The following is a 57671-nucleotide window of genomic DNA, read 5'->3' on the forward strand; positions in this document are numbered from 1 at the left end:
CGCTCCACGGTGGGGATGGCCATGCCGTGGTAGCCACGGTGTGCCAGCCAGGCCAGCGGGCCCTTGAGGCCGATGCGGCCAACCAGGTTGATGTTGGCCACGCCCTTCCATTCGCCGAAGCCGGCGACGGCGCCGAGGTTCTTGTGCTTGTAGTCCTTGAGCGGCTTGTCCCAGCGGGAGGCCCACAGGTTCTTGGCCAGGCGCTTGGACTGGCGCAGGGCGTGCTGGGCGTTCGGCACGCAGGTGCCGTCCGGCAGGCCGCTGCCCGTGAGGTCGGGGACGGCAGCGACATCGCCGGCAGCCCAGGCGTTGTCGATGATGCCCTCGTCGCCTGCGATGCGCAGGTCGGCCAGGACGCGGACGCGGCCGCGCGGCTCGAGCGGGAAGTCGGTGGAGCGGACCATCGGGTTAGCCTGCACGCCGGCAGTCCAGACCAGGGTGTCAGTCTCGAATTCCTGGGCCGGGCTCTTGTCCGGGAGGTTGATGAGCTTCAGGGAACCCTCGGCGTTGTCGAGGGAGGTGTTCAGCAGGACCTCGATGCCGCGGCTGCGGAGGTGTTCGACCACCCATACGGCCTGCGGTGCCGTGACCTCGGGCATGATGCGGCCCATGGCCTCGACCAGGACGAAGCGGACTTCCTCCTGCTTGACGCGCGGGTTGTTCTTGACCGCGGCGCGGGCGAGGTCTTCCATTTCGGTGATGCACTCGATGCCGGCGAAGCCGCCGCCGACGACGACGAACGTCAGGGCGCGGGCGCGCTCAACGGGGTCCGTCATGAGGGAGCCGGTCTCGATGCGCTCGAGAACCTTGTTGCGCAGGGCGACAGCCTCTTCGATGGTCTTCAGGCCGATGCCCTTTTCCGCGAGGCCCTTGATGGGGAACGTGCGGGTGATGGCGCCGGCGGCCAGGACGACGTCGAAGTACGGCACCTCGAAGGTGTCGCCGCCGTCGGAGGGTGCGACCACTGCCGTGCGGTTGGCGTGGTCGATTGAGGTGACGCGGCCCTGGATGAGCTCCGTCTGCTTCAGGTGCTGGCGGTGCGAGACGACTGCGTGGCGCGCCTCGATGTTGCCGCCGGCAACTTCCGGCAGGAAGGGCTGGTAGGTCATGTAGGGCAGCGGATCCACGAGGGTGACAATGCCACCAGCATTCGCGATCTTTTTCTGAAGTTTAAGGGCTACATACAGGCCGACGTACCCGCCGCCGACGACGAGTACCCGGGGACGGTCCTGGAGCTGAAGGGAGGATGCCATGCGTCAAGAATACAGTAGTTTGTGAAAACCTTCACTAACTACGACGGGTTGCTGGAGTCCACCGGGTTGGCGGCCCCGGGTTCGGCCTTGGCCGGACCACCGGGCCCGCGCTTCGGCGGCGTTCGCATGGCGGCCCGCAACTGGACGGCAGCGGCCACTACGATTCCCACGAGCAGGCAGCCGAAGCCCAGGACGACGACGGCCGGCAGGGCGCTGTTCAGCTGGGACGGCTTCTCCGCGACCGGCACGGTCGCCTCGGGCAGGGTGGGGACAGCGCTGGAGGGCGCGGCCGCCGCCGCCGGTGCTGTCGTGGCGAGGTTTCCCCGCCGGTGGACGCGGATCCAGTCCGAAATCGACCCCAGCGGATTGACCTTGGTTTCCGGGACATCGGCCTTGAGGGCGGCCTCGGCGTTCAGCACCCCGAAGCCGTAAAGCGGATCCTTCCCGGGCGCCCCGGCGTCCTTGGCCGTGCTCACGATCCTGTTGATGACCTGGCTCGCGGACATTTCGGGCCATTTGGAGCGGATCAGGGCAGCGACGCCGGAAACGATGGGTGTGGCCCCGGAGGTGCCCGCCCACTCGGCATAGCCGCCGCCGGGCATGCCGCCGGCCAGGTCCTCGGCGGGAGCGGCGACGCCGATGCTGATGCCCTGGGAGGAGGAGTCGATACTGGCCGCGCCGGCGCGGTCCAGACCGGCGACCGTCAGGACGCCGGGAATCGTGGCCGGCGCGCCGACCTGGACGTTGCCGCCCACGCGGTTGCCCGCGGCGGCGACGATCACGACGTCCTTCTGTTCGGCGTAGAGGAAGGCCGCGTCCCAGCTCTGCGGCCATTCCGGTGACGTGCTGCCGAGGGAGATGTTGATGACGCGGGCGCCGTTGTCGACCGCCCAGCGCACTGCCTCCGGGATCTGGTCCTGGTCGCTCTTGCCGCCCGGGTTGGCGGAACCCAGCCAGGTGGAAACGGACAGCAGCTGGGCTTCCGGGGCGACGCCGACGATCCCGTCCGGGCCAACTACAGCCCCGGGTGCGGCGCTGGCAGTTGGTTTGGCGGTCGCGTCGGGCGCCTGATGCCCGCGCCCGGCGAGCATGGTGGCCACTAAGGTGCCGTGTTCGGGTTTGGCCCCGATGCTCGCCTGGCCGTTGGGATTGCCGGCGCCGGAGATGTCGGTGCCGCCGGCAAGCACGCCAGCGAGGTCCAGATGCTGGCCGTCGATGCCGCTGTCAATCACGGCGACTTTGACGCCGGCTCCCTTGGATACGTCCCAGGCTTTGGTGATGCCGGACTCGGCGAGCCAGTATTCCTTATCCCGCCAGGAGTCGGCGTAGGCGGGCGCGGCCAAGGTCAGCGCCGCCGTAGACGCTCCGCCGGCAAGGGCCAAGGCCATCAACGCGGAGGCGGTCCGGCGGCGCCGGGCTGTTGCTCTGGTCATTCAGGTCCTATCGGCGGATGCACCAGCGGCAAGGCGCGCGCGGAGGCACAACTGCTGGGGCGGGATCATCGGATGCTGAGGGCAATTCCGTCAAGAATATCGTGTTCACTGCTCACGGCCGTGGTGATGCGCCCGCCCGTGACATCGGCCAGGCGTTGCAGGATCCGCCGCCAAACGAGGCCGCCGGCGCCGATCACATCCACCCGCCCTGGGTGCATGTACGGCAGCGCGGCCCGCTCCTCCCGGGTCATTTCGAGCAGCTCGGTGCATGCCTTCCGGACCGCGTCCAGGTCCAGTTCGGTGCCGTGGATCGCGGCCGGCGAATACTCCGGCAGGCGCAGCGCGTGCGCCGTGATGGTGGTGACGGAACCGGCCACGCCGACGACGACGGTGGCGCGTTCCAGCGGAACGGTCCGTGCCGCCTCGCTGATGGCGGCGTCGACGTCGGCCTCGGCCGCTGCGATCTGCTCCGGCGTGGGCGGATCGCTGCGCAGGTGCCGTTCGGTCATCCGGACGCAGCCGACGTCGACCGAGCGGGCGGCGATGACGCCGCCGGCGTCGCCCAGCACAAACTCCGTGCTTCCGCCGCCGAGGTCGACCACCAGCACGGGGTCCTCCCCGCGGGAGGGCAGGACGCTGCTGGCGCCGGCGAAGGACAGCGCGGCTTCCTCGTCTCCGGTGATCACCTCGGGCTCGACGCCGAGGATGGCGCGGATGCCGTCGACGAAGACCTGCCGGTTGCTGGCATCGCGGGTGGCGGAGGTGGCCACGAAGCGCACTTTGGCTGCGCCGTGCTCGCGGATGAGGGCGGCGTAGTCCCGGGTCGCGGCGAAGGTGCGCTCAAGCGCTTCCTGGGCCAGTTCACCCGTAGAGTCCACGCCCTGGCCCAGCCGGACCACGCGCATTTCCCGCACGATGTCGGTCAGCCGCGGTGTGGGCTGCCCGGTTGCGCCGCCTGCGCCAGCATCTGGGTTCGCATCTGCGTTCGCATCTGCGATGAGTAGGCGGATCGAGTTGGTGCCGCAGTCGATGGCCGCGACCCGGGTCATCTGGACTCCCCCGTGCCGGCGGCGCCGGCATTCTCAGCAGCGCCGGCGTCGGCGGCGCCGCGGGACTTGCGGACCGGCGCGGGCCGGCCCACGATCTCCGGCAGGCCTTGCGGACCATGGCGGCTGAGGTCCCGGGACGGGGCCTCGCCGCCGGTGTCCCAGGCGCCGTCGCAGTAGCAGCGGTCCACGGTCCACCATTCGGCGATGGCGGCGATCGACTCGTCCCCGAGCGGGTTCACTCCCGGGCCCGCGGCCAGCGAGTGCCCCACGAGGACGTGAAGGCATTTGACGCGCGTCGGCATTCCGCCGGCCGAGACGCCGTCGATTTCCGGAACGGCACCGATGCCGGAGCGCGCGCCGATCTCGGCACGGGAGACCAGGTATGCCTCGTGGGCGGCACGGTACCGGTCCGCGAGCCCGGTGTCCGCGGCGAGCCGGTCGTTCATTTCGTTCATCAGCCCGGCGGCCTCCAGCCGCGATACCGCCGAGGTGATCACCGGGTGCGTGAGGTAGAACGTGGTGGGGAACGGCGTACCGTTGCTGAGCCGCGGCGAGGTGGCAGCCACGAGCGGGTTACCGCAGACGCAGCGGGCCGGGATTTCGACGACGTCGCGCACGGGCCGGCCCAGCTGGCGGCTCAGGACCTCGAGGTCGTGCGGCGACGGCACGCGGGAGGCCTCCGGGACGCTTGCCCTGTGCCGTGGCGCCGACGTCGGGGCGCCGTCGTTCTCGTCCGTTCGGTTCTGGTCCACTCGGTTCTCGTCCACGGGAGTGGCACCTTCCTGCCCTGTTCCGGATTGTCCGCGGGACAATCCCGGCGGCGGGCGCCGCTTCTAGTCTGTTGCCGATCGCCTGATGGACTCCCAGAGGGAGTCCACCCACGGCAGGTTGGCCGGGTCTTGTGCTGATGCTGCACCCGCCGTGCCACTGGACTGTGCGGCAGGAAGATCGCTGCCGAATACCCAGTAGCCCGTCTCTCCGGGCATAACCATGTTAATGCGGTCGCGGGCCTGCTGTTTCACGTAGTTGGGATCCTGCCACCGCGAAACCTGGCGTTTGAGGTCCTCCTGCTTGGTTTGCTTGGCCGCGATGTCGGCCTGCAGCGCCGCGATTTCGGCGCGTTTGTCGAGGAAGATCTTGACCGTGGGGGCCAGCAGGATGGTGATGGCAATCATCACGACGCCGAGCGCAAGCAGCCGGCCCGAGAACGCCTTGGCGGGCACCGGGTCGAGGGATTCGTCCGCACCCCCTGCGGCTGTCCGGCCCGTGGCCTTGCCGCCAGCCTTCCCGGGTGCCGGCCGGGTTGCCGGTTTCGCGGCGGATGCTGCTGGTGTTGTTCCAGGTGCTGCTGCAGGCCGGCGTTTGCCGGCGGCGGGAGCTGCGGCGCCGGAACCGTTGGCGGCTGCCTTGCCCGCTGCGGGGGCAGCCGCACGTGGAGAGGCAGGCGAAGCGCCGGAGGGCGCGGCCGGCGTCGGAGCGGCGCTGCGGGAGCCGCCAAAGTCCGCCTGGATGACTTCGCCGCCGTCGTCTGCCGCCCCCAAGCCTGTGCCCGCGGGTTTGGCGGCCGCAGGCGTAGCCCGGGGAACATTGGGGCGTCGGGTAGCCATGTCACTCCTTCAAAAGCGGACCAAAAACAGAACCGGTGGCCATGGTCTTTCAACCATAGCCACCGGTTACCGGTTTTCGCGGCTAACTAGCCCTTGAAACGCGGGAAGGCGCTGCGTCCGGCGTACCGTGCGGCGTCGTCGAGTTCCTCTTCGATGCGCAGCAGCTGGTTGTACTTGGCAACGCGCTCGGAGCGGGCCGGGGCACCGGTCTTGATCTGTCCCGCGTTGGTGGCAACGGAGATGTCAGCAATGGTGGTGTCCTCGGTTTCGCCGGAGCGGTGCGAGGTGATGGTGGTGTAACCGGCGCGCTGGGCCAGTGACACGGCGTCCAGCGTCTCGGTCAGGGAGCCGATCTGGTTGACCTTGACGAGCAGCGAGTTCGCGGTCTTGGTGTCGATGCCGCGCTGCAGGATCGCCGGGTTGGTGACGAAGAGGTCATCGCCCACGAGCTGGACCTTGTCGCCGATGGAGTCGGTGAGGGTCTTCCAGCCTTCCCAGTCGTTCTCGTCCAGCGGGTCCTCGATGGAAACCAGCGGGTAGTCGGCCACGAGCTCGGCGTAGTAGGCGCTCATCTCGGTGGCGGAAAGTGCCTTGCCTTCGAACTGGTAGGCGCCGTCCTTGAAGAACTCGGAGGAGGCGACGTCCAGGGCCAGGGCGATGTCCTTGCCCGGGGTGTAGCCGGCGTTCTTGATGGCTTCCTGGATCAGGTCCAGTGCGGCACGGTTGGACGGCAGGTTCGGCGCGAAGCCGCCCTCATCGCCCAGGCCGGTGGACAGGCCCTTGGCCTGCAGGACGGACTTGAGGTTGTGGTAGACCTCGACACCCCAGCGCAGGCCCTCGGAGAAGGTCTCGGCGCCGATCGGGACAATCATGAATTCCTGGATGTCCACGTCGGAGTCGGCGTGCGAGCCGCCGTTGAGGATATTCATCAGCGGCACGGGCAGGACGTGCGCGTTGGGGCCGCCGAGGTACTTGTACAGCGGCAGGTCTGCGGAGGCGGCCGCAGCGTTGGCCACGGCCAGGGAGACACCCAGGATGGCGTTGGCGCCGAGCTTGCCCTTGTTGGCGGTGCCATCGAGGTCGATCATGGCCTGGTCGATGCTGCGCTGGTCAGTCGCATCGAAACCGGTCAGGGCCGGGGCGATCTGGTCGATGACCGCGTCGACCGCCTTCTGGACGCCCTTGCCGAGGTAGCGGCCCTTGTCGCCGTCACGGAGTTCTACGGCCTCGTGCTCGCCGGTGGAAGCGCCGGAGGGAACTGCTGCGCGGCCGATCTGGCCGTCCGAGAGCAGTACTTCAACTTCTACGGTCGGGTTGCCACGGGAATCGAGGATCTCGCGGGCGTGGATGGCATCGATAAGCGCCATGGATATGCTCCTTTGGGTGAAGCGATCTGCAGGGAATCTGACTGCTTGGACTCTGGCTGTACACCAAGTATGAAAAGCCGACGTCGTCGTCGCTACTAGCGTAGTCGAGAGTGGCGGAGGTTACGGAAACCTATCCAAACCCCGGACGTCATGATGCCGGCGCTATGGTGCCGGCGCTGCTGTGCCTACGGCCTTGAGCCGTTGCTGTCCTGGAAACGGCGGAGGGCTCCGCGGAGGGCGCGCTCGGCGTCGAGCCCGCCGGCCCGGGCACCCGCCACGATCCCGAACAGCAGGTCGCCGAGTTCCGTCTCGGTGGCCGGGATCTCGACGGCGGCGCCGCCCGTGTCCGCCGCCAGGTTCGCGCGTTCGGCCCGGTCCAGGAGCTTTTGGGCCCGGGCAAGGGCCGGCAGCGCGGCGGGAACGCCGTCGAAGACGTGGCCGTGTTCGGGTTTCTCGGCCTTCTTGACGGCATCCCATTTCAGGACGATCTCCTCCACCGTTGCCGGGAAGGAATCCTGCAGCGAGCCGTCGGGCCTGAAGACGTGCGGGTTGCGCCGGATCATCTTGGCCATCAGTGCGCGGGCGACGTCGTCGAGGTCAAAGGCGCCGCGTTCCTCGGCGAGCCGGGCGTGCAGGACCACCTGAAGCAGCACATCGCCCAGCTCGGACTTCAGTTCGGCGTCGCCGCCGGCCGTCTCGATGGTCTCCGCGACCTCATAGGCCTCCTCCAGGAGGTACTCCACAAGGGATTCGTGGGTAAGGGCACCCATCCAGGGGCAGTGGGCGCGCAGCTCGCTAATGCAATCGACCAGCGCGCCCACGGCGTTGTCCTCGTTAGCCAAGGTCGGCGTAGGCCTCGTTGATGTATTCCACCAGTGCTTCCTTCTCCTCGAGCGGGAGGAAGGCGGCCTCGGCTGCGTTCAGCGTCAGTTCCAGCAGGTCGTCGAGGTCGTAATCGAACGTCTCCACGAGGAGCTCGAACTCGTCGGTCAGCGTGACGCCGCTCATGAGCCGGTTGTCGGTGTTGATGGTGACGTTGAAGCCCAGCTGGTAGAGCATGTCCAGCGGGTGGCTTTCGATGCCCTCGCCGAAGCCGGCGATGGCGCCGGTCTGCAGGTTCGAGGACGGGCAGATTTCCAGGGCGATGCCGCGGTCGCGGACCCAGCTGGCGAGCTCGCCCAGGGTCACCATGCCGATGGTGTCGTTGACTTCGTCGCCCCCGGCGTCTTCGTCCTCTTCGAATTCGATCGTGACGTCTTCAGCGATCCGCACGCCGTGGCCCAGGCGCAGGGCCCGGCCGTCGACAAGCGCCGACTGGATGCTTTCCAGGCCGGCTGCTTCGCCGGCGTGGACGGTGGCCGGGAAGTTGTGCTGGGCCAGGTAGGTGAAGGCGTCCTTGAAACGGGACGGCAGGAAGCCGTCCTCGGCACCGGCGATATCGAAGCCGACGGCGCCGTTGTTGCGGTGGCGGACAGCCAGTTCGGCGATCTCCTGGCCGCGGTCGGCGTGGCGCATGGCGGTGATGAGCTGGCCCACCTGGATGTCACGGCCGGTCTCGGCCACGGCGTCCACGCCGGCTTCGAGACCTGCCTGCACGGCTTCGACCACTTCGTCCAGGTTCAGGCCCTTCTGCAGGTGCTGTTCGGGGGCCCAGCGCACTTCGCCGTACACGACGCCGTCGTCGGCCAGGTCTTCGACGAATTCCTTCGCGACGCGGAACAGGCCTTCCTTGGTCTGCATCACGGCGATGGTGTGGTCGAAGGTCTCGAGGTAACGGACCAGGGAGCCGGAGTCGGCGGATTCGCGGAACCACTCCCCCAGGGCGACGGGGTCCGTGGAGGGCAGCGTGTGGCCGGCGGCCTCCGCGAGTTCAATGATGGTGGCCGGGCGGAGTCCGCCATCCAAGTGGTCGTGAAGGGAAACCTTGGGAAGGCCCTTCAGGTCGAATTCGAGGTCAGGGGCAGCGTCAGGAATAGTCTCAGTCACGTTCCAACCATAGGGTCGGAGCGCGCGGGACGCTACTTTCTGGTGGCCTCGGCATCCCCGGAGGCGGTCATCGGTGCAGGAACGGCGGAGGCGGGTTCGTGTGTGGGCCCGCCGTCGAGCCATTCGTCCACGACCTCGGCGTCGTGGCGGCCGAGGCGCTTGTGCCACCAGCGCAGGAGATGGTCAATGAGGACACCGAGGACGATCGCGAACACCACCGCGATCCCCGCGCTAAGCAGCGGGTTGTGATGCAGCCACGGGAAGGAACTGGCCAGGACGCCGATGCCGATCGAGTAGGCCACCCACGTCAAGCACGCGAAGGCGTCCAGGAGGAAGAATCTCCGGTGCGGGAACGCCGTCGTGCCCGCCACGTAGTTGACGGCGACACGGCCCCACGGGATGTACCGGGCCGTGAAAATCAGGACGGCGCCGCGCTTTTCGAGTTCGTAGTGTGCCCAGCCGAAGACCTTTTGGACCTTCGGTTTGCGCATCCAGCGGAACCGCTCGAGGCCAATTTTGCGGCCGAGCATGTATGCCATGTTGTCGCCGGCGATGGCCCCAACCAGCGCTGTGAGGCCGAGAATCCACAGATTGGGCTGGCCGCTGTGCACGGAATACGCCGCAAGGGCAACGATGAGGGTCTCGCTGGGGACCACCATCGCGAAGCCGTCCACGAAGAAGAAAACCAGCAGGAGGGGGTAGATCCACCACTGGCCAGCGGCATGGAGCACGGCCTCGTTAATGAACTCCATGCGGGCGGTGCTCCTTGATGACTGGGAACGGACAACTAAGCCGTACCGTACATGCGATGACAGTGGGTGGAACCTTGGACGGAACCTTGGACGAAGGGCGGCCAACAAACGTGACGCAAATCGCTCCTAAGTGTCCCATGGGCGGGGCCAATCCGCCTAGGACTCGGCGGGTGGAACGGAACGCGTCGATTGCTCCGGGGTACGGCCGCGCACCTTACTGATCACGCGGTCCAGGACGATGCCCAGAACGATGGCGCAGATGATCGCCATGGCCGCGCCCAGCACGTGGTTTTTCTCAAACCAGGGGCCAACAAACAGGCCGATCCCCACCGAATAGACGGCCCACAGCAGCGCCGAGAGGATCGTCAGGCTGACGAATCTGCTCCGCGGGTAGTGCGTGGCGCCGGCGGTCAGGTTGACGGCCACCCGTCCGATCGGGACGAAGCGCGCCACGAGGATCAGTGAGGCAGGCCGTTTCCGCAGTTCCCGTCCGGCCCAGCGGAAGGCCGCCTGCGTGCGGGGGCCGCGCATCCATGCCCAGCGCCGGGTTCCTACGCGGCGGCCGAGCACGTAAGCGATGTTGTCGCCCAGGAATGCACCGGCGGCGGCCGTGGCGATCAGGAGCGCCGGATTGGGAACATCGGCCGTGGCGGCAACTGCAGCCAGGCCCACCACCACCGACTCGCTCGGGATCGGCGGAAAGAAGCCGTCGATCACGCAGCAGGCGAAAACCAGGACGAGGACCCAGGGTTGCCCTGCAGCGGCGAGGATGAAGTCGTTGATTGCCTGCACAGCTTCCTAACGCGCGGCGGGGCCAGATAGATCCACAGTGTACCGGCCGGGTCAGCGGTTGCCCTATCACTTATGGCGGCTTTGCCGGGGGTTTGGGGACCATAAGTGATAGGGCAACGGGGTTAGGCGATGCGGTCGATGATGAGCTTCTGGGCCGGCCGGGAGCCCTCGGGTGCGATCACGGCGGCGTGTTCGAGCGCTTCCTTGGCGCGCTCGAACTTCTCCGGGGTGTCCGTCAGGAGGGTCATGAGCGGTTCGCCCGCCCTGACCGTGGCGCCGGGCTTGGCGTGCATCCGCACCCCGGCCCCGGCCTGGACCCGGTCCTCCTTGCGGGCGCGTCCGGCGCCGAGCCGCCAGGCCGCGACGCCGACGGCCATCGCGTCGAGCTCCACCAGGACGCCGTCGGCCGGAGCGTAGATGACCTCGGATTCCTTGGCGACCGGGAGCTTGGCGCGCGGGTCCCCGCCCTGCGCCTCGATCATCCGGTTCCAGACATCCATGGCCCGGCCGTCCCGGAGTGCGGCCCGGGGATCGGCGTCGCGGACGCCGGCGCACGCCAGCATTTCCTCCGCGAGCCGGACGGTGAGTTCGACGACGTCGTCCGGGCCTCCCCCGGCGAGGACCTCGACGGATTCCTGAACCTCGATCGCGTTGCCCGCGGTGAGGCCCAGGGGGGTGTTCATGTTGGTGAGCAGGGCCACCGTGTTGACGCCTGCGTCCTTGCCCAGGGCCACCATGGTCTCGGCCAGTTCGCGGGCGCGGGCCTCGTCCTTCATGAACGCGCCGCTGCCCACCTTGACGTCGAGCACCAGCGAGCCGGTGCCTTCGGCAATCTTCTTGCTCATGATCGAGGAGGCGATCAGCGGGATGGCCTCCACGGTCCCGGTGACGTCGCGGAGCGCGTAGAGCTTCTTGTCCGCCGGGGCCAGTCCCGCGCCGGCCGCGCAGATGACCGCGCCGACGTCCTGGAGCTGGGCCATCATTTCCTCATTGCTCAGGGCCGCCCGCCAGCCCGGGATGGCCTCGAGCTTGTCCAAAGTGCCGCCTGTGTGGCCGAGGCCGCGGCCCGAGAGCTGCGGCACTGCCACGCCGAAGACCGCTACCAGGGGCGCCAGCGGCAGGGTGATCTTGTCCCCGACGCCGCCCGTGGAGTGCTTGTCCGACGTCGCCTTTACGCCGCCGTCGGGCCTGCGCAGGCCGGAGAAGTCCATCCGCTCCCCGGAGGCGATCATGGCCGCCGTCCAGCGGGAGATCTCGGCCCGGTCCATGCCGTTGAGCAGGATGGCCATGTTCAGGGCGGCCATCTGTTCGTCGGCGATGGCGCCGCGGGTGTACGCGTCGATCGTCCAGTCGATCTGGGCCGGGCTGAGCACGCCCTTGTCCCGCTTGATGCGGATGATGTCGACGGCGTCGAACGCTTCGGTGTTGCTGGTGCTCTGAGTCGCTTGTGTCACCGGGGTTCCTCCAGGTGTTGGGGGCCAAAGGCATCGGGAAGGACCTGGTCCATGGTCTTGATTCCCTGCGTGGTCATGAGCTCCATATCCGGAGCCCGGAATTCGTAGAGCAGCTGGCGGCAGCGCCCGCACGGCATGAGGACGTTCCCGCCGGCGTCCACGCAGTAGAAGGCACGGAGCCGTCCCCCGCCGGTCATCTGCAGGTTGCCCACCAGGGCGCACTCGGCGCACAGGGTCAGCCCGTAGCTGGCGTTCTCGACGTTGCAGCCGCTGACGATCCGCCCGTCCCCGGTGAGGGCCGCGGCCCCCACCGGAAACTTCGAATACGGCGCGTAGGCGTTCTTCATGGCGGACACTGCCGCGGCTTCGAGCGCTGCCCAGTCGACGTCGGTGCTGTCCATTCTCAGCCCTTGACGTAAGGTATGCCGTCGGCGGCCGGCGGCCGGGAGCGGCCCACGAGCCCGGCCACGGCAAACACGGTCACGACGTACGGCAGCATGGCCATGAACTGGCTCGGCACGGGCGTGCCGATGATCGTCACGATGCTTTGCAGGTTGTCTGCGAAGCCGAACAACAGCGCGGCGAAGAAGGCCCCGATCGGGTTCCAGCGGCCCAGGATCATGGCGGCGAGGGCAATGAAGCCGCGGCCGCCGGAGATTTCCTTGGTGAAGCTGTCGATCGCCACGAGGGTGAAGAACGATCCGCCGATTCCGGCGACGGCGCCGCCGATCGTGACGTTCCAGAAGCGGGTCGCGTTGACCTTGATGCCCAGGGTGTCAGCGGCCTGAGGGTGCTCGCCCACGGCCCGGACGCGCAGGCCCCACTTCGTCTTGAACAGCCCGATCCAGATCACAATGACGGCTATGTACATCAGGTAGCCCACCACGGACTGCTTGAACAGGATGGGCCCGATCACCGGGATGCCGGACAGGACCGGGATATCGATGTTGGGCAGCTCGCCGGGCGAGTTGTATTTCTCCGGGTCGGACTGCATCACGGTGCTGAACAGGAAGCCGGTAAGCCCGGAGACCAGGACGTTGAGCACGACGCCGACGATGATCTGGTTGACCACGTACTTGATGCTGAACAGCGCCAGCACCATGGAGACCAGGGCGCCCGCCACGGCCGCCGCAAGCAGGCCCAGGTAGGGGTTGTGCGTCAGGCTGGCGACGAGCGCGGCCGTGAAGGCACCGCCCAGGAGCTGGCCTTCGATGGCGATGTTAACGACGCCGGCACGTTCGCACAGCACACCTGAGAGGGAGCCGAAGACGATCGGCACGGCGAGCGTCACGGACCCGGCGATGAGGCCGGCCAGCGAAATGCTGGGGGTCCGGGCGCCGCCCACCACCCAGATCAGGAAGGCGACGACGAACACCACGGTGAACACGGCCGGCACCCAGCGCGGGGGCCGCTGGTTATTTCTTGCCTTCAGGACCAAGGCGTAGCCCGCGAGGCCCAGCAGGATCATGGAGAGCACGATGCCGCTGAGGAATGCGGGCACTTCGATCGCCGGGAGCTGGAAGAAGTCTCCGCCGGAGGAAACGCCGAACTTGGCATTCCCCTGCGGACCCAGCAGCCCGAAGAAGATGAAGGCGAGGGTGGCCAGTACCGACAGCGTCACCGGCAACTTCCAGGTCACGGGCTTGGCGGACACCGCCGGCCCGCCGTTCTTCTCCGGCTGGGGCTTTCCTTGGACGGGCGAGGTTGCTGTTGTGCTCATGCGGCACCTCCGGTGGTTGCGGCCTGCTTGGTTTTGCCGGCGGTCGCGGCCTTCTTCTTGCGCGGGTTGAGTCCGAAGATCGCCCGGACCAGGGGCGGCGCCGCGATGAACAGCACAATGAGCGACTGGACCACGAGGACGATGTCGATCGGAGTTCCGGTCTGGATCTGCATCTGGACGGCGCCTGCTCGGAAGGCTCCGAACAGCAGGCCGGCGGCAAAGGTGCCCCACGGCGACGAACGTCCCAGCAGCGCCACAGTGATCGCGTCAAAGCCGTAGGTTGCCGCGACACCATCGGTCAGGACCTTTTCGGTGCCGGCCACCTGCGCCACGCCGGCCAGGCCGGCCAGGCCGCCGGCGATGGTCATCACCAGGATGGTGGCCCGGGAGACGTTGATGCCGGCGGTCAGGGCTGCCTTGGGGTTGGCTCCGACGGCCCGGAACTCGAAACCGATCGTGGACCGGTTCAGCAGCCATGAGACAAACACGGTGGCCGCGATGGCCAGCAGGAAGCCCAGGTGCAGCCGGTACTGGCTGCCGAAGATCAGCGGGTACGCGGCGCTGGGGTCCACGATCGGCGATATCGGTGTGTCCGCCCCCGGGCGCTGGAACAAGTCCGTGTCCAGCAGGTAGCGCAGGAAATAGAGGGCGATGTAGTTGAACATGATGGTCACGATGACCTCGTGTGCACCCGTCCTGGCTTTGAGCACACCGACGATGCCGCCCCAGACGGCGCCGCCGATGACGCCGGCCACGAGCACCAGCAGCAGGTGCAGCCCGGTCGGCAGGTGCAGCGCGAAGCCGACCCACGAGGCGAGGATGCCGGCCATGATGATCTGGCCCTGCGCACCGATGTTGAACAGGCCCGCGCGGAAGGCCAGGGCGACGCCGAGGCCCGCCGTGATCAGTGGGGTGGCGATGGTCAGCGTCTCCATGAGGGGGGCGAACTGTCCGGCCGCTCCGGTCCCGCGGGGGTTATAGACCGCGCCCTGGAAGAGGGCGACGTAGGACTCGGTGGCGGCGGACCAGACGGCGGCGAGGAAGTCGCTGGGCCGGGCAAAGAAATAGCCGGCCGTGGTGCCGACCACCTTGTCCGTCATGGCGATCAGCAGACCGCCCAGGATCAGTGCCAGCAGCACCGCCAGGATGGTCACGATGCCGTTGCCGGTGAAGATCTTGCGCAGCACCGATTCCTCTTCCGGGGCGCCGGGAAGGGTTCCGCTCTGGGCCGAGACCGGGACGGCCGATGGCTGGTGGGCGCCGCCCGCGGTGTCCAGCGAGGTGACGAAGTCTGCATCGTCCTCGAGCGGCTCAGGCTCCACGGCGGTGGTCTGGGCGGCCGGAAGCCGGTCGGGGTCCGGTGCGGCGGCGGGCCGAGGCTCGGTGTTCTCACTCATGGGGGTCTCCTACGGCGCCGGAGCGGGGCTCCTGCACGGACGGGGCGGCGGGCGCCGGGTTCGTTGCTGGGGTTTCGGCCGGGTTTTCTGCCGGGTTTTCTGCTGCGTTCCCGGCCGGGTTTTCAGAGAGGGATGGAGCCGCGTGCTTGCCTGCGGCGTCGGCCTGGGCTTCGTCCGGGGAAACCCCGGCCATCATCAGGCCCAGGACGTCGCGCCCGGTGCCGGCCGGGACGATCCCGACCAGCCTGCCCTTGTACAGCACGGCGATCCGGTCGGCGAGTTCAATCACCTCGTCCAGTTCGGTGGAGACGATCATGACAGGCGTGCCGTGGTCCCGCTCCGCGACGATCCGCTTGTGCAGGAACTCGATGGAGCCCACGTCCACGCCGCGGGTGGGCTGGGAGGCGATGAACAGCCGCAGCGGCCGGGAGAGCTCCCGGGCCATGACGACCTTCTGCTGGTTGCCGCCCGAGAGGGTGCCGGCCGCGAGCATGCCGGACGGCGTGCGGACGTCGAATTCTTCGATCCGGGTCTTGGCGTTCTCCAGGACCTTGGCCGGGCTCATGCTGATGCCCTTGGCGAACGGCGCGCGGTCGTACCGGTCCAGGATCAGGTTCTCAGCGATGGAGAACGTGCCAATCAGCCCGTCGAGTGAACGGTCTTCCGGCACGAATCCGACGCCGGCATTGAGGACGTCCTTGACGCTGCTGCCCAGGAGTTCTTCACCGTCGAGGGTGATCGAGCCGTGGACCCTCTCCTGCAGGCCGAGGATGGCCTCGGTCAATTCGGTCTGGCCGTTGCCTTGGACGCCGGCGACGGCGAGGATCTCGCCGCGGGCGATCCCGAAGCTGATGCCGTCCACAACATGCTGGCCGCTGGGTGCGATGACGGTGAGGTCCTTGACCTCGAACGTGGTCTCCTGCGGATTGGCAGGAGCCTTGTCCAGGGTCAGGCTCACGGCCCGGCCCACCATCATGGACGCCAACTCGGTGGTCGAGGCGCCGGGATCGGCCGTGCCCACCACCTTGCCGCGCCGGATGACGGTGATGGTGTCCGAAACGGCTTTCACCTCGCGCAGCTTGTGGGAAATGAAGACGATGGAGGTGCCGTGGCTCTTGAGCTGGCGCATGATGTCCAGCAGCTCATCGGTGTCCTGCGGGGTCAGCACGGCCGTCGGCTCATCGAGGATGAGCACCTTGGCGTCGCGGACCAGTGCCTTGATGATTTCGACGCGCTGCTGCACGCCCACGGGGAGGTCTTCGATCAGCGCGTCGGGGTCGACGTCGAAGCCGTACCGGTCCGAGATCTCCCGGATCTTCCGGCGTGTGTCCTCGAGGTCCAGGAATCCGCCGGTTTTGGTGGTCTCCGCTCCCAGCGCGACATTCTCAGCGACGGTAAAGACCGGGACCAGCATGAAGTGCTGGTGCACCATGCCGATCCCGGCCGCCATCGCGTCGCCGGGGCCGCGGAAGGTGACCGGTTTGTCGTCGATCAGGATTTCGCCCTCTGTGGGCTCGTACAGTCCGTACAGGACGTTCATCAGCGTGGACTTGCCAGCGCCGTTCTCGCCGAGCAGACAGTGAATCTGCCCGGGTTCAACAACCACATCGATGTGATCGTTGGCTACCAGGGAGCCGAAGCGTTTTGTAATGCCCTTGAGTTCAAGTTTCAAAACTCTGACCAATCTCGAGATGTCCGGAAGGCTTGATCCGGACGCGTAGTGGGGGCTGCAGCACCAGCTTAGTGCCTGCGGTGTGAGGCGAGCGGGCCGCAACGAAAAGCGCCACAGCCCGTGCGGTGGTGACCGGACGGGCCGTGGCGCTTAGCGGAGGAAGTTAGGCCTTGGGGCTGGCTGCAGATTCAACCTTCAGCTTGCCGTCGGCGATGTCCTTCTTGATCTGGTCCAGCTCGGACTTCAGTTCGGCCGGGACCTGGGCATCCATGTCGTGGAACGGAGCCAGCTGGACGCCGTCGTTCGCGAGGGTGCCAATGTACGGCTTGTTGGTGAACTGGCCGTCCTTGTCCTGCTTGACCACCGTCTCGACGGCCTCGCCCATCTGCTTCATGACGGAGGAGAGCATGATGTCCTTGTAATCCGGTGCCGTGAGGAAGCCGTCGGAGTCAACCCAGATGAGCTTGACGTCCTTGCCTGCTGCCTTGGCCTCCTGCAGGGCCGCGCCCGCACCCTTGCCGACCGGACCGGCGACGGGCATGACGATGTCGGCGCCCTGGTCCAGGAAGTTCTGGGTGAACTGCTTGCCCTTGTCCTGCTTTTCGAAGTCACCGGTGAAGGAGCCGTCCTGCTTGGCCTTGTCCCAGCCAAGGACCTTGACGTCCTTGCCCTTCTTCTCGTTGTAGTACTTCACGCCGTCGGCGTAGCCGTCCATGAAGATGGTGACCGTGGGGATCTTGATGCCGCCGAAGGTGGCTACCGTTCCGGTCTTCGTGGTGCCTGCCGCGAGGTAGCCGGCCAGGAACGCGGCCTGGGCCGTGTCGTAGATGATCGGCTTGACGTTGGCGACCGGGGTTTCGTAGCCGAAGTCGATGATGGCGAAGTGCTTGTCCGGGTTCGCGGTGGCCTGGGCCTTCGTGGCGTCGCCGAGCAGGAAGCCGACCGTGATGGTCAGGTTGCAGCCGGCGGAGACCATGGCGCGCAGGTTGGGCTCGAAGTCGTTGTTGGTCTTGGACTCGGCCTCGGCCGTCTGGATGCCAAGATCCTTCTCGGCCTTCTTCAGGCCCTCGTAGGAAGACTGGTTGAACGACTGGTCGTCGAATCCACCCGAGTCGGACACGATGCAGCCCTTGAAGTTGCTGGCCGTGTTGGTGGCGGTGCTGGCCTCCGGGGCGGCCCCGCAGCCGGTCAGCAGGAGTGCAGCCGCGCCGGCGGTGGCGACGCCGGCCATTGATCCGCGCTTGAAGGTGGCACGCAGAGAGTTCTTCAATTTTCCTCCAGGAAGAAAGAGTAGGCGCTACGACGGAAGTTCAATGAGTGTCTGTCTGCGGTGTTCCGCTGATCTCTGTTGTCACTGATGGATTCGCAGCACTGCGCCGAGGCGCACTGCTGGAAGCTACTTTAGTGGCCTGCGCCACGTGCACGTAGCAGACTTCACGGCAATTACCCAGATTGTTGAGAACTTGTTACCTAGGGGTAGCCGGGGTCCGTAGCCGGCCCTCCTGCCAGCGAGGGCGCGCAAACGCCTCCGGCGCCGGTCCCCGCAGGAACTGGCGCCGGAGGCGTCGAAGCGGAAACTGGCGCCGGAGGCGTCCACGTGTCCGGCAGGCGGTTTCTGGTGATGCGCCGGCGCCGTGTTAGAGCCGCACCAGCATCTTGCCAGTGTTGGCGCCGTCGAGCAGGTCCATAAAGGCCTGCGGGGCGTTGTCCAGGCCGTCCACCACGGTCTCGTCGTAGCGGACCGTTCCATCGGCGAGCCAGGCGGACATGATCTCGACGAACTCGGCCATGTGCTGCCAGTAGCCGCCCACCAGGAAGCCCTTGAGTGTCAGCTGTTTGCCGATCGCCTGCATGAGGTTCCGCGGCGCGGGCGTGGGTTCGGTCGCGTTGTACTGGGCAATCGCCCCGCACATGGCCACCCGGCCGCCGACGGTGAGCGTGGACAAGGCTGCTTCCAGGTGCTCGCCGCCGACGTTGTCGAAGTAGACGTCGATCCCGCGCTCACCCGCGGCCGCGGCGAGCTGTTCCGCAACCGGGCCATCGTGATAGTTGAACGCAGCATCGAAGCCGAGTTCGAGCAGCCGTGCCACCTTTTCCGGCGAGCCGGCGCTGCCGATGACCCGGGACGCTCCCATGGCCCTGGCGATCTGCCCCACGAGCGAGCCGACCGCGCCGGCGGCGCCCGAGACGAAGACGGCGTCGCCGGGCTTGAATTCTGCGACCTTCAGCAGTCCCGCGTAGGCGGTCAGGCCGGTCATGCCGAGGGCTCCGAGGAACGCGGATGCCGGGGCCAGATCGGTGCGCGCCAGGGTGGTGGCCGCGGCATCGACGACGGCGTATTCACGCCAGCCGAGGCTGTGCACGACAGTATCGCCGACAGCGCGCCCGTCGGCGCGGGATGCGATGACTTCGCCGACGGCGCCGCCGTCGAGCGCCTTGTCCAGCGCGAACGGCGCGGAGTAGGACTTGACGTCGTTCATGCGGCCGCGCATGTACGGGTCGACCGAGATGTAGAGGTTGCGGACCAGAACCTGGCCGTCCTGCAGCTCGGGCAGCGGAGACTGGGCGAGGCGGAAGTTCTCCGGCACGGGGCGGCCGTGCGGACGGGACGCCAGCTGGATCTCGCGGGTGGTGGCGGGAAGGGTGAGAGTTTCGGTTTTGGCGCTCATGCGGCTACCTCCAGGATGGTGATGTCGACAGTGATGTTGCCGCGGGTGGCGTTGGAGTAGGGGCAGATCTGGTGGGCTTTGGCCACCAGGGCCTCGGCGGTCTGCCGGTCCACGGCGGGCAGGGCGATCTCGAGCTCTGCGGCCAGGCCGTATCCGGCACCGTCTGCGAGGGCGCCGAAGTGGATTTTGGCGGCGACGGCGGAGTCCGTCAGGTCGGCGCGTTCCTTGCGTCCCACGAGGCGCAGGGCGGAGTGGAAGCACGCGGCATAGCCGGCGGCAAAGAGCTGTTCGGGATTGGTTCCGGCGCCGTCGCCACCGAGTTCCACCGGGCTGGCGAGGGTGACGCTGAGCTTACCGTCCTTGCTGACGGCGGTGCCGTCGCGGCCTTCGCCTGAGGCCAGTGCCTCGGCTGTGTAAAGGGTCTTCATGGGGTTTCCGTTCTGTGGGCGGTAAGTCGTGGTGGGCAATGGCCCGGGGGAAGGCTTCAGGGAAAGGGTTTAGGGGAAGGGGCTTAGCGGGAGGCGTGGAGTGCGCTGGCCAGCCGGCCCAGCGTTTCGCGGAGCTGGTCCAGTTCCGCGGCGGTGAGCCCGGCGGCGTCCGCCAGGCGCTGCGGGATGCCGCTGGCCCTGGCGCTCAGGGCGGCGCCGGTTTCGGTGAGGAAGATCTCCACGCGGCGCTCGTCCTCGGCGGACCGGCGGCGCTGGACGAGGCCGAGCGCTTCGAGCCGCTTGAGCAGCGGCGACAGCGTGCCGGAGTCGAGTCCGAGCTCCTCCCCCAGCTCGCGGACGCTGCGCGGCTCCGCCTCCCAGAGCACCAGCATGGCGAGGTACTGCGGGTAGGTCAGGCCGAGTTCCTCCAGCATGGGCCGGTAGGCGGCCGTGGCGGCGCGCGAGGCCGAGTACATCGCGAAGCACACCTGCCGGTTCAGGCGGAGCGCTTCCGGGCTGGCAGGGCGGGCCTCTTCTGGCGTGGTCATAGATTCACCATATCGCACAATTGAGTTGTACACAATTTAGTTGTGCACAACCGAACATGGCCGGCTGACCCCAGAAGCTGCCGCGGCCGCTGAATCTCCCCATCTTCGCCGGGCTCCGACGGCGCGTCGGCCCGCAACGCCGGCGCGTCCCGGCGTCGTGCTGGCAAAGGTGGGGAAACTCAGCGCGGCAGGTGCGGTGCCGGTGCAGGGAGAGTCGGGGCCAGGTGCCGGGACTGTAGTTAGAGGTCGCGGATGGTGCGCAAGGCCGCCGCGGTGAGCACCTGGATGCCGAGGCCGAGCGCCCGCTCGTCGACGATGTAGTCGCCGCGGTGGAGGTCATACTCTTCCCCGCCCGGAGTCTTGGTGCCCAGGCGCATCATGGCACCGGGGGTGTCGGCCAGGAACCAGGCGAAGTCTTCCCCGCCCATGGACTGCGGTGTCAGGACCACGGCGCCCTCGCCGATTTCGGCGCGGGCCGCCGCCTCGATCAGCGCCGTCTCGTGCTCGGAGTTGACCACCGGCGGCACACCGCGGGTATGTTCCAGGTGGACGTCGACGCCGTAGGGCTCGGCGACTTGCCGGATGATGTCATCGAGCAGCTCGCCGGCGTCATGCCAGGCCTCGCGGTCCAGGCACCGCATGGTGCCGGCCATGTAGCCGCTGCCGGGGATGGCGTTCGGGGCCGAGCCGGCGGAGATCTGGCCCCAGACCACGGACACGCCGCTGCGGACATCGACACGGCGCGAGAGCACGGCGGGAACATTGACCGCGATCTGTGCCAGGGCGAAGACCAGTTCCTCGGTCAGGTGGGGGCGGGAGGTGTGGCCGCCGCGGCCGGAGAGTTCAATCTTGATGGTGTCCGAGGCGGAGGTGATGGCCCCGATCCGGGTGCCGATCTTGCCGATCTCGATCCGGGGATCGCAGTGCAGTGCCAGGATCCGCGGCACGCCTTCCAGGACGCCCTGCTCGATGCAGGAGGTGGCGCCGCCGGGCATGGTTTCCTCGGCCGGCTGGAAGATGATCCGGACCGTTCCCCGCAGCGGGGACTGCTCATGCATGCGCTGCAGGACCAGCGCGATGCCGAGCATGGTGGTGGTGTGGACGTCGTGGCCGCAGGCGTGGGTCACGCCGTGGTTCTTCGAGGCGAACTCGAGGCCCGTTTCCTCGATGATCGGCAGGGCGTCGATGTCCCCGCGCAGGGCGGTGGCGATGGGACCCTGTCCGACGTCGACCGTCAGGCCCGTGCCCTCGAGGCGGCGGGGTTTGAGCCCGGCTTCCTCAAGCCGTTTCGCCAGCTTGTCGGTGGTGCGGAACTCCTTGAACGAAAGTTCCGGGTGCGCATGGAGGTCGCGGCGGAAAGCGATCAGCTCCGGCAGGAGGGGCTCCAGCCACGGCCCCACGAGAGTCGTGGGCTCAGCTTCAGTCGAGTAGTTGCGCACGGAATAACTCTAGCGAGCGGACAATGAATAGCGGCATCGGGTACGGCGCGTTACGGATTGCTGAACATTTGCTCAACCCCTGACCCGCTCCAATCTGCCTACAGGACGTCGGTGTCGCCCTTTGCCTTGATGGCATCCACGGCCTGCTTGACCCGCTGCGAGTGTTCCTTCGTGGTGACCAGCAGGGCATCCGGGGTGTCAACGATCACGACGTCCTTGATGCCGATCAACGCGATGACGCGCTTGGTATCGGAGACCACCACGCCACTGGCGTTCTCGGTGAAAACGCGTGCGCCCTCGCCCAGTACCGTGACCTCGTCGACTTCCTTGGCGCTGTTGAGCCGGCCTACGGAGGCGAAGTCTCCGACGTCGTCCCAGAGGAACGTTCCGGGCACCACGGCGACGTCACCGGCGGCGGCGGCCGGTTCGGCGACGGCGTAGTCAATGGCGATCTTGGGCAGGGTGGGCCACACCCGGGCCGTGACGGCGTCGCGCTCCGGGGTGTCCCAGGCCTTGGCGATTTCCTGGAGTCCGGCGAAGAGCTCGGGCTGGTTGGCCTCGAGGTGCTTGAGCATCAGCGAGACCGGCGCCACGAACATGCCCGCGTTCCAGACATATTCCCCGCTGTCGACGTACTGCTGGGCCACTTCCTCGCTGGGCTTCTCCACGAACTCCACCACTGACTGCGCGCTGGGAGCGTCCGGGATGTTGAGGTTCGCGCCGGAGCGGATGTAGCCGAATCCGGTGGAGGGATGGGTCGGCTTGATGCCGATGGTGACGATCTTTCCCGCGGCGGCGGTGTAGACGGCCTCACGGACGGCGTCCTGGAAGAGGTCATCGGGGCTGATGACCTGGTCCGCAGCGAACGAACCCATGATGATGTCCGGGTCCCGCTCATGCAGGATGGCCGCGGCGAGGCCGATCGCGGCACCGGAGTCCTTGGGTTCGCTTTCCAGGACAAGGTTGGAGTCCAGGACCTCGGGCAGCTGGCGGCAGACGGCTGCCCTGTGGGCGGCGCCGGTCACCACCAGCACGTGCTTGCCGGCGACGGGCTGGAGGCGGTCATAGGTCGCGCGCAGCAAGGTGCTGCCCGAACCGGTCAGGTCGTGAAGGAATTTCGGGGCTGCTGCCCGCGACAGGGGCCAGAGACGGGTCCCCACCCCGCCCGCCGGAATAACCGCAATAAAACGGTCCAACGGTGAATCCTGGCTTGTCACTTTGTCTGTAGTCATCACCGCTACTTTAGCCGACAGCGGCCAAATCGCCCCAGATTGGGCCGGGATCACGCCCTTCCAGCCCCCGTGACCATGGCCAAATGTGGCGTTCGTCTCAAAACCAACGCAAAACAGCGCCGGGGCCTGTCAACAAGGGGTTCCTAAATTGAATAAGCTGTGAGCGAAGCCTAGATTTAGGCTTGAGCTTACGAGTGCTCTCGCAGCAGGCGTTCCCCCCGCGTGGATCCCATGCCAGCGCCGCTGTGTTGCAGGGAGGTTTATTCAGTGCCGACAAAACCAGCTGGCACCTTGTACCGCGGCCGTGAAGGCATGTGGTCCTGGGTTGGACACCGCATTACAGGTGTAGTGATTTTCTTCTTCTTGTTGGTCCACGTGCTGGACACCTCATTGGTGCGTGTGTCCCCCGAGGCCTACACCGCCGTGATTGGTGCCTACAAGAACCCCCTCATGGCCCTGGGTGAAACGGGCCTTGTCGCGGCGATCGTGTTCCACGCCTTCAACGGCCTGCGCATCATCGCCGTCGACTTCTGGAAGAAGGGTGCCAAGTACCAGCGTCAGATGCTCTGGACGGTCCTGGGCCTCTGGGTCGTCGTCATGGTCGGCTTCTCCATCCGCCACCTGTCCCTCGCCCTTGGAGGTCACTAAGCCATGACTGCAACCATTCAGAGTCCGCGCAGCGGAAAGATCCAGCCCAAGTACCGCCGGACCGGCGGTTCCAAGGGCAACTTCGAGATGCTCGCCTGGCTCTTCATGCGCCTCTCCGGCGTTGTGCTGGTGGTGCTGATCTTCGGCCACCTGACCGTCAACCTGCTGGTCGGCGAGGGCATCCACGCGATCGACTTCGGCTTTGTGGCCGGCAAGTGGGCCGACCCGTTCTGGCAGTTCTGGGACCTGGCCATGCTGTGGCTCGCCATGCTGCACGGCACCAACGGCGTCCGCACGATCATCAATGACTACGCCGAGAAGGACGCCACGCGCCTCTGGCTGAAGATTGTGCTCTACGCGGCCACCACGGTCATCATCATCCTGGGCACCCTGGTCATCTTCACGTTCGATCCGTGCCCCGTGGCCAACGGCGTCCAGCTTCCCGGCGGCTTCTGCCCGGCGCCATAACGGCAAACGCCGTAACGGCGGGGAACCGCCGCGGACCGCTGTCCCAACGGGTAAGAACTTGCGGTCCCTCACGGCAACTGATCTTGCCTGCCAAGCGCAGGCGCAGATTGCACGAGAATCCACCGGGCAGGCACGGCCCGCCGGTGGGTTATAGCGAATTTTGAGAGAAAGAGCGTCTGGTATGCAGGTCCATAAGTACGACGTCGTGATCGTCGGTGCCGGTGGCGCCGGGATGCGCGCGGCGATCGAATCAGGTCAGCGCGCCCGAACAGCAGTATTGACCAAGCTCTACCCCACCCGGTCCCACACCGGCGCGGCGCAGGGCGGCATGTGTGCGGCCCTGGCCAACGTCGAGGAAGACAACTGGGAGTGGCACACCTTCGACACCATCAAGGGCGGCGACTACCTGGTTGACCAGGACGCTGCCGAGGTCATGGCGAAGGAAGCGATCGACGCCGTCCTGGACCTGGAAAAGATGGGCCTGCCGTTCAACCGCACGCCCGAGGGCCGCATTGACCAGCGCCGTTTCGGTGGCCACACCCGCGATCACGGCAAGGCACCGGTCCGCCGCGCCTGCTACGCCGCCGACCGCACCGGCCACATGATCCTGCAGACCCTGTACCAGAACTGCGTCAAGCACAACGTCGAGTTCTACAACGAGTACTACGTCCTGGACCTGCTGACCGTCGAAGAGGACGCTGTCCGCGAGGACGGCACGCCGTACAAGCAGAAGCGCGTTGCCGGCGTCGTGTCCTACGACCTCGCCTCCGGCGAACTGCACGTCTTCCAGGCCAAGTCCGTGGTGTTCGCCTCCGGCGGCGCCGGCAAGGTCTTCAAGACCACGTCCAACGCCCACACCCTCACCGGTGACGGCATGGGCATCGCGTTCCGCCGCGGCATCCCGCTGGAGGACATGGAGTTCTTCCAGTTCCACCCGACAGGCCTGGCCGGCCTGGGCATCCTGCTCTCCGAGGCCGCCCGCGGCGAAGGCGCCATTCTGCGCAACTCCGAGGGTGAACGCTTCATGGAGCGCTACGCACCCACCATCAAGGACCTCGCCCCGCGCGACATCGTGGCCCGCTCCATGGCCAACGAAGTCCGTGAGGGACGCGGCTGCGGCCCGAACAAGGACTACGTCCTCCTGGACCTGACGCACCTTGAGCCTGCGCACATCGATGCCAAGCTGCCGGACATCACCGAGTTCGCCCGCACCTACCTGGGTGTGGAGCCGTACACGGAGCCGGTTCCGGTGTTCCCGACGGCGCACTACGCCATGGGCGGCATCCCCACCAACATCACCGCCGAGGTCCTCCAGGACAACGACACGGTGGTCCCGGGCCTCTACGCCGCCGGCGAGGTTGCCTGCGTCTCCGTCCACGGCTCCAACCGCCTGGGCACCAACTCGCTGCTGGACATCAACGTGTTCGGCAAGCGCGCCGGCATCGCCGCGGCCGAATACGCCAAGACCGCCGACTTCGTGGAACTCCCCGCTGACCCGGAGGCCTACACGCTGAACCTGCTGGATCACGTCCGCACCTCCGACGGCACCGAGAAGGTCGCTGCGATCCGCAAGGAACTGCAGGACACCATGGACGCCAACATGCAGGTGTTCCGCACCGCGGACACGCTGAACCAGGTCCTGAAGGACATTGCCTCCTTCGAGGAGCGGTACCAGCGCATCAGCGTCCAGGACAAGGGCAAGCGCTTCAACCTGGACCTGCTCGAGGCCGTGGAGCTGGGCTTCCTGCTGGAGCTCGCCAAGGTCATGACCGTGGCGGCCCTGCACCGCGAGGAATCCCGCGGCGGCCACTTCCGCGAGGACTTCCCCGAGCGCGACGACGAAAAATTCATGAAGCACTCCATGGCGTACAAGGATGAGCACGCCCCGGCGGATGGTTCCGCCGAGGCGATTGCCGGCATCCGGCTTGCCACCAAACCGGTGGTCTTTACGCGCTACGAGCCGATGGTGAGGAAGTACTAAGATGAGCGCTGAACTCGCTGAGCCAGCATCCAAGATCGAACTGCCCGCCGGCGTCGGCGGTGGCGGGGAGATCCCGTCCTTCGACGTCACGCTGCGCGTGCGCCGCTACAACCCCGAGGTCTCCGAGGACGCCACGTGGGATGACTTCAAGGTCACCATGTACGGCACCGACCGTGTCCTGGACGCCCTGCACAAGATCAAGTGGGAGATGGACGGCAGCGTCTCCTTCCGCCGCTCCTGCGCCCACGGCGTCTGCGGCTCCGATGCCATGCGTATCAACGGCCGCAACCGCCTCGCCTGCAAGACCCTGCTGAAGGACCTGGACACGTCCAAGCCCATCACGGTCGAGCCGATCAAGGGCCTGCCGGTGGAGAAGGACCTGATCGTGGACATGGAGCCGTTCTTCCAGTCCTTCCGCGAAGTCATGCCCTTCCTGATCAACCGCGGCCACGAGCCCACCAAGGAACGCCTGCAGTCCGCCGAGGACCGCGAGCGGTTCGACGACACCACCAAGTGCATCCTGTGCGCCGCGTGCACCTCGTCCTGCCCGGTGTTCTGGACCGACGGCCAGTACTTCGGCCCGGCCGCGATCGTCAACGCGCACCGCTTCATCTTCGATTCCCGCGATGACGCCGGCGACATGCGCCTGGAGATCCTCAACGACAAGGAAGGCGTGTGGCGCTGCCGCACCACCTTCAACTGCACCGAAGCATGCCCCCGCGGCATCCAGGTCACGCAGGCAATCGCCGAGGTCAAGCAGGCCATCCTCTCCCGCAAGATCTAACGACCGGTTCGCCAGAACCTACAGAGTCAGCACCAAGAGAAAAACGACGACGGCGCCTCTCACCTCACGGGTGGGGGCGCCGTCGTCGTCTACCCGCTCACATGAAAGGGGACACCGTGTCCCGCTCAGAAAAAGTCTCTTTCCAGGGTTCCACCGGCGAACTGCTCTCCGGCGTTGTGGACTTGCCCGAAGGCCCGGTGAAGGGCTGGGGCGTGTTCTCGCACGGCTTTACCCTGGGCAAGGACAGTCCCTCGGCCTCCCGCATGTGCAAGGCCCTGGCGGACAACGGCGTGGGCATGCTCCGGTTCGACAACCTGGGCCTCGGCGAGTCCGCGGGAATGTGGTCGGAGGGGTCCTTCAGCCACAAGGTGGCCGATACCGTCAAGGCCGCCGAATTCATGCGGGACTCGGAACGGCGGGTGTCCTTGCTCGTGGGCCACTCGTTCGGCGGCGCGGCCGTCCTGTCCGCCGCACGGCAGATCCCGGAGCTCAAGGCCGTGGCCACGGTGGGGGCACCCTTCTCCCCCAAGCACGTGGCGCACGTCTTTGACGCGGCGCTGGACCGGATCCTGAGCGAGGGAAGCGCCGAGGTGGACCTCGGCGGCAAGCGGGTGGAGATCCGCCGGCACTTTGTCGAAGACCTCGAAAATGCGGATCTGACGGACTGCATCCGGCAGCTGCACAAGCCGCTCATGGTGCTGCACTCCCCCACCGACAACACGGTGGGGATCGAAAACGCCAGCACCATCTTCCAGACGGCACGCCACCCGCGCAGCTTCGTCTCGCTGGAGGGCAGCGACCACCTGCTGACGGGCAAGGGCCAGGCGGCCCGTGCGGCAAAGATTATTTCGGCGTGGGCCGACCAATACCTCGACGCCTGAACGCGGCGGACAGCGACCTCCGGCGGGCCCGGTGCTCCACCGGCGTCTTGCCCGGCTGGACCCGCCGGGCGCCCCAGCCGGTGGTCGCGGTGGCGGGCTCCGTCTTGAGGTCTTCCTCCCGGATCGCCACCCACGCGGCGCAGATCACGTAAACCTGGCTGACCAGGTTGAACCAGATCAGCAGGCCGATGATGATGGCGAAGGGCGCCAGGATGGGGTTCTTGCCCGCGCTGGCCAGCAGCTGGGTGCTGAAGATCATCAGAATTGTGGTGCCCACCGCGGCGAGAGTGGTCCCTTCGAGCAGTGAGCGCCGGGCCGGCTTCAGCCCCGCAGCCACCCGGTACATGATCAGGGCGGTGCCCCAGCCGAGCAGCAGCGGCACGAGGATAGTGACGGAGGTCGTCAGCGGCCCGGCCACTATCGGATCGAGGCCCAGCTGCTCGGTCACCCATCCGGCGGCCGTGCCGAAGATCAGCGAGGCTGCGGAGCTGACCACCAGGGCCACCCCCATCAGCAGCAGCGTGCCGACGTCCTTGAGTATCTGCAGGATCGGATTCATCACCAGGGGGCCGAGCTGCATCATGCTCCGCATACCGTCGCGGATGCCGCTGATCCAGCCCAGGGACGTGAACACCGTCACCACGGCGGCGATCCCGGCGGCCCAGCCCAGGCTGGTGGGGTTCAGCAGCTCCTGGGGATCAACCAGCCCCTCGCTGCCGTCGACCTGCAGCAGGCCCGGCGCGGCGGCGGCCACACTCTTGATGACCTGGTCCAGCAGGGCCGGATGATCGCTGAGCACGAGGCCGGCCAGGGACAGGCCGGTGGCCAACAGGCCTGTGATGGAGAAAAACATCCGGAACCCGATGCCGGCACTCAACAGCGGGCCGCGCTGGCGGAGGTAGTGCAAGTAAGCGCGCATTGGCAGCAGCATGTTGAACTTGGCCAGGAGCCACATCATCATCGCCGTCAGGGACGCAATCGTCCCGCCGCCGGAGCGCCGAACCCTGCCCCATTCGACCCTCTTGCGGATGACTTCCAGTTTCAGCCCGGCCAGATCGGTGGGAAGCGGCGGCTTATCGGGCGTCTGCGGTGCCGTCCGGGCCTCTGTCGTGGTCAGGTTTGGTCCCAAAGTCAAGCTCTTCCCGTAGCTGCCAGATGCCGTTGTCGTCGTGCTCGTAAAGTCCCATGCTAGCCACAGGGAACGTGGCCCTGTAATCCTTGAGGACTGTTTCGGCCTCATCGAGGCTTTCCGGGGCAACGTCGTGGGCCACGGTGACGTGCGGATGGTAGCCGAACGGCAGTTCCCGCTCCAGCGGGCCGGACTGCAGCTGGCGGTGCAGGTTCACGCAGTCCCCGAAGCCGTCCTCGACGTTCAGGAAGACCACCGGGGACACCGGCCGGAAAGACCCGGTCCCCGCGATGGTCACCATGAAAGGCTCCTGCCGGCGCGCCACGTCCCGGACATGGCGTTGGGTCGCGTCCCAGTCCTGCGTCATGGTGGTGGTGACCAGCGTGATGTGGGCGGGGACGACGGCGGCCATCGGGTCCCCGAACGATGCCCGCCAGCGCTGGAGCTCCTCAGCGATGTCCGCCGGGAACCTCAGGATCACACCGATGCTGATGCCTTCGCTGCGCTGTCCGTTCGACGTGGCGGCTTTCGCGGTGACTTTGCTGACGGAGGACATTGACCTAGCGGACTCCCTGGGCGCCGGCGTAAGGCAGGAAACCCACCTTGGCGTAGACGTCGCGGAGAGTGATCGAGGCAATCTCCCGGGCCTTGTCGGCACCGAGGGCAAGGAGCCGGTCCAGCTCCGCGGGATCGTCCAGCAGCTCCTTGGCACGGTTCCGGATCGGAGTCAGGTGCTCCGTGACCACCTCGGCGAGGTCCGCCTTGAGGTGTCCGTACATCTTGCCCTCGTACGCGGTGACGAGGGCATCAACGCTTTGACCGGTGATCGCCGAGTAGATGGTCAGCAGGTTGGACACGCCCGGCTTCGCCTCACGGTCGAACCGGATTTCCGTCTCCGCATCCGTAACAGCGGACTTGATCCGCTTGGCGGTGACCTTTGGATCGTCCAGCAGGTTGATCAGGCCCGCCGGCGAATCCGCCGATTTGGACATCTTGGCCCTGGGTTGCTGCAGATCGTAGATCTTCGCCGATTCCTTCTGGATGAAGGGCTGCGGCACCGTGAACGTGTGGCCAAAGCGGGAGTTGAACCGCTGGGCGAGGTCACGGCTCAGTTCCACGTGCTGACGCTGGTCCTCTCCCACGGGGACACCGTGCGGCTGGTACAGGAGGATGTCCGCGGCCTGAAGGATGGGGTAGGTGAACAGTCCGACGCTGGCGTGGTCTGAACCCTGTTTGTAGGCCTTGTCCTTGAACTGGGTCATCCGGGACGCCTCGCCGAAACCAGTGATGCAGTTCAGCACCCAGGCAAGCTGGGCGTGCTCCGGCACCTGGGACTGAACGAACAGCGTGCACTTCTCGACATCCACGCCGCCGGCAATGTACTGCGCGGCTGTGACCCGCGTGCGGTGGGCCAGCTCGGCCGGATCCTGCGGAACGGTGATCGCGTGCAGGTCAGGGATGAAGAAGACGGCGTCGTACTCGTCCTGCATCCGGACCCAGTTGACGAGGGCACCGAGGTAGTTGCCCAGGTGCAGGGAGTCGGCGGAGGGCTGCATGCCGGAAAGGATGCGGTGCCGGGCCGCGGTGGCCGCCGGGGCGGGTTTCGCGGCGTCAGGGGCGAGGCCGGTGTCGGTCACGGTTGAAGAGGTGGTCATTCGTGGAAGCCTTAAGACTAGAGCCGGTAGTCCACTACCAGCGGGGCATGGTCGGAGAAGCGTGTGTCCCAGGTCGCGGCCCGGTCAACTACGGCTGACACTGCGGCAGCAGCGAGATCGGGCGTGGCCATGTGGTAATCGATGCGCCAGCCGGTGTCGTTGTCGAAGGCCTGGCCACGTTGCGACCACCATGTGTAGGGGCCGTCGACGTTACCCGCCAGGCCCCTGTGAACATCCTTCCAGCCGATTTCTTCGCCGAAGAAGCGGTCAAAATAGGCCCTTTCCTCCGGCAGGAAGCCGGCACGTTTGACGTTGCCCTTCCAGTTCCTGATGTCCAGCTCCGTGTGGCCGACGTTGAGGTCGCCCACCACCAGGGCGTGGTCACTGTGTTTGGCCAGTTCGGGCAGCCGGGTGGTCATGACGTCGAGGAAGCGGAACTTGTCATCCTGCTTGGGAGTGCCGGCCTCGCCCGAGTGCACGTAGGCGCTGACGACGGTCAGCTGTGAGGCCTGCCCGGCCGCATCCCGCACGGTGTAGTCCGCTTCGACCCAGCGCCCGGTGGTGGCGAAGAAGTCATCGCCGATCCCGACCCGGGTGGCAAGGGGCTCTTCGCGCGAGGCGATGGCAACGCCGGCCCGGCCCTTGGCCTCGGCTTCGGCGTGGAGGATGTACCAGCCCTCGCCGAGCAGTTCCTCGACGATCGCATCGGGCGCGCGGACCTCCTGGAGGCACAGAATGTCCACCTCGCGCGGTTCAAGCCACTCCGCCATGCCCTTCTTGTAGGCGGCACGCAGGCCGTTGACGTTGACTGACGCGATGCGAAGGTGGTCCTTCTTCAATGCCGAGCTCACCCGATCCACTCTAGTCGATGATGGTTCCGCTAACGGGTGCGTCGTCGCCGCCCGGGGATTTGATCATGTCCCGCGCGTTGGTGGCGGTGATCTCGATGGTCTCCAGGGCACGGTTGATCGTGTCGCGGTCCGCGGCGTCGCCCTTCGCGCGCTCCTGTTCGATGACGCGGACCTGGACCTGGACGATCTTGAAGGAGTGGTCGAGCTTCATGTCGCGGACGCCGTCCGATGCGCGACTTTCGCTGACCACGCGGGTGCCGCCGTGGTCAGCGCTGCCCGCCGCCGGCGGCCGCCCGGCCGCGGCGTTGAAGGCGTTCTGGGCCTCGTTCAGCCTGGCCCCGGCCTTCTTGGCGGCCTTCTGGATGCTGAACACCACGAAGGAGGCCAGCGCCAGCCAGAAGCCGGCGATGATCGCCACGATCCATCCCACGACGTCGTTCTGGTTGGCCGCGAAGATCACGGCCACCACGAACGCGATGATGAAGACCAGCAGCCCCGGCCCGCTGATGCGGAGCATGGAGAACCGGCCTTTGGCCGTGGTGTCGTTGGACGTGGACGCGGAGCTACCCAGAGATTGCATGAGCCCATTATCGCAAACGGGGCCGGCCGGCCGCTGCGCTTCCACCCCGGGCGAACGCCGCACCAGACTGCCTAGGTCAGGACGGGTACTTTTAGGTCAGGACCAGCTTTTAGGTCAGGACGAGGCAGAACGGGTGGCCGCTGGGATCCGTGTAGACCCGGAAGGTCTTGCCGCCGCCCGTCTGGCGCGTGGCCCCGAGCCGGAGGACTTCCGCCTCGCCGGCGTCGAGGTCACCGACTATCACGTCCACGTGCATCTGCTGGGGATGCTCGGGGTCCGGCCACTGCGGCCGGACCAGCCGGTCCACACGCTGGAAGGCGACGGCGGGACGGTCGGCGGCGTCGCCGATCGAAATAAACTCCTCTTCCTCCTGCACCCGGATCATGCCCAGGAGCTCCTGGTAGAAGTCGGCGAGCTTGTCCGGGTCCTCGCAGTCGATCACGAGTGCCTGCCATTTTCCGATCATGGGGTCTCCTTATCCGGGGAACGTGCGGGCCGTGGCCCGCGTTTCATGGCCTGGTTTTATGGCCTCATTTGAGGAACAGCTTGCGCAGGCGGCTCGTGGTGAGCAGGACGCCGAGGGCAATCATGACGAGGTAGTAGCCGATGTGCACCGCGGTGGCCGGGGTGAACACCCCCACGCTGATCTGGCGCAGCAGTTCCACGCCGTGCCAGAGAGGCATGGCCTGGATGAGCCACTGGATGGACTGCGGGTAGACGCTGAGCGGGTAGAACGTGGCGCTGAAGAGGAACATCGGCAGCATCACGAAGTTGATCCAGTCCATCTGCTGGAAGGTCTTCATGAAGCTCGTGATCCCCATGCCGAAGCTCGCGAAGCCGAAGGCGATCAGCACCGAGGCCGGGATCATCAGGACGGCCCATGCAGTGGTGATGAGGCCCATCACGCCCATCACTGCGGTGAAACCGGTGGCGTACATGGCCCCGCGCAGCAGGGCCAGGAAGATTTCGCCCATGGCGACATCCAGCGGCCCCAGCGAGGTGTAGAGCATGCCCTGGTAGAGCTTGGCGAAGTTCATCTTGAAGAAGACGTTCCAGGTGGAGTCATAGACGGCGCCGTTCATGGCGGACACTGCCAGCAGGGCCGGCGCGATGTACGCGGCGTAGCTGATCTCCTGCCCACCCGGGCCCTGGACGGAACCGACAATGGCGCCCAGACCCACGCCCATCGAAATCAGGTACAGCACAGGTTCGAAGAACCCGGAGACCATGACCATCCAGTTGCTGCTCTTGGTGGCCATGAGCCCGCGGGCGACGACGGCGCGGACGTTGCGGGAGTAGATGGGCCCGAAGTGCCGGCGGCGTGCGGCTTCCGTGACGCTGCTCTCCCCTGCGTTGAAACTTCCGGTCAGGACGCTCATGAGGCCATCCTTTTGGCGAACTGGTGTTTGGTCAGGACCCAGCCGGCAGCCGCCAGGCCCAGCAGGAAGACAAGGTGGACGACGGTGAGCCACGGCTCTTCCTCGTACCCGTAGCTGACCACGCGGCCAAGTTCCGTTCCGTGCCAGATCGGTGAGATCCAGCCGATCCAGCGGACGCCGAGCGGGAGCGTGTCCAGCGGGAAGAACGTGCCGGAGAACAGGAACAGCGGCATGACAATGAACCGCATGACCATGGCGAACTGGCCCCGGTCTTCCTTGATGGTGGCCGCGTAGGCCATGAGCGGCAGGCCGAAGGACAGGCCGGCGAGCGTGGCGATGAGGATCGAAACCCAGCCCCAGGCGCCGGGTGAGGCGCCGAACAGCGCGACGACGGCGAAGTAGATGGCCGACTGCAGCAGGAAGCGGACGGTGACGGCGATGACCTGGCCGCCGGCGATCTGTTCCGGCGTCAGCGGCGAGGCGTGCGGGCCGTAGTAGACGCGCCGCCATTTGAAGCCGTCCATCACCGGGAACGTGAACTCGTTGGCCGCCGTCATGACGGCGGCCGAGATCAGCAGGGCCGGCGCGATGAACGTCAGGTAGCTGACCCCGCCGAAGACGGCGGCGCCGTTGGTCTCGACCAGCGTGGCCAGGCCAACGCCCATCGCGAACAGGTAGGCCACCGGCTGGCCCACGCCGTACATGACGATGGTCCAGCCGTAGCCCTTCATGACGCGGAGGACCTGCTCGGCGTAGAAGAAGGCGCCCCAGCGGCGGGCGCGGGCGGCCGAGACTTCCGGGGAGTGCGCGCGCAGGGCCGGCGCCGCCGCCGTCGTACCCGCCTGTATTGCCCTAGTCAACTCTGCTTTCTTAGTCAACTCTGCTTTCTTAGTCAACTAGGCTCCTGCCGGTCAGGCGCAGGAAGACGTCTTCGAGCGAGGAGCGGCGGACCAGCGACGTGACGGGACGCAGGCCCCGGGCGGAGACCTGCTCCAGGGCGGCCTCGCCGTCGTGGGCGTAGATGAGCACCCGGTCCGGCAGGGTCTCGAGGCGTTCGCCGATGCCTTCGAGCTCCGCGCCGACGCTCGCATTGCGCTCCGAGCCGAAGCGCAGTTCAAGGACCTCCCGGGTGGAATATTCCCGGATCAGGCTGGCCGGGGATCCTTCGGCCATGATCTTGCCCTTGTCCACCACGATCAGGCGGTCGCACAGCTGCTCGGCCTCGTCCATGTAGTGCGTCGTGAGGATCAGGGTGACTCCCTGTTCCTTGAGCCGGAACAGGCGGTCCCAGAGGATGTGCCGCGCCTGCGGGTCCAGGCCGGTCGTCGGCTCGTCCAGCAGCAGGATCCGGGGCTCGTTGATCAGGGAGCGGGCGATCGTCAGGCGGCGCTTCATGCCGCCGGACAGGGCGTCCACCTTGGACTTGGCCTTGTCGGTGAGCTGGGCGAATTCGAGCAGCTCGTCGGCCTTGGGTTTGAGGTAGCTCATGGGCAGGCCGAAATAGCGGCCGTACACCAGCAGGTTGTCCCGGACTTTCAGTTCCTCGTCCAGGTTGTCCTGCTGCGGCACTACGCCCAGGTGCGCGCGGACTTCCGGCCCGTGCTGTTCGGGGTCCAGGCCCATGATGCTCAGGCTGCCGGAAGTGCGCTGCGAGACCCCGCCGATCATCTTCATCGTGGTGGACTTGCCGGCACCGTTGGGGCCCAGCAGGCCGAAGGCTTCCCCGGCGGGGACGCGGAAGGAGATGCCGTCGACGGCGGTGACGTCACCGTAGCGTTTGGTGAGGTTCTCGGCGGTGATGACGTACTGCGGAGCGGCGCCAGAGGGGCTGCTCACGCGTGATTCTTTAGAGGCAAGTTCGGACACCCGCACTACGGTAGTGGATCCCCGCAAACTATGAAAGAGTCTTTTCGTAAAAACTCCTGACGTATCCGTTCCGTTATGCCCGCCGGCGGTGAAACGTGCGCAATCCTGCGGTGGTTGGGCCTGCCGGAGCCCGGCCCAACCACCGCAGCCTCAGGCGAGCCCGGAGTGGCTTTCCTGTGCCAAGTGGCGTTCCGCGGTCTCCACCACGTTGGCGAGCAGCATGGCGCGGGTCATAGGGCCCACTCCCCCGGGGTTCGGCGAGAGCCATGCGGCGACGTCGGCCGCAGCGGGGTCCACGTCGCCGGTGACCACGGCCTTGCCGTTGCCGTCGTCGACCCGGCTGACGCCGACGTCGAGCACGATCGCGCCGGGCTTGAGGTCCCCGGCCTTGATCATGTGCGGTTGCCCGGCGGCGGCGATCACGACGTCGGCCTGCCGCAGTTCCGCCGGCAGGTCCACCGTTCCGGTGTGGGCCAGGATGACCGTGGCATTGACGTCCTTGCGGGTCAGCAGCAGACCCACCGGGCGGCCGATGGTGACGCCGCGGCCCACCACGAGGACGCGCTTGCCGTTCAGGTCGATCCCGTGCCGGGTCAGCAGCTCCACGCAGCCCTTGGGCGTGCAGGGCAGCGGGGATTTCATGGGTCCGCTGACGTTGGCCACGAGCCGGCCCAGGTTCATCGGGTGCAGGCCGTCGGCGTCCTTCTCGGGATCCATGGCCTCCAGGATGACGTCCTGGTCGATGTGCTTGGGCAGCGGCAGCTGGACGATGTAGCCGGTGCATTCCGGGTTCTCGTTGAGCTCGCGGACCACGGCCAGGAGTTCGTCCTGCGTCGTCTCTTCCGGCAGGTCGCGGCGGATGGACGTGATGCCCACCTCGGCGCAGTCCTTGTGCTTTCCGCCGACATACCAGGTACTGCCGGGGTCGGAGCCCACCAGGATGGTGCCCAGTCCGGGAGTGATGCCCTTGGCCTTGAGTGCGGCCACGCGCCCGCTCAGCTCGGCCTTGATGGCGGCGGCGGTAGCCGTGCCGTCAAGGATCTGCGCTGTTCTTGCAGTCTTAGTAGAAGTCATGGACTACCACTGCTCGTGCTGCGGGTACAGCGGGAAGTCGGCGGCGAGCTTGTCCACGCGGGCCTGCAGGGACTCGATCTCCGTGGCAGCGCCGGACTTCAGCGCGGTGGCGATGATGTCGGCGACCTCGGTGAACTCCTCGGCGCCGAAGCCGCGGGTGGCCAGGGCCGGGGTGCCGATGCGCAGGCCGGAGGTGACCATCGGCGGGCGGGGATCGAACGGCACGGCGTTGCGGTTGACGGTGATGCCCACCGAGTGCAGGAGGTCCTCGGCCTGCTGGCCGTCCAGCTGGGAGTTGCGCAGGTCCACCAGGACCAGGTGCACGTCGGTGCCGCCGGTCAGGACCGAGACGCCGGCGTCGGCGACGTCGGCCTGGCCGAGGCGCTCGGCGATGATCTTGGCGCCTTCGAGCACGCGTTCCTGGCGCTCCTTGAATTCCTCCGTGCCGGCGATCTTGAAGGCCACGGCCTTCGCGGCGATCACGTGCATGAGCGGGCCGCCCTGCTGGCCGGGGAACACCGCGGAATTAAGCTTCTTGGCCCATTCCTGCTTGGCCAGGATCACACCGGAGCGCGGGCCGGACAGCGTCTTGTGCACCGTGGAGGTCACGACGTCGGAGTACGGGACCGGGCTCGGGTGCAGTCCGGCGGCGACGAGGCCGGCGAAGTGCGCCATGTCGGTCCAGAGCAGGGCACCGACCTCGTCGGCGATCGAGCGGAAGGCAGCGAAATCGAGGTGCCGCGGGTAGGCGGACCAGCCGGCGATGATCACCTGGGGCTTTTCGGCGATGGCCTGTTCGCGCAGCTTGTCCATGTCGATCCGGAAGTTGTCTTCCTCGACCTGGTAGGCGGCCACGTTGTAGAGCTTGCCGGAGAAGTTCAGCTTCATGCCGTGGGTGAGGTGCCCGCCGTGGGCCAGGGAGAGGCCCAGGATCTTGTCGCCCGGGGTGATCATGGCGGCGAGCGCTGCGGCGTTGGCCTGCGCGCCCGAGTGCGGCTGCACGTTGGCGTATTCGGCGCCAAAGAGTTCCTTGACGCGGTCGATCGCGAGCTGCTCGGCGACGTCGACGTACTCACAGCCGCCGTAGTAGCGGCGTCCCGGGTAGCCCTCGGCGTACTTGTTGGTCAGGACGGAGCCCTGCGCTTCCATCACGGCGCGCGGGGCGAAGTTCTCGGAGGCGATCATTTCCAGGGTGCCGCGCTGGCGGCCAAGTTCCTGGGCAAGTACGGCGGCGATTTCCGGGTCGAGTTCGGCCAGCGGCTGGTTGCTCACGGCGGCTGAGGTGGCGGTGGTAGTAGTCACGAGGAACTCCTGGTAGGCAACGGGTACGGCTATTGGTCAGGCTACCGGCTGGCCCGTTGCGCCGCCCTATGATTACGGGCCCCTTGACAGCGGACCGCGGCAGCGGCGGTTAGCACCCCGTGCGGGCGCCAGCAACGGTACGGCAGCGGTGATGCTGCCGACCGGTAAGACATGACCCTCGGCCCAGGCGTACGATCCGTGGTCTTCGTGAGTGCCGCTCCCTGATGGTTAGCCATCCAACGCCAGTTGCGACGGGTTAACACTACCAAAACCCTTTCAAAACTGCCCTTGAAGCGAAGGTAGGCTGGTCTTCGTGACTGACGAGAACCTGACTGCCTCCTACATCCTGACCCTGTCGTGCCCTGACCGGCCAGGCATCGTGCATGCCGTCGCCGGAGCCCTGCTGGTGGCGGGCTGCAATATTACCGACTCCCAGCAGTACGGCAGCCAGGGCACGGGCACCTTCTTCATGCGGGTGGAGGCGACGACGGCGGCGGCCCAGGCGGAGCTGCAGGCGGCACTTGAGCCCGTGGCGCAGGCCTTCGGGATGCAGTGGAGCCTCAACCCCGCCGGCCGGAAGGTCCGCACCCTGCTGATGGCCAGCACGTCAGCCCACTGCCTGAATGACCTGTTGTTCCTGCAGCGCTCCGGCACCCTGCCGATCGAGATTCCGGCCATCGTGTCCAACCACCGCGACCTTGAGGGTTTGGCGGAGTTCTACGGCATCCCGTTCCACCACATCCCCGTCACCGCGGACACCAAGGTCCAGGCCGAGGACGCCCTCCGGCTCCTGATGAAGGAGCACGACGTCGAACTCACCGTCCTCGCCCGGTATATGCAGATCATCTCTGACGAGCTCTGCACCGAGCTCACGGGCAAGGCCATCAACATCCATCACTCGTTCCTGCCCTCCTTCAAGGGCGCCAGGCCCTACCACCAGGCGCATGCCCGCGGAGTGAAGCTCATCGGCGCCACGGCACACTACGTCACGGCCGCCCTGGACGAGGGACCGATCATCGAGCAGGAAGTGATCCGGGTGGACCACCGGCGCACCGCGGAACAGTTCGTCCAGATGGGCCGCGACGTGGAGGGCCGCACCCTCGCCCAGGCCGTGCAGTGGCATGCCGAGCACCGCGTCCTGCTCGACGGCAACCGGACGGTTGTCTTTAACTGAAACCGGTTCTTCACTAGAGCTATGGAACCCACCCGCAGGGACCGGCTCGAATCGTTCGTGGCGCTGTTGAAGAACGAGGGCAGGCACGCAGTGCTGGGGCTGGATTGCGGCCCGGGCACCGACGGGCTGCATTTTGTGCAGTCCGGCATCCATTTCACCGGCGTCGACCGGTCCGAGGAGAACATCCACATCGCCCGGGCTCACGGGCTGGAGGCCTCCGTGGCGGGCCCGGCATCGCTGCCGTTCGCCGATGCCGCGTTTTCCTCGGTGTGGGCGGTGGACGCTTTGGCGGGCCTGGCCCCGGAGGAGTGGGACGACGTCGTCCGCGAACTTGGCCGGGTGGCGGAACCGGGCGCGCCGATCGCCGTCGTGCTCCCCGTCCCCGACCCGCGCCGCGAGGGCGGCAGCCGCGGTGAGGGCTTCACGGTCCTCCGCTCCCCCGCCTGAAAAACACCCGTTGCGCTATCACTTGTGGTGGTTCTCAGCGCCCCGTAAGGACCACATCTGATAGCGCAACGGCCTCGTCTGGGCTCAGGGACGCTGGACGCTGCGCATGTAGCCGCCCAGGAAGCCGCCAACAACCAGCAGGATGGCGCCCACCCGGGCCAGAGCGACGCCGAGACGGTGCCGCTCCCGGCGCCGGGCATGCCAGGACGCCAGGAAGATCAGCGTCGCGACGAGATTGGCGCCGGCATGGACGACGCCGATGCGGCGCGTGGTGTGGTCGGCCCGCGCCCACTCCGCCCAGCCGCTGAGCCCCGCCGGGGCCGCGGCGACGACGCCGAGGCCCACCAGCCGCCGGGCCGCCAGACGCGAGCCATCGTCCGGGAAGAGGTCCAGGAACATCGCCATGAACCATGCACCCAAGGGCACGCGGGTGAGGATGACGTGCGGCGGGATGCCGGTGGCATCACCGTGAAAGAAGCTCCGGAGCCGGGCGTCGGCGATAAGCCGGGAAGCCAGCGGCTCCGCGGTCCGGACGGCCGGGTCAAGAGTTTCGGCCTCCCCCAAGCGTTTCATCAGCTGCAGGAACATTTCGGCCACCTCCAGTAGGGCGTGGGAATGGCCCCGATCCTACTCAGCGCCGCCCCGCCCGCAAGAGGCTCATGTCCTAGGCTGGTGGCATGGCTCCCCTCTACGCATTCGCCGGCACCGCTCCGGCCGTCCATGACTCCGCCTTCATCGCCCCCACGGCGTCCGTGATCGGCAACGCCGCCCTGGCCGAGAACTCGAGCGCCTTCTACGGCGTCTGTGTCCGCGCCGACACCGCCGCCATCACCGTGGGCGCCGGCAGCAATCTGCAGGACAACGTGGTGCTGCACGCCGACCCCGGCTTCCCCTGCACCGTCGGCGCTCGGGTCAGCGTCGGCCACAGCGCCGTGGTCCACGGCTGCACCGTCGAGGACGACTGCCTGATCGGCATGAGCGCCACCATCCTCAACGGGGCGGTGATCGGCGCCGGCTCCCTCATCGCCGCCGGTGCCGTGGTGCTGGAGGGCACTGTCATCCCGCCCCGCTCGCTCGTAGCCGGAGTTCCGGCCAAAGTCCGGCGCGAGCTCAGCGACGAGGAGTTCGCGGGCGTCCAGCACAACGCCGCCCACTACCAGGAACTGGCACGCGCGCACCGCGAACTGCACGGCGCCTGAGATAGCGGACTGAGCGGTCCAATCTGACCGACCCGGCCGCTCAGCCCCCCGGTCGCGGTGCTCAGTCCAGCGCGATCGGGCCCAGCTCGGACAGCAGCTCGCCCGGTCCGGGGTTCCCCGTCGGGGTCCGGCCGCCGAGGTGGTTGACCACACCCCAGACCGCGTTCAGGCCGGTGGTGACGGCGCCCTCGGCCCAGCCGGCGGTGAACGAAACGTCGTCGCCGGCGAGGAAGATCCCGCGCTGTTCGTCGGGCAGCGCGTCCTGCTTGAAGTGGGTGAACAGCCGCTGCTGGTAGCGGTAGTGCCCCGGCAGGTTGGCTTTGAAGGCGCCCATGAAGTTGGGGTCGGCCTCCCACGAGACGGTGATCGGCTGGCCCACGATGTGGCTGGCGATGTCGACGCCGGGGTAGATCTGCTCCAGCGAGTGCAGCATGAGCTCCGCCCGCTCGTCCGCGTCGAGCGAGAGCCACTTCAGCGCGTCGTCGTTCCACGTGTAAGACAGCAGGATTACGGCGGGCTTGTCCGGGCCGTTGTCCAGCAGGTACGTGGCTCGGTTCAGCCGGTCGGTCAGCGTCATGGACAGGACCTCGCGGCCCGTTGCAGGGTCGATGTCCTTCCAGAACGGCCGGTCCACCATGACGAAAGTCTTGGAGGACTGCATGTAGTGCGAGCGTTCGATCGCCGTCCACAGCTCGGCGGGGAACAGGGTTTCGTCGGTGTGGATCCGTGTCGACAGCAGCCAGGACTGGCATGTGGTCACCACCGCCGGGTAGGCGGATTCGCGTCCCCAGCGTTCGCGGATCCGGAAGTCTCCGCTGCCGTCGCGGGCGATGCGCTCCACGGCGCCCCGCGGCGCACCCGCGTGCAGGGATGCCAGGGACGTGCCGTCAGGCCAGTGGGCCATGCCCGACGGCGTGTGCTCCCACAGCGCCTCGGGGAGCCGCTGCGCGCCGCCGGCGATGAGCCGGTGCTGGTCATCGGCGTCGGTGTAGACGACCCGGAGGATTTCGAGGATGGAGTTGGGGAAGTCGGTGTCCCAGCCGCCGGTGCCGAAGCCAACCTGTCCGAACGCCTCGCGGTGGGCGAAGCCGGCCTCCTTGAAGGAGTCGCTGCCGGCGATGAAGCCATAGAACGTCTGCTCGTCCAGCTCCGGGAGCAGCGCGTTCCACAGTTCCTTGATCCGGGCGGTGTCCCGGGCCCGGATGGCCTCCTGCATCTCGGCGAACCGGGCGCCATCGTTCACGGCCGCCTTCCACGCGTCCGCCACCTCGAGGAAGAACGGGGGCAGGTCCGCCGCGGTCTCGGCGTAGTGCTTCTCGCCCGCGAGCTCGATCACCGTGCTGGAGGTGGCCGGTGCCAGCGGGTTGGGGAACTCCTGGGTCTCGAGTCCGAGCAGGTCCACATAGTGATGGAAGGCCTTGCCGGAGACCGGGAAACGCATGCCGCCGAGGTCCGCCACGATGCCCGGCGCGGACGGGAAGCTGGCGGTCCTCAGCCGGCCACCGATCCTGTCGGCCTCGTAGACCACCGGCCGCAGGCCCAGCTTCATGAGTTCATAGGCGGTCACCAGCCCCGACAGGCCGGCACCGACGACGGCGACCTCCGTCCCGTAGAGTTCGGGCGGCAGCGACCCCAGGCCGTCGGGGTGGGCGAGGTAGTGGTCGTAGCTGAACGGGAAATCCGGATTCAGCATGGTGATGGGCGCCTCGACCGGACGGTGGCCGGCCAGGCTGTCTGCCGGGGTGAAAGCCGGTTCGGGGGCCGGCAGTTCGGTGGCGGTGGTCATGAGATTTCTGCCTTCAGTTCCTGGGTTGTGGTGGTGGTGGCGGGTTGGCGGCTTGATAGTTCACGGTATTCCTCGTGGCTCAGGGCGGCCACCCTTGAGTTCTTCCGGCCATAGCCGAAGTAGGCGGCCAGGCCCACGAGCATCCAAACACCGAAGACCACCCAGGTCCCGGCGCCGAGGTTGGCCATGAGGTAGGCGCACATGAGGGCGCCCAGAATCGGCGTCAGCGGAAAGAGCGGGACGCGGAAGCTGCGCGTGAGCTCCGGCCGGGTCCGCCGCAGGTAGATGACTGCCACGTTGACCAGGGCGAACGCGAACAGGGTGCCGATGCTGGTGGCGTCCGCGAGGGCACCCAGCGGCACCAGGCCGGCAGTCAGTGCGACGGCGGTGCCCACAATCAGGGTTCCGGCAACCGGTGTGCCCGTCCGGGCCGAGACCCGGCCGAAGACCCTGGGGACCAGGCCGTCCCGCGACATCGAGAGCAGGATCCGGGTCTGCCCGTAGAGGACGGTCAGCACGATGCTGGCGATGGCAAGCACGGCGCCGACGGCGAACACCACGCCAACCCACGGCTGGCCGGTGATTTCCTCGAGGATCTTCACGAGGGCGGCTTCGGTGCCGTCGAACCAGCCCCAGGGGCGGGCGCCGATGGCGGCGACGGCGACGAGCACGTAGATGCTGGTGACGATCAGCATGGAGAGCAGGATGGCCCGCGGGAGATCGCGCTTGGGGTTGCGGGCTTCCTCGCCAGCCGTGGAGGCGGCGTCGAAGCCGATGTAGGAGAAGAAGACCCTGGAGGCCGCGGCCGAGACGCCGGCGGCGCCCATCGGCATGAGGGGTTCGAAGTGTCCGCCGTTGAAGGCGGTGAAGGCCACGGCGCAGAAGAACAGCAGAATGCCGACCTTGACCAGGACGATCGCCGTGTTGATCCAGGCGCTCTCCTTGGCACCGCGGATCAACAGCATCATGGCCAGGACCACAATGACGATCGCGGGCACATTCAACACCCCGCCGGCTCCCGGCGGCTGCGACATGGCGTCCGGGAGCGCCAGACCGAAGACCGCCAGGGCCTCGTTGACGTACTGGCCCGCGCCGACCGCGACGGCGGCCACGGAGACGGCGTATTCCAGGACCAGGCACCAGCCGCAGATCCAGGCCATGCCCTCGCCCATGGTGGCGTAGGTGTAGGAGTAGCTGGAACCGGCGGCGGGCACCAGGCCGGCCATCTCCGCATAGGACACGGCGGAGAGCAGGGCTGCGAGTCCGGCAATGGCAAAGGAGATCCAGATGGCCGGGCCGGCGAGCGGCACCGATTCGCCCAGGATCACCAGGATGCCGGTGCCAAGCGTGGCGCCGACGCTGATCATGGTCAGCTGCAGCACGCCGAAGCTGCGGACCAGCTGCGTGCCGCCGTGCCCGGTTTCGGCCTCGCTGACCAGCTGCCCGATCGGCTTGCGGCGCAGGAGCTGGGTGGCGAGCCCGGGACGGCCGGCGGCGGCCGGCGGGCGTTCCCCGATCAGAGTTGGCACAGTCATCGTTGACGTCCTTATCTTCAGTAGTGGTCGGTTTCCCCTGACCACCCTAGGCATGTGAGCCACCTCTCATGGTTGTGCAAAATGACCTGTATTCTTCAGACATGAGACTTAATGCACCGCAGGCCCGGCGTCCTGCCCGGCGGCCGGCCCGGCTGGACGGGGGCCGCGGCCGTGGCTGCTGAGGACTCCGAGCGGTTTGGTTTCGTCACGCTGCCACAGTTCCTGCGCCAGCTGCCGGAGCTCGGCGTCCTGCACGACGGCGGCAACGGGGACGAGCGCCTGCGCTGGGTGGAGCCGAGCGAGCTGGATGATCCGACCCCTTACCTGCTCGACGGCGAATTCCTGCTCACCGCCGGCCTGCCGTTCGTGGGTGATGGTGGCAGCGAGGAGGCGGTGGACGCCTACGTGCTGCGCCTGGTCGGGGCCCGCGTCGGCGCCCTCGGCTTTGGCCTGGAACCCTACTTCGAGGCCGTGCCGGATACCGTGGTTAGGGCCTGTCGGCGGCACAACCTGACCCTGGTGTCCATCCCGGGGACCATCCCGTTCGCCGCGCTGGGACTCGCGTTCTCCCGGCTCCTTGAGTCGGACAACGCCAAGACCTTCCGCCAACTGGCCGACACCAATCGGCAGCTCATGCGGGCGGTCTTGTCTGCACGCCCCGAGCACGAGCTCCTCGCGGCCCTGGTGCAGCGCGTCCCGGTCTGGGCCGTGCTGGTCGGGGCGGACGGGCGGGTGCGTGCCCGGGGCTCGGGCGGCTCCCCCGGCCCGCACTCCGCGCACTCCGTTGCCGGCACCGTGCCGGGCGTTGATTCCGCCGCCTTGCAGCCGCTGTTGGCCCGGCTGCTCGCCGGCAGCGGCCCCCGGGTGGAGATGGATTCATTCGACGCGGCAGGCTCATCCCTGGTCTTCGGGTATCCGCTGCGCAGCACCCGGGACGCCAACCTCGGCGCGCTCGTCCTAGGCACGGACGCCCCGCTGACCCCGGCCCAGAACAACGTGGTCTCCACCGCCGTCGGGCTGCTGGAACTGCTGGTCCGCCAGCGCACCAGCGGTTCCCTGGCCCCTAGCCAGCTTGCCACGGCGCTGCTGTTGCATCCGGAGAGCGTGGCGTCGGGAACTGCACGGCAGGTCAACGGGTTGAAGGACCTGCTGGCACAAAGCCTTTCCTCCACCCGGTCCGGCCATTTGCGGGTGGTCCAGGGCATCCGGGTGGACGCCGCCGCGGGCAGCGACCGGGCGGCGGGCGGACCGCGCCAGACGGGCGAGGGCCCGGTGCGGGAGCTGCTGGAATGGCGCAGGCTGTTCGACACCAAACTGGTGGAGCACACCGACTACGGCTTTGCCGCCATCACCCGGCTCAAGGTCGACGACGCCTTGCTCGCCGAGGTGGAGCGGCTCGGCTGGCGCCTGGTAATCGGCAGCGGCACCGAATTCTCGGGCCTGGCGGGCGCCTACCAGGACGCCTCCTCGCTGCGCAACCGGGTGCTGACCAGCCGCCGAAGCGTCCGGGCGGACGACGTGACTTGGTCCGTGACGGGCCTGCTGGGTTCCGAGGCCGGCACCATGCTGGCGGACCGCCTGCTCGCACCGGTGCTCGCGCTGGAACCGGAGCGCCGCGACACCCTGCTGGGCATCCTGCGGGCCTGGCTTGGTGAGAACGGCAGCTGGGACGCCACGGCGAAGGCCACGGCGCTGCATCGCAACAGCGTCCGCCGGCAGATCGGCGTCATCGGCGAGCTGCTGGGCCTGGATCTCAATCGGGCCCAGGCCCGCGCGGAGCTGTGGATCGCCCTCCAGTACATCGCCCATCAGGACCAGGGCGGACCCGAGTTGCCCGACGCAGTATCCCCGGGAGGCGCCCCGGTCGCTGCTGCCGTCGCGGCCGCTTCACCCGATACCGGACCTCCCGCGGGTCAGATGCCCCAGGAACGGTAGACGTCCGGGCGGCGGTCGCGCAGGTAGGCGACGGCGTCATCCGCGTCGTCTGCCCCGTCCGCATCATCCGTCCTGTCCGCGTCGGCGCGCACAGCTCCTCCCAGCTCGGCAAAGAGCAGTTCCGTCCCGGGGCCGGCCGCGGCCAGGACCGTGCCGTCCGCGCCCGCCACGATGCTGCCGCCGCGGAAGTCGTAGCCTTCCTCCGAGCCGGTGTGGTTGGCGTACGCCACTGTCAGCTGGTTCTCCAGCGCCCTGGCCCGGACCAATACGTTCGGCACCGCGTCGAACCCGCCGGCGAGTGCGGTCGGCACCAGCAGCAGTTCGGCGCCGCGCACGGCGGCGGCCCGTGCGGACTCGGGAAACTCGATGTCGTAGCAAATGACCAGGGCAGTTTTGAGCCCGTGGAAGTCGACGACGCCAGGGGCTGCCGCGGCCGGCGCAAACGCTGCGCGTTCCTCGGGGCCGAACAGGTGCACCTTGTCGTAAGTGAGCAGTTCGTCGCCGGACGCGTCAACCAGGGTGGCGGAAATGTGCCACTCCCCCGCCGGCGTTACGGCGGGGAGGCTGTAGACCAGGGCAATGTTGTGGCGCCGGGCGATGCCGGCCAGGGCCTCCCGGAGCGCAGGCAGCGTGCCGGGATCGAAGGCTGACCGCAGCCGGCGCGGCGCATAGCCCACGGGGAAAAGCTCCGGGGTCAGCAGCAGCTGCGCACCAGCGGCGGACGCTTCGCGCGCCGCCGCCTCCACCGCGGCGCAGTTCGCCTTCGCATCCAGCACGGCGGCGTTCGCCTGCATCAGGGCCAGCAGCACCATTACCACCTCACGACTCTCGGGGTACCTCCGCAGGAGCACTGCGGACTCTCTGCTCCCAGAGTAGCCGCGGCCGGGGAAGCCGCATTTGGTGCATTTCCACCCAGCCAGCCGGCGAACGGGGCGGAACGTCCCGGCGGTCAAGACCGGGAGGGCCGGCGGCCCGTCGCGTCCCCGGAAACCCAGACGGCCGTTATCAATGCGTTAACTTCTTGACTACAAGCCGCCGATGCGTCACGCTTCATAGCATGCCCTCACCAACGCGCTCAACGAGGAGCCGAACCAAGAACCCCGGATCGCAGTCCGCCCTCCGGCATCTGAACCAGCAGCGGATCATCGAATGCCTCCTCGCGGGCCCCTCCACGCAAGCGGAACTGGCCCGCCAGACAGGGCTATCGACGGCCACTGTTTCGAACATCGTCAAGATCATGCAGGACGCCGGGCTGGCCTCCACTGAACCGATTACCAGCTCAGGGCGGCGCGCCCTGAACGTCCGGCTCAACAGCAACGGGGCCGTCGCGGTGGGGATCGATTTTGGCCGGCGGCACCTGCGCGTCGTACTGGCCTCGCTCAGCTACCACGTGATCGCCGAACAGTCGGTCCTGCTGCCCCTGGGCCACCACGCCGAGGAGGGCATCCAGGCCGCCGTCGGCGTGTTGGACCGATTGCTCGCGGACAGCGGCGTGGAGCGCAGCGCCCTGGTCGGTGCCGGCGTAGGAATTCCCGGCCCCATCGACCGCCGCACCGGCACCGTGGCGCAGGGCGCGATCCTGCCCGAATGGGTGGGCATCAACATCCTCAAACGCCTCGAAGAAGCGCTGGAACTGCCTGTATTCGTGGACAATGACGCCAACCTGGGCGCCCTCTCCGAGGTCACGTGGGGACCGCACAGCGGCATCAGCAACCTGATGTTCCTCAAGATCGGCTCGGGCATCGGCGCGGGGCTGATCCTCAACGGCATCCCCTACTACGGCAACGTCGGCATCACGGGCGAAATCGGCCATGCCACAATCCACGAGCACGGGCTGATCTGCCGGTGCGGGAACCGCGGCTGCCTGGAAACGATAGCCTCCACCACCACCATGATCGAGCTCCTGAGCCGCGGTGAGGACCGGCCGCTCACGCCCGGGGACATCGTGCGCAAGGCCCTGGAGCGGGACTCCGCGACGCTCCGTGTGGTGGACGACGCCGGGCTCGCCGTCGGGCGCGCCCTGGGCAACGTGGCGAACCTGATCAACCCCGAAGTGATCGTGGTCGGCGGCCCACTGGCGGGGCTTGGCGAACTCCTTTTGGACCCGATCCGGCGCGGCCTGATCCGCCACGCCGTGCCGGTCATCGGCGAGACAACCACCCTCACAATGTCGTCCCTGGGCGACCGGGCGGAGGCCCTCGGGGCCACGGCTTTGGTCTTCCAGCACGCCGGAATCCGGCGTAACTAACCATTTCGTTATCCGCCCGTTGCGTTAAAGACTTGACGACAAGGGCGTGATCCAGTTTACTTTTCCATCAGACGGCCCTGCGGTTTGCAGGGGCGGACAACGAAGTCATGCATTGGAGGCGTAAGGGCAGATGACGTCCCTCAACACGCACAGTGATCCGCTAATTCTCGAGATGCGCTCCATCACCAAGGAATTCCCCGGCGTTAAAGCTTTGGCCGATGTAAGCCTGCGGGTGAAGGCCGGCGAGATCCACGCCATCTGCGGTGAGAACGGCGCCGGGAAATCGACCCTGATGAAGGTGCTCTCGGGGGTATACCCGTTCGGCACCTACACCGGCGACATCGTGTACCAGAACGAGGTCCAGGAGTTCAAGGACATCCGGGCCAGCGAACACGCCGGAATCGTGATCATCCACCAGGAACTCGCGCTCATCCCCGAGCTGTCGATCATGGAGAACATCTTCCTCGGCAACGAGCCCACCAAGCGCGGCGTGATCGACTGGGCCGAGGCCCGGACCCGCTCCACCGAGCTGCTGGCCCGGGTGGGGTTGCGCGAGGACCCGGACACCCCGATCAAGGAGATCGGCGTCGGCAAGCAGCAGCTGGTCGAGATCGCCAAGGCCCTGAACAAGTCGGTGAAGCTCCTGATCCTGGACGAGCCCACGGCCGCGCTGAACGAGTCCGACTCCCAGCACCTGCTGGACCTCATGCTGGGCCTGAAGGGCCGCGGCATCACCTCGATCATCATTTCGCACAAGCTCAACGAGATCGAACAGATCGCGGATGAGATCACGATCATCCGCGACGGCAAGTCGATCGAGACCCTGAATGTCAAGGCCGACGGCGTCGACGAGGACCGCATCATCAAGGGCATGGTGGGCCGGACGCTGGAATCCCGGTTCCCGGATCACGAGCCGAAGATCGGCGATGTCCTCTTCGAGGTCAAGAACTGGAACGTCGGGCACCCGGCGATCCAGGACCGCCTGGTCTGCAAGAACTCCAGCTTCTTCGTCCGCCGCGGCGAGATCGTCGGGTTCGCGGGCCTGATGGGGGCCGGGCGCACCGAGCTGGCCCGGTCCGTGTTCGGCCGCTCCTACGGCCGCTTCATCTCGGGCCACGTCTACAAAGACGGCAAGGAGCTGCAGCTCAAAAGCGTCCGCCAGGCGATCGACGCCGGGCTGGGCTACGTCACGGAGGACCGCAAGTCCCTGGGCCTGAACCTGCTGGACGACATCAAGGCCACGACCGTCTCGGCGAACCTGCGCAAGATCAGCAAGCACTTCGTGGTGGACGCGAACAAGGAATACGCCGTCGCGGAGGAATATCGGAAGGCGCTGCGGACCAAGACGCCCTCCGTGGAGGAAGGCGTCGCGAAGCTCTCCGGCGGCAACCAGCAGAAGGTCGTGCTGGCGAAGTGGATGTTTACCGACCCGGACGTGCTGATCCTGGACGAGCCGACCCGCGGGATCGACGTCGGGGCCAAGTACGAGATCTACGGCATCATCCAGAAGCTGGCCAACGAGGGCAAGGCAGTGATCGTCATTTCCTCGGAGCTGCCCGAGCTGCTGGGCCTCTCGGACCGGATCTACACGATCTTCGAAGGCGCCATCACCGGCGTGCTGGACAAAGACCAAGCCAGCCAGGAAAGCCTCATGAAACTCATGACGTCCGCCCGCAAAACCGCCTGACCCTGTGGGACCAACCAGAACAATCCGAACACCCCGGACACAAGGAATGAAACAATGAACGCGCTCAAGAAGCTCTTTGGCGGCAACACCCGCCAATTCGGCATGATCTTCGCCCTGGTTGCGCTGATCGTGTTCTTCGAGATTTTCACGGAGGGCCGCACGCTCACGTCGGGCAACGTCATCAACCTCTTCAACGGCAACTCCTACATCCTGATCCTCGCCATCGGCATGGTGCTGGTCATCATCGCCGGCCACATCGATCTCTCCGTCGGTTCCGTCGCGGCCTTCGTGGGCGTCTGTGTGTCCCTCTTCATCCGCGACTGGGGAATGCCTTGGTACATCGGCGTCCTGATGGGGCTGGGGCTGGGCGTCCTGATCGGGGCCTGGCAGGGATACTGGGTGGCCTACGTCGGCATTCCCGCGTTCATCGTGACGCTGTCCGGCATGCTGATCTTCCGCGGCGCCAACCAGTTTGTCGGCAAGTCGAACACCATCCCGGTCCCTGCGGATTTCCAGTACATCGGCTCCGGCTACCTGCCCGAGTTTGGCCCGAATACCGGCTACAACAACCCCACCATGCTCATTGGCCTGCTCGCCGTCGCGTTCGTGATCTTCAGCGAGATCCGGTCCCGCCGGAACGCCAAGAAGCTCGGCGCCGAGGTCTCCGAAACCTGGGTCATGGTCCTGAAGCTGGTGCTCGTCTCCGGCGCCATCCTCTACGCCACCTACCTCTTCGCCACCGGCCGGCCGGGCACGTCCTTCCCGGTGCCGGGCCTGATCCTCGCGGTCCTGATCCTCGTATACGGCTTCATCTCCTCCAAGACCGTCATCGGCCGCCACATCTACGCGGTCGGCGGCAACCGGCACGCTGCCGAGCTCTCCGGTGTCCAGTCCAAGAAGGTCAACTTCCTGGTCATGATGAACATGTCCTTCCTGGCCGGCCTCGCCGGCATGATCTTCGTCGGCCGCTCCACCGCCTCGGGACCGTTCGACGGCGTCGGCTGGGAACTGGACGCCATCGCGGCCGTGTTCATCGGCGGCGCCGCGGTCACCGGCGGCGTGGGCACTGTGATCGGCTCGATCATCGGCGGCCTGGTCATGGCCGTCCTGAACAACGGCCTGCAGCTCATGGGCGTCGGCGCCGACCTCACCCAGATCATCAAGGGCCTGGTGCTCCTGATCGCCGTCGCGTTCGACGTCTACAACAAGACCCAGGGCAAGACATCGATCGTCGGCATGCTCATGAAGAACTTCGGCCGCAGCAGCGAGATCAAGGCCGACGAGACGACCCAAACCAAAGAGGTCATCTCGAGGGGCATCTGATCTACTCCGGCCGGTCCACAATTCCCACATTTCTCCGCACACCATCAAAAGAAAGTGAACCAAGCAATGCGAATGATTGGTAAAGCAGGAAAGGCAGCAGCGATCGCTGCTATTGCGGCACTGGCGCTGACAGCCTGCGGCCGTTCCGACACCGGGACCACCGGCGGTTCGACCACTGGAGGCGAAGCATTCCCGAAGGGCTCCTCGATCGGCGTCGCACTCCCGCAGAAGACCTCCGAAAACTGGGTCCTGGCGGAGCAGCTGTTCAACGACGGCCTCACCGCGGCAGGCTACAAGCCGGACGTGCAGTTCGCCAACGGCGGCGTTTCTGAACAGCAGAACCAGATCAGCGCCATGATCACCAAGGGCGCCAAGGTCATCATCGTCGGCGCCATCGACGGCGCGCAGCTGGGCACCCAGCTCAAGCAGGCCAAGGACGCCGGCGCCACGATCATCGCCTACGACCGTCTGCTCCTGAACACCGAGAACGTGGACTACTACGTGGCCTACGACAACTTCAAGGTCGGTGAACTCCAGGGCAAGGCGCTGCTGGACGGCATGAAGGCCAAGAAGCCGGAAGGCCCGTACAACATCGAACTCTTCGCAGGTTCCCCTGATGACGCCAACGCGAAGGTCTTCTTCGACGGCGCCATGAGCGTCCTGAAGCCGAAGATGGACGACGGCACACTGAAGGTGCTCTCGGGCCAGACGACCTTCGAGCAGGCCGTTACCCAGGGCTGGAAGGCCGAGAACGCCCAGAAGCGCATGGACACCCTGCTCGCCGGAACCTACGGCAGCGCCCCGCTCGACGGCGTGCTGTCCCCGAACGACACCCTGGCCCGCGCGATCATCACCTCCGTCAAGGCCGCCGGCAAGCCGATTCCGGTTGTCACAGGCCAGGACTCCGAGGTTGAGTCGGTCAAGTCCATCATGGCGGGCGAGCAGTACTCCACCATCAACAAGGACACCCGCGCGCTCGTTGAGCACTCGATCGTCATGGTCAACGACATCCAGGCAGGCAAGAAGCCGGAGATCAACGACGACAAGTCCTACAACAACACGGTCAAGGTTGTTCCCGCGTACCTGCTGGAGCCGGTCATCGTGACCCAGGAAAACGTCCACACTGCCTACGTCAACGATCCGGTACTCGGACCGATCACCAAGCAGTAGTACCCGTCTAGGCGCCAGCTGCACCGGCGCAGGCGAGACAACAGAGCCCCGGCTCCCCCGCAAGGGAGGGCCGGGGCTCTTGCGTTGGCCGTGACCCGCGCCGGCTCTCACCGTGGCGGTGGCGCTGCCTCCGGCAACTTGGCTTCACAGCGCAGACATAGCTTCGCCGGGACGTTCGCACAGCGGCCCGTACCACTGTGGGACCAGCGCCGGGCATCGGGTTCCGGCAAGTGGCACCCCAGAGACACCCAAAAAATTAGGAGTACCGTGAGCGTTCTTGCCCGGAGTGTAGGCAATGCCTTCCGAAACAAGGTCAGGACCGCCGCCGTGGTGGCCGTGCTGGCCGTAGCCATCGGACTTGCCCTGGCCATGCTCGTGGCCAACCAGGCCGTCACAGGCAAGGTCGCCGAACTGAACGCCTCGGTGGGCACGGTCCTGACCGTGAACCCGGCCGGCGGCCAGGGTTTCGAAGGCGGCGGCGAGCCGCTGACCTCGGCACAGGCGGCCACGGCGGCGGCCGTCCCCAACGTCAGCAGCGTGGTCGGCACCAAGGCACTGCGCCTGCGCAACGCCGCAGAAATTGCCGCCGAGGCGGCCGCGGGCCAGACAGGACGGACAGGCCAAGGCGGCCCCGGCGGGCAGTCTGCCACCTCTGTCACCACGAGCCTCACGGCCGCCGTCGACGCCGGAACTCTCGGCAACCGAAACCAAGAGACTTCCGGGACAGCGGGCAGCACAAGCGGCACCACGGGCAGTACCACTGCGGCCGCGCCGGCGTTCTCGCTGCCCATCACCGCAACGGGCATCGACGCCGAGATGGACTCCACCGGCAAGGCCCTGCAGTTGACGCAAGGCACCGGTCTGGGCAACTACACCGCCGCGTCCACCGGCGCCCTGCTGGGCACCACCCTGGCCACCAAGAACGGCCTCAGCGTGGGCTCGACGTTCACCATCCAGGACCAGACCTTCACTGTCCAGGGACTGTTCGACTCCGGCACCGCCTTCGGCAACAACGCCCTCTATGTAACGCTTCCGACCGCCCAGACCCTCGCCGCGCTGCCGGACGAACTCTCCACCATGATCGTCACGGTCAACAGCATGGAAAACGTCGACGCCGCCAAGACCGCCCTGCAGGCGGCGCTCGGCGCCGACAAGGCCGACGTCACCCAGGGGCAGCGGAACCTTGAGACTGCCGTCAGCTCGCTGGACAGCGTCAAGAATATTTCCTTCATCGCCTTCGTCGCGGCCCTTGGCACCGCCGGGCTGATCATCCTCCTGATCATGGTCATGCTGGTCCGCGAACGCCGCCGCGAGATCGGCGTCCTGAAGGCCATCGGCGCCCCAAACCGCACCATCGGCCTGCAGTTTGTGCTGGAGGCCCTCGTGCTGGTGGCACTGGGCAGCGTGGTGGGCGCCGCCGTCGCCTCCCTTGCCAGCGGCGGCATCGCCAGCGCCCTCATCAGCTCAAGCAGCACCACGAGCGCGGCAACCGCCCAGCGCGGCGGTCCCGGCGGTTTCCCGGGCGGGCCGGGCGGCCCGCTCGGCGGGGCCAGCCAGCTGCTGACCTCCGTGACGGCGAGCGCCTCCCCCGGCGTCATTGCCGCGGGCATCGCCGCGGTCTTCGGCGTCGCCATCATCGGGGCCCTGGTGCCGGCCCTGCTCACCGCCCGCATCCGTCCCATCGAAGTCCTCCGAGGAGAATAGCCATGATCGAAGTCAAGAACCTGGTCCGCACGTTCAAGTCCGGCGACCGGACCATCAAGCCGGTCAACGACGTCAGCTTCGAGCTCGAACAGGGCGCGCTGGCCTCGATCGTGGGCAAGAGCGGCAGCGGCAAAAGCACCCTGCTCTCCCTGCTCGGTGCCTTGGACAAGCCCACCAGCGGCGATGTGGTGGTCAACGGCGTGAGCCTGGCCACCATGCCGGACGGGAAGCTGACCAACTACCGGCGCCGGGACATCGGATTCGTGTTCCAGCAGTTCAACCTGATCCCGAATCTCTCGGCCGTGGACAACGTGATGCTGCCGATGGAGTTTGCCGGCGTGCGCAAGGGCGTCCGGGCCGAGCGGGCCCGGCAGCTGCTCGAACAGGTCCAGCTCGATCCGTACAAGCACGTGCGGCGCATCAACCGGCTCTCCGGCGGCGAGCAGCAGCGGGTCGCGATTGCCCGGGCGCTGGCGAACGAACCCAAGCTGATCCTGGCCGATGAACCCACCGGCAACCTGGACGAGCAGACCGGCGAGCACATCATCGAGCTCCTCAGCACGCTCAGCCGGGACCACAACACCACCATCCTCGTGGTCACCCACGACCGCGCCCTGGCCAACAAGACGGACCGGCGCTTCCGGCTCCAGCAGGGCCGGCTCACGGAGGAACCGGTACGGACCCGTGCGACGGCGGCCGTAACCGGCTGAGGCCGGCCGGGCTGACGCCCACCCGGCTGAGGCCCGCCCGGCGCCGCCCCGCGGGCGGTCCTTCCGGGGCCGTCCGCGGTTTCGGCGTCGAGCCTCCTGAACTGAACCTCCTTGCGCGCTGAACCTCACGCGTGCCGGGCCTGCAACACCGCGGCCCTTCCGCCCCCGGGTGAGAAGATGGCATCATGTCTGACCTCATCGCGAAACCGTGGCTGTTCAGCCAGCCTGACCAGGATCCCCGCACAGCCACCGGCGCCAGGCTGCGCTGGGGAATCATCGCCACCGGAGGGATCGCCGCTGCGCTCACCCGTGACCTTGAACTTCTGGCGGATGCGGAACTGTACGCCGTCAGTTCCCGCACCCAAGCGGCGGCCGATGCCTTCGCGGCCGACTACGGCTTTGTCCGCGCCTACGGTGACCGGGACGGCGTCAGCGGTTATGCCCGCCTGCTCGCGGACGACGGCGTCGACGTCGTCTATGTCGCCACGCCACACGCCCACCACCACGAGATCGCCCTTGCCGCCCTCAACGCCGGCAAGCATGTGCTGTGCGAGAAGGCCCTGACCGTCAACGCCCGGGAAGCCGCCGAGCTGATTGCGGCGGCCCGGGCAAAGGGCCTGTTCCTGATGGAGGCGGTGTGGAGCCGGTTCCTGCCCAGCATGCAGCGGGCGTTTGAGATCGCTGCCTCGGGCGAGATCGGCGCGGTCAAGTGGGTGGGCGCCGATCTCGGCTTTCCGGCGCCGTACTCGCCCGCCTCCCGGCTCTGGGCGCCCAAGGACGGCGGCGGCGCCCTGCTGGACCTGACGGTCTACCCGCTGCTTTGGGCGCTTGGCACCCTGGGGTTCCCGCAAACCGTCAGCGCCACCGGTTGGCTCAATGACGACGGCGTGGACGCCCAAAACGCCTTGACGCTCGGCTACCACCACGGCGGGCAAGCCCAGCTGACATCCTCTTTGCTGGCGCACGGGCCCCGAACGGCCACCGTCGCCGGCAGCCAGGGCTTCCTGCAGACGTCCGGCTCCATTAACAACCCCAAGGAACTGCTGGTCAGGATCGGCTTCGACGATCCCCGGACCGAGCGGTTCGCGGTGGTCGGGCGCGGCTACACCTACGAACTGCGCGAGGTCACGCGGTGCATCCAGCACGGACTCACCGAGAGCCCGGTTATGCCGCTGGAGGACTCCCTGAACACCATGCGGCTATTCGACGGTGTGCGCGCGCAACTCGGGGTGACCTACCCGAACGACGCCCACTGACCACGTCCCACTTTCCACGTCCCACAGGCACCGGATCCGACGCCTTCCGAGTGTCTCGGTATGCCTACAGTTTCGGTTCCGCTCTGGACTCTCCCGTTGGGGCCGACTTACCCTGTAGGCAATCGTCCAGTTTTCCGGGAGCGGGGGTGCGCGCATGGATCCAGCAGCAGCGTCCTCCCGCGCGGGCCGCACCCTGCGCCCCTTGCGCCATGTGCTGTTGGCCGCCGTCGCCGGTGCCGCGTGGCTGACCCTCTCCGGCACGGCCGCACAGGCGGATGACGCGTGCACGTTCTCCGGGACAGCCGACGACGCCGGCGAGAGATCGGCGGTCGCCGACTGCACGGACGCCGACGACCTCCCTGTTCCCTCCCTCGACGGCCCGGTCTCCGTGGACATCGCTCCGGTACCGCCCAGCACCTGGTCCGCTGGTGCCGTTCCTGGCCCGAGGCCAGATATCGCGGACGTTGATCCCGCCGACGCCGACGAGCCTGCGCAGGCGGACCCGGGCTCGGCGGCCCAGGTTCCGGACTCGGCACCGCCCGCCACAGGGCCGGCGGCAGTCGACCCGGCGCTCCCTGCTCCGGCAGTGACCCCGCCCGTGGTGGACCCCGGCGTCCCCGGTGTGGATCCTGCCGTCCCGGACCCCGGCGTTGTCCCACCGGTTGTTGACCCACCGGTTGTTGACCCACCGGTTGTTGACCCACCGGTTGTTGACCCCGCGGCACCGGATCCCGGCGTTGTTCCGCCGGTTGCAGACCCCACGCTTCCGATTACCGATCCGGCTGGCCCACTGCCCGGTGACCCGGCAGCCGTCCCTCCAGGCGGCGTCGTTCCGGGCGAGGTCCAAACGGGGACGCCGGCGGGCACGCCGGCAGCCGCCGACGGCGCATCGTCGTCGGCCGGCACTCCCACCGCGGGTAGCGCAAAAGCAGACACCGCGAAGGCAGCATCATCAACGCAGCCGGCGCCCGCTACCACCGGTCCCACTGCGGCCCGTCCCCTCGAGGCGTACCATCCCCCGGTCACCCCAGTAACCTACGCGCCCTTGCTGCTGCCTGAGCCCCGTGCGGCGGCGCCTGTCCGGCCTGGCGCTGCCCCTGCGGCCGACCCCCCTGCCGGGACTGGTGAACCGCCGGTTCCCTCCGGCAACCCGGGCCCGAGCCCATGGCATGGCGGCACGGACCTGCCTGCCCCGGAAGCGCTCCCGCCTGCTCCGGGCTCGGGGTCCGGCAGCGGGCACTGCGCCAACGGACCTGCCGGAACAGCTGCGTGGATGCCCAGCCTGTTCTTCTACCTGCCCACCATCGGGGCTGACCCCATCGGCGGTCCGCTCCAGCACGAGTACTCAGCCGTATGCGCTGATCCTGGTTCTTCTCCTGACTAGTCGGGCCGTCTCTGCCTCCACAGAGCACGGCCCCTCGGGCTGCCTTGGCCGCCCACAGTCACCCAGGAGAATCCCCCATGGACTCGACCGTCCACCGCCGGGTATCCGGCACCCCAATTCCCGCCCGCCTGACCCCGTCAGCGCCTTCGCCCTCCACGCCTTCGCCATCCACGCCTTCGCCGTCCACGCCCGGGCTGGCCACGCCCGGGCTGGCCCGGGAAGGACTGGCCCAAGGACGGCGCCCTCCCTCGCACCCTGAGCGCTCCGGTCCGCAGCCGCGCCCCGGCTGCAAACCCCGCCCGCCCTAACGCATGCCACCGCTCCCATCAAGGTGCTGTAACCGCCGGAGCGAGGTCGTTGGGTCCGCTGGGGGACCCAACGGCATGCTCCGGCTCCGGCGGACGGGCACCCGCGGATGAGCGGACCGTCAATAAGTACGTCACGTAATGCGCTTCAATACAGGGACCGGCGCCTTTGCCGCAGTGAGCAAATCTGCTGCCTGAACACATCTGCCGCATCGAACTGATCTGCTGCACTGAACAGAAGCGCATACCCGTCCCCCGTATCATTCTTTAGGAGCGCCGCCGGTGCGCACACGGAAGGTATGGGGAAATCGTGGACAGTTCGCCCAACAGCGTCACGGCGGAGCCCCTGGGTGGCCGCTATCAGCTGGGGGAGTTGATTGGCCGGGGCGGCATGGCGTCGGTCTACGCTGCC

General features: G+C 67.3%; 54 protein-coding genes (2 of these 54 running past the window's edge). 18 read left to right on the forward strand and 36 right to left on the reverse strand.

The genetic code is table 11. From position 1 onward, the window contains the following. From AC1D2F_RS08590 to AC1D2F_RS08690, 21 genes are all read right to left on the reverse strand, one after another. Positions 1-1253, reverse strand: partial view of an NAD(P)/FAD-dependent oxidoreductase gene (locus AC1D2F_RS08590; RefSeq protein WP_229992891.1) — the 5' portion only. The gene continues 211 nt to the left of window position 1, outside the view; the window shows 1253 of its 1464 coding nt (coding positions 1-1253); its start codon is at positions 1251-1253; the stop codon falls past the left edge of the window. Positions 1254-1291: 38 nt separating this feature from the next. Next, on the reverse strand, positions 1292-2686 hold the full coding sequence (locus AC1D2F_RS08595; protein WP_229992892.1) for a S8 family serine peptidase: 1395 nt from the start codon (positions 2684-2686) through the stop codon (positions 1292-1294). Between the two features lie 65 nt (positions 2687-2751). Then, positions 2752-3735 carry a Ppx/GppA phosphatase family protein gene (locus AC1D2F_RS08600; RefSeq protein WP_229992893.1) on the reverse strand — a complete coding sequence of 328 codons (984 nt, stop codon included), beginning with the start codon at positions 3733-3735 and terminating at the stop codon, positions 2752-2754. Further along, positions 3732-4403, reverse strand: a complete 672-nt coding sequence (locus AC1D2F_RS08605; protein WP_229992935.1) for a DUF501 domain-containing protein — start codon at positions 4401-4403, stop codon at positions 3732-3734. The genes AC1D2F_RS08600 and AC1D2F_RS08605 overlap by 4 nt, the downstream gene beginning before the upstream one ends. Before the next feature lie 165 nt (positions 4404-4568). Further along, positions 4569-5342, reverse strand: coding sequence for an FtsB family cell division protein (locus AC1D2F_RS08610; protein WP_229992894.1), 774 nt, complete (start codon positions 5340-5342; stop codon positions 4569-4571). A gap of 86 nt (positions 5343-5428) precedes the next feature. After that, positions 5429-6709, reverse strand: coding sequence for a phosphopyruvate hydratase (eno, locus tag AC1D2F_RS08615; RefSeq protein WP_104172754.1), 1281 nt, complete (start codon positions 6707-6709; stop codon positions 5429-5431). Between the two features lie 185 nt (positions 6710-6894). Next, positions 6895-7479 (reverse strand): MazG nucleotide pyrophosphohydrolase domain-containing protein, encoded by a 585-nt coding sequence (locus AC1D2F_RS08620; protein ID WP_229992936.1) that lies wholly within the window; start codon positions 7477-7479, stop codon positions 6895-6897. Positions 7480-7543: 64 nt separating this feature from the next. Continuing rightward, positions 7544-8695, reverse strand: coding sequence for an adenosine deaminase (locus tag AC1D2F_RS08625; RefSeq protein WP_229992895.1), 1152 nt, complete (start codon positions 8693-8695; stop codon positions 7544-7546). A 32-nt stretch (positions 8696-8727) separates the two neighbouring features. After that, positions 8728-9447 (reverse strand): DedA family protein, encoded by a 720-nt coding sequence (locus tag AC1D2F_RS08630; protein ID WP_229992896.1) that lies wholly within the window; start codon positions 9445-9447, stop codon positions 8728-8730. 156 nt (positions 9448-9603) lie between these two features. Next, a complete protein-coding gene (locus AC1D2F_RS08635; RefSeq protein WP_229992897.1) occupies positions 9604-10239 on the reverse strand; it encodes a DedA family protein in 636 nt (211 codons plus the stop codon). A gap of 122 nt (positions 10240-10361) precedes the next feature. Further along, positions 10362-11693 (reverse strand): thymidine phosphorylase, encoded by a 1332-nt coding sequence (locus AC1D2F_RS08640; RefSeq protein WP_364747207.1) that lies wholly within the window; start codon positions 11691-11693, stop codon positions 10362-10364. Continuing rightward, complete coding sequence (locus AC1D2F_RS08645) at positions 11690-12094, reverse strand: cytidine deaminase (protein WP_028277348.1); 405 nt, start codon at positions 12092-12094, stop codon at positions 11690-11692. The genes AC1D2F_RS08640 and AC1D2F_RS08645 overlap by 4 nt, the downstream gene beginning before the upstream one ends. Before the next feature lie 2 nt (positions 12095-12096). Then, positions 12097-13413 carry an ABC transporter permease gene (locus AC1D2F_RS08650; protein WP_229992900.1) on the reverse strand — a complete coding sequence of 439 codons (1317 nt, stop codon included), beginning with the start codon at positions 13411-13413 and terminating at the stop codon, positions 12097-12099. Next, positions 13410-14810: an ABC transporter permease gene (locus AC1D2F_RS08655; protein ID WP_229992901.1), complete on the reverse strand. Its 1401-nt coding sequence runs from the start codon at positions 14808-14810 to the stop codon at positions 13410-13412. Before AC1D2F_RS08655 ends, AC1D2F_RS08650 begins: the two co-directional genes overlap by 4 nt. Next, entirely contained in the window at positions 14803-16482 is a 1680-nt protein-coding gene (locus tag AC1D2F_RS08660; RefSeq protein ID WP_229992902.1) for an ABC transporter ATP-binding protein, read from the reverse strand. The genes AC1D2F_RS08655 and AC1D2F_RS08660 overlap by 8 nt, the downstream gene beginning before the upstream one ends. A gap of 163 nt (positions 16483-16645) precedes the next feature. Further along, positions 16646-17752 carry a BMP family lipoprotein gene (locus tag AC1D2F_RS08665; protein ID WP_414645524.1) on the reverse strand — a complete coding sequence of 369 codons (1107 nt, stop codon included), beginning with the start codon at positions 17750-17752 and terminating at the stop codon, positions 16646-16648. Between the two features lie 367 nt (positions 17753-18119). Beyond that, on the reverse strand, positions 18120-19151 hold the full coding sequence (locus tag AC1D2F_RS08670; protein WP_229992903.1) for an NADP-dependent oxidoreductase: 1032 nt from the start codon (positions 19149-19151) through the stop codon (positions 18120-18122). Beyond that, positions 19148-19579 (reverse strand): organic hydroperoxide resistance protein, encoded by a 432-nt coding sequence (locus AC1D2F_RS08675; RefSeq protein WP_229992904.1) that lies wholly within the window; start codon positions 19577-19579, stop codon positions 19148-19150. Before AC1D2F_RS08675 ends, AC1D2F_RS08670 begins: the two co-directional genes overlap by 4 nt. Before the next feature lie 83 nt (positions 19580-19662). Beyond that, the gene (locus AC1D2F_RS08680; protein ID WP_229992905.1) at positions 19663-20127 is read right to left on the reverse strand and encodes a MarR family winged helix-turn-helix transcriptional regulator; all 465 of its coding nucleotides are present in this window, start codon (positions 20125-20127) and stop codon (positions 19663-19665) included. Positions 20128-20366: 239 nt separating this feature from the next. Continuing rightward, on the reverse strand, positions 20367-21566 hold the full coding sequence (locus AC1D2F_RS08685; RefSeq protein WP_229992906.1) for an amidohydrolase: 1200 nt from the start codon (positions 21564-21566) through the stop codon (positions 20367-20369). Positions 21567-21664: 98 nt separating this feature from the next. Continuing rightward, positions 21665-22798, reverse strand: coding sequence for a mannose-1-phosphate guanylyltransferase (locus tag AC1D2F_RS08690; RefSeq protein ID WP_229992907.1), 1134 nt, complete (start codon positions 22796-22798; stop codon positions 21665-21667). 267 nt (positions 22799-23065) lie between these two features. Between AC1D2F_RS08690 and sdhC the strand changes: the two genes are divergently transcribed. The 5 genes from sdhC (at position 23066) to AC1D2F_RS08715 (ending at position 27560) form a co-directional block, all read left to right on the forward strand. Beyond that, positions 23066-23446 (forward strand): succinate dehydrogenase, cytochrome b556 subunit, encoded by a 381-nt coding sequence (sdhC, locus tag AC1D2F_RS08695; RefSeq protein WP_079553238.1) that lies wholly within the window; start codon positions 23066-23068, stop codon positions 23444-23446. 3 nt (positions 23447-23449) lie between these two features. After that, positions 23450-23914: a succinate dehydrogenase hydrophobic membrane anchor subunit gene (locus AC1D2F_RS08700; RefSeq protein ID WP_018774749.1), complete on the forward strand. Its 465-nt coding sequence runs from the start codon at positions 23450-23452 to the stop codon at positions 23912-23914. 181 nt (positions 23915-24095) lie between these two features. Continuing rightward, the gene (gene sdhA, locus AC1D2F_RS08705) at positions 24096-25895 is read left to right on the forward strand and encodes a succinate dehydrogenase flavoprotein subunit (RefSeq protein WP_229992908.1); all 1800 of its coding nucleotides are present in this window, start codon (positions 24096-24098) and stop codon (positions 25893-25895) included. Position 25896: 1 nt separating this feature from the next. Beyond that, positions 25897-26679, forward strand: coding sequence for a succinate dehydrogenase iron-sulfur subunit (locus AC1D2F_RS08710; protein WP_018774751.1), 783 nt, complete (start codon positions 25897-25899; stop codon positions 26677-26679). Positions 26680-26795: 116 nt separating this feature from the next. Next, positions 26796-27560: an alpha/beta hydrolase family protein gene (locus AC1D2F_RS08715; RefSeq protein ID WP_229992909.1), complete on the forward strand. Its 765-nt coding sequence runs from the start codon at positions 26796-26798 to the stop codon at positions 27558-27560. Here the strand turns inward: AC1D2F_RS08715 and AC1D2F_RS08720 are convergent. The 11 genes from AC1D2F_RS08720 to glyA all read right to left on the reverse strand — a co-directional run bounded on the left by AC1D2F_RS08720 (position 27523) and on the right by glyA (position 37396). After that, complete coding sequence (locus AC1D2F_RS08720) at positions 27523-28689, reverse strand: YihY/virulence factor BrkB family protein (protein WP_476966562.1); 1167 nt, start codon at positions 28687-28689, stop codon at positions 27523-27525. The two genes, AC1D2F_RS08715 and AC1D2F_RS08720, sit on opposite strands and share 38 nt — an antisense overlap. Next, complete coding sequence (locus AC1D2F_RS08725; RefSeq protein WP_229992910.1) at positions 28634-29245, reverse strand: 2'-5' RNA ligase family protein; 612 nt, start codon at positions 29243-29245, stop codon at positions 28634-28636. Before AC1D2F_RS08725 ends, AC1D2F_RS08720 begins: the two co-directional genes overlap by 56 nt. 4 nt (positions 29246-29249) lie before the next feature. Beyond that, complete coding sequence (trpS, locus tag AC1D2F_RS08730; RefSeq protein ID WP_476966549.1) at positions 29250-30344, reverse strand: tryptophan--tRNA ligase; 1095 nt, start codon at positions 30342-30344, stop codon at positions 29250-29252. 17 nt (positions 30345-30361) lie between these two features. Then, complete coding sequence (locus AC1D2F_RS08735; RefSeq protein WP_229992912.1) at positions 30362-31195, reverse strand: exodeoxyribonuclease III; 834 nt, start codon at positions 31193-31195, stop codon at positions 30362-30364. Between the two features lie 10 nt (positions 31196-31205). Next, entirely contained in the window at positions 31206-31775 is a 570-nt protein-coding gene (locus AC1D2F_RS08740) for a hypothetical protein (protein WP_229992913.1), read from the reverse strand. 109 nt (positions 31776-31884) lie between these two features. Then, positions 31885-32241: a VOC family protein gene (locus AC1D2F_RS08745; protein ID WP_229992914.1), complete on the reverse strand. Its 357-nt coding sequence runs from the start codon at positions 32239-32241 to the stop codon at positions 31885-31887. A 64-nt stretch (positions 32242-32305) separates the two neighbouring features. Further along, the gene (locus AC1D2F_RS08750) at positions 32306-33154 is read right to left on the reverse strand and encodes an ABC transporter permease (RefSeq protein WP_229992915.1); all 849 of its coding nucleotides are present in this window, start codon (positions 33152-33154) and stop codon (positions 32306-32308) included. Continuing rightward, on the reverse strand, positions 33151-34014 hold the full coding sequence (locus tag AC1D2F_RS08755) for an ABC transporter permease (RefSeq protein ID WP_229992916.1): 864 nt from the start codon (positions 34012-34014) through the stop codon (positions 33151-33153). Before AC1D2F_RS08755 ends, AC1D2F_RS08750 begins: the two co-directional genes overlap by 4 nt. Positions 34015-34042: 28 nt before the next feature. Next, positions 34043-34990 carry an ABC transporter ATP-binding protein gene (locus AC1D2F_RS08760; protein WP_229992917.1) on the reverse strand — a complete coding sequence of 316 codons (948 nt, stop codon included), beginning with the start codon at positions 34988-34990 and terminating at the stop codon, positions 34043-34045. 180 nt (positions 34991-35170) lie between these two features. After that, positions 35171-36094: a bifunctional methylenetetrahydrofolate dehydrogenase/methenyltetrahydrofolate cyclohydrolase gene (locus tag AC1D2F_RS08765; protein ID WP_229992918.1), complete on the reverse strand. Its 924-nt coding sequence runs from the start codon at positions 36092-36094 to the stop codon at positions 35171-35173. A gap of 3 nt (positions 36095-36097) precedes the next feature. Beyond that, positions 36098-37396: a serine hydroxymethyltransferase gene (gene glyA, locus AC1D2F_RS08770; RefSeq protein ID WP_290369333.1), complete on the reverse strand. Its 1299-nt coding sequence runs from the start codon at positions 37394-37396 to the stop codon at positions 36098-36100. A gap of 313 nt (positions 37397-37709) precedes the next feature. Here glyA and purU point away from each other — a divergent pair, with 313 nt between their 5' ends. After that, positions 37710-38570: a formyltetrahydrofolate deformylase gene (purU, locus tag AC1D2F_RS08775; RefSeq protein ID WP_364747198.1), complete on the forward strand. Its 861-nt coding sequence runs from the start codon at positions 37710-37712 to the stop codon at positions 38568-38570. Positions 38571-38591: 21 nt separating this feature from the next. Beyond that, entirely contained in the window at positions 38592-39017 is a 426-nt protein-coding gene (locus AC1D2F_RS08780; protein WP_476966550.1) for a class I SAM-dependent methyltransferase, read from the forward strand. An 84-nt stretch (positions 39018-39101) separates the two neighbouring features. On the opposite strand, the gene AC1D2F_RS08785 is transcribed toward AC1D2F_RS08780, so the two are convergent. Next, positions 39102-39605, reverse strand: coding sequence for a hypothetical protein (locus AC1D2F_RS08785; protein WP_229992921.1), 504 nt, complete (start codon positions 39603-39605; stop codon positions 39102-39104). Between the two features lie 89 nt (positions 39606-39694). Here AC1D2F_RS08785 and AC1D2F_RS08790 point away from each other — a divergent pair, with 89 nt between their 5' ends. Then, positions 39695-40216 carry a gamma carbonic anhydrase family protein gene (locus AC1D2F_RS08790; protein WP_229992922.1) on the forward strand — a complete coding sequence of 174 codons (522 nt, stop codon included), beginning with the start codon at positions 39695-39697 and terminating at the stop codon, positions 40214-40216. Positions 40217-40277: 61 nt separating this feature from the next. Here the strand turns inward: AC1D2F_RS08790 and AC1D2F_RS08795 are convergent, their stop codons facing one another. Both AC1D2F_RS08795 and AC1D2F_RS08800 read right to left on the reverse strand, forming a co-directional pair. Then, positions 40278-42002 carry a flavin monoamine oxidase family protein gene (locus tag AC1D2F_RS08795; protein WP_364747196.1) on the reverse strand — a complete coding sequence of 575 codons (1725 nt, stop codon included), beginning with the start codon at positions 42000-42002 and terminating at the stop codon, positions 40278-40280. After that, positions 41999-43537 carry an amino acid permease gene (locus AC1D2F_RS08800; RefSeq protein WP_229992924.1) on the reverse strand — a complete coding sequence of 513 codons (1539 nt, stop codon included), beginning with the start codon at positions 43535-43537 and terminating at the stop codon, positions 41999-42001. The genes AC1D2F_RS08795 and AC1D2F_RS08800 overlap by 4 nt, the downstream gene beginning before the upstream one ends. Positions 43538-43648: 111 nt before the next feature. Here AC1D2F_RS08800 and AC1D2F_RS08805 point away from each other — a divergent pair, with 111 nt between their 5' ends. After that, positions 43649-45472 (forward strand): PucR family transcriptional regulator, encoded by a 1824-nt coding sequence (locus AC1D2F_RS08805; RefSeq protein ID WP_229992925.1) that lies wholly within the window; start codon positions 43649-43651, stop codon positions 45470-45472. Here AC1D2F_RS08805 and AC1D2F_RS08810 read toward each other — a convergent pair. Next, positions 45451-46284, reverse strand: coding sequence for a nitrilase-related carbon-nitrogen hydrolase (locus AC1D2F_RS08810; RefSeq protein ID WP_229992940.1), 834 nt, complete (start codon positions 46282-46284; stop codon positions 45451-45453). The genes AC1D2F_RS08805 and AC1D2F_RS08810 overlap by 22 nt on opposite strands. Positions 46285-46529: 245 nt before the next feature. On the opposite strand from AC1D2F_RS08810, the gene AC1D2F_RS08815 reads away from it, so the two are divergent. The 9 genes from AC1D2F_RS08815 to AC1D2F_RS08855 form a co-directional block, all read left to right on the forward strand. Then, positions 46530-47720: an ROK family transcriptional regulator gene (locus AC1D2F_RS08815; protein ID WP_229992926.1), complete on the forward strand. Its 1191-nt coding sequence runs from the start codon at positions 46530-46532 to the stop codon at positions 47718-47720. A 130-nt stretch (positions 47721-47850) separates the two neighbouring features. Next, positions 47851-49407 carry a multiple monosaccharide ABC transporter ATP-binding protein gene (gene mmsA / locus AC1D2F_RS08820; RefSeq protein ID WP_229992927.1) on the forward strand — a complete coding sequence of 519 codons (1557 nt, stop codon included), beginning with the start codon at positions 47851-47853 and terminating at the stop codon, positions 49405-49407. Positions 49408-49461: 54 nt separating this feature from the next. Further along, a complete protein-coding gene (gene mmsB, locus AC1D2F_RS08825) occupies positions 49462-50730 on the forward strand; it encodes a multiple monosaccharide ABC transporter permease (RefSeq protein ID WP_229992928.1) in 1269 nt (422 codons plus the stop codon). A 66-nt stretch (positions 50731-50796) separates the two neighbouring features. Beyond that, complete coding sequence (locus AC1D2F_RS08830) at positions 50797-51900, forward strand: substrate-binding domain-containing protein (RefSeq protein WP_229992929.1); 1104 nt, start codon at positions 50797-50799, stop codon at positions 51898-51900. 267 nt (positions 51901-52167) lie between these two features. Further along, a complete protein-coding gene (locus tag AC1D2F_RS08835) occupies positions 52168-53604 on the forward strand; it encodes an ABC transporter permease (protein WP_476966551.1) in 1437 nt (478 codons plus the stop codon). 2 nt (positions 53605-53606) lie between these two features. Continuing rightward, positions 53607-54314, forward strand: a complete 708-nt coding sequence (locus tag AC1D2F_RS08840; RefSeq protein WP_229992931.1) for an ABC transporter ATP-binding protein — start codon at positions 53607-53609, stop codon at positions 54312-54314. 185 nt (positions 54315-54499) lie between these two features. Further along, positions 54500-55570 carry a Gfo/Idh/MocA family protein gene (locus AC1D2F_RS08845; protein WP_229992932.1) on the forward strand — a complete coding sequence of 357 codons (1071 nt, stop codon included), beginning with the start codon at positions 54500-54502 and terminating at the stop codon, positions 55568-55570. A 154-nt stretch (positions 55571-55724) separates the two neighbouring features. Continuing rightward, entirely contained in the window at positions 55725-56954 is a 1230-nt protein-coding gene (locus AC1D2F_RS08850; protein ID WP_229992933.1) for a hypothetical protein, read from the forward strand. A 612-nt stretch (positions 56955-57566) separates the two neighbouring features. Next, on the forward strand, positions 57567-57671 hold the 5' end (the start) of the coding sequence (locus tag AC1D2F_RS08855; RefSeq protein WP_364747507.1) for a serine/threonine-protein kinase. 1134 nt of this gene lie beyond the right edge of the window; only the first 105 of its 1239 coding nucleotides appear in the window; the start codon lies at positions 57567-57569; its stop codon lies off the right edge, out of view.

This window comes from Arthrobacter sp. P1_B3, assembly GCF_056406615.1.

Bases quoted from the DNA above. Each gene is read 5' to 3' on its own strand.
- AC1D2F_RS08595 (WP_229992892.1), bottom strand. From the start codon at position 2,686: ATGACCAGAGCAACAGCCCGGCGCCGCCGGACCGCCTCCGCGTTGATG.
- AC1D2F_RS08600 (WP_229992893.1), bottom strand. From the start codon at position 3,735: ATGACCCGGGTCGCGGCCATCGACTGCGGCACCAACTCGATCCGCCTA.
- AC1D2F_RS08610 (WP_229992894.1), bottom strand. From the start codon at position 5,342: ATGGCTACCCGACGCCCCAATGTTCCCCGGGCTACGCCTGCGGCCGCC.
- eno (WP_104172754.1), bottom strand. From the start codon at position 6,709: ATGGCGCTTATCGATGCCATCCACGCCCGCGAGATCCTCGATTCCCGT.
- AC1D2F_RS08620 (WP_229992936.1), bottom strand. From the start codon at position 7,479: ATGGGTGCCCTTACCCACGAATCCCTTGTGGAGTACCTCCTGGAGGAG.
- AC1D2F_RS08630 (WP_229992896.1), bottom strand. From the start codon at position 9,447: ATGGAGTTCATTAACGAGGCCGTGCTCCATGCCGCTGGCCAGTGGTGG.
- AC1D2F_RS08645 (WP_028277348.1), bottom strand. From the start codon at position 12,094: ATGGACAGCACCGACGTCGACTGGGCAGCGCTCGAAGCCGCGGCAGTG.
- AC1D2F_RS08650 (WP_229992900.1), bottom strand. From the start codon at position 13,413: ATGAGCACAACAGCAACCTCGCCCGTCCAAGGAAAGCCCCAGCCGGAG.
- AC1D2F_RS08655 (WP_229992901.1), bottom strand. From the start codon at position 14,810: ATGAGTGAGAACACCGAGCCTCGGCCCGCCGCCGCACCGGACCCCGAC.
- AC1D2F_RS08670 (WP_229992903.1), bottom strand. From the start codon at position 19,151: ATGAGCGCCAAAACCGAAACTCTCACCCTTCCCGCCACCACCCGCGAG.
- AC1D2F_RS08675 (WP_229992904.1), bottom strand. From the start codon at position 19,579: ATGAAGACCCTTTACACAGCCGAGGCACTGGCCTCAGGCGAAGGCCGC.
- AC1D2F_RS08680 (WP_229992905.1), bottom strand. From the start codon at position 20,127: ATGACCACGCCAGAAGAGGCCCGCCCTGCCAGCCCGGAAGCGCTCCGC.
- AC1D2F_RS08690 (WP_229992907.1), bottom strand. From the start codon at position 22,798: ATGACTACAGACAAAGTGACAAGCCAGGATTCACCGTTGGACCGTTTT.
- AC1D2F_RS08700 (WP_018774749.1), top strand. From the start codon at position 23,450: ATGACTGCAACCATTCAGAGTCCGCGCAGCGGAAAGATCCAGCCCAAG.
- sdhA (WP_229992908.1), top strand. From the start codon at position 24,096: ATGCAGGTCCATAAGTACGACGTCGTGATCGTCGGTGCCGGTGGCGCC.
- AC1D2F_RS08710 (WP_018774751.1), top strand. From the start codon at position 25,897: ATGAGCGCTGAACTCGCTGAGCCAGCATCCAAGATCGAACTGCCCGCC.
- AC1D2F_RS08725 (WP_229992910.1), bottom strand. From the start codon at position 29,245: ATGTCCTCCGTCAGCAAAGTCACCGCGAAAGCCGCCACGTCGAACGGA.
- trpS (WP_476966549.1), bottom strand. From the start codon at position 30,344: ATGACCACCTCTTCAACCGTGACCGACACCGGCCTCGCCCCTGACGCC.
- AC1D2F_RS08740 (WP_229992913.1), bottom strand. From the start codon at position 31,775: ATGCAATCTCTGGGTAGCTCCGCGTCCACGTCCAACGACACCACGGCC.
- AC1D2F_RS08745 (WP_229992914.1), bottom strand. From the start codon at position 32,241: ATGATCGGAAAATGGCAGGCACTCGTGATCGACTGCGAGGACCCGGAC.
- AC1D2F_RS08750 (WP_229992915.1), bottom strand. From the start codon at position 33,154: ATGAGCGTCCTGACCGGAAGTTTCAACGCAGGGGAGAGCAGCGTCACG.
- AC1D2F_RS08765 (WP_229992918.1), bottom strand. From the start codon at position 36,094: ATGACTTCTACTAAGACTGCAAGAACAGCGCAGATCCTTGACGGCACG.
- AC1D2F_RS08780 (WP_476966550.1), top strand. From the start codon at position 38,592: ATGGAACCCACCCGCAGGGACCGGCTCGAATCGTTCGTGGCGCTGTTG.
- AC1D2F_RS08785 (WP_229992921.1), bottom strand. From the start codon at position 39,605: ATGTTCCTGCAGCTGATGAAACGCTTGGGGGAGGCCGAAACTCTTGAC.
- AC1D2F_RS08790 (WP_229992922.1), top strand. From the start codon at position 39,695: ATGGCTCCCCTCTACGCATTCGCCGGCACCGCTCCGGCCGTCCATGAC.
- AC1D2F_RS08795 (WP_364747196.1), bottom strand. From the start codon at position 42,002: ATGACCACCGCCACCGAACTGCCGGCCCCCGAACCGGCTTTCACCCCG.
- AC1D2F_RS08800 (WP_229992924.1), bottom strand. From the start codon at position 43,537: ATGACTGTGCCAACTCTGATCGGGGAACGCCCGCCGGCCGCCGCCGGC.
- AC1D2F_RS08805 (WP_229992925.1), top strand. From the start codon at position 43,649: ATGCACCGCAGGCCCGGCGTCCTGCCCGGCGGCCGGCCCGGCTGGACG.
- AC1D2F_RS08810 (WP_229992940.1), bottom strand. From the start codon at position 46,284: ATGGTGCTGCTGGCCCTGATGCAGGCGAACGCCGCCGTGCTGGATGCG.
- AC1D2F_RS08815 (WP_229992926.1), top strand. From the start codon at position 46,530: ATGCCCTCACCAACGCGCTCAACGAGGAGCCGAACCAAGAACCCCGGA.
- mmsA (WP_229992927.1), top strand. From the start codon at position 47,851: ATGACGTCCCTCAACACGCACAGTGATCCGCTAATTCTCGAGATGCGC.
- mmsB (WP_229992928.1), top strand. From the start codon at position 49,462: ATGAACGCGCTCAAGAAGCTCTTTGGCGGCAACACCCGCCAATTCGGC.
- AC1D2F_RS08830 (WP_229992929.1), top strand. From the start codon at position 50,797: ATGCGAATGATTGGTAAAGCAGGAAAGGCAGCAGCGATCGCTGCTATT.
- AC1D2F_RS08840 (WP_229992931.1), top strand. From the start codon at position 53,607: ATGATCGAAGTCAAGAACCTGGTCCGCACGTTCAAGTCCGGCGACCGG.
- AC1D2F_RS08845 (WP_229992932.1), top strand. From the start codon at position 54,500: ATGTCTGACCTCATCGCGAAACCGTGGCTGTTCAGCCAGCCTGACCAG.
- AC1D2F_RS08850 (WP_229992933.1), top strand. From the start codon at position 55,725: ATGGATCCAGCAGCAGCGTCCTCCCGCGCGGGCCGCACCCTGCGCCCC.